Raw genomic sequence first — 57,350 nt, 5'->3', positions numbered from 1 at the left:
CAACAGCAGCCATATGCCGTTCTACGAAGAACCTCAGGCCTATTTCCCGGTGCTGCTGGACTTTCTCGCTCGCCACCGAGGCTGACGGATGAACCTGGCGCGCTACCGTTTTGTCCTGTCCCGGCCCCTGCAATTGCTGCCGGTGCTGTTTGGCATCAGCCTGATCACTTTTGTGCTGGTGCGCTCGATCCCCGGCGATCCGGCGCGGGCGCTGCTGGGGTCGCGCAGCACGCCGGATGCCTTGCTGAAAATCCGCGCCCAGTACGGCCTCGACCAGCCGCTGTGGCTGCAATATTTCTATTTCCTGAAAAACCTGCTCAAGGGCGACCTCGGTCAATCGCTGCTGTACAAGGTCGACGCACTGAAGCTGATCGTCACCCGCATCGAGCCAACCCTGGTGCTGGTCCTGGGCAGCGTGGCGCTGGCGCTGCTGATCGCGGTGCCGCTGGCGACCTTGGCGGCGCGCAATAAAGGCGGGTGGGCGGATAACCTGGTCCGCGTGTTTACCACCGTGGGCCTGGGCATGCCGGCGTTCTGGCTGGGGTTGATGCTGATCCTGTTGTTCAGCGTGCAGTGGGGGCTGTTTCCGGTGTCCGGTTATGGGCGGACCTGGCTGGACAAGGCCCACCACATGGTGCTGCCGTGCCTGACCATCGCGCTGGCGCTGTCGGCGGTGTTGGTGCGCAATTTGCGCGCAAGCATGCTGATGGAATTGCAGGCCGACCATGTCACCGCTGCCCGGGCACGCGGGCTATCGGAAGCCGTGGTGTTTCGTCGCCATGTGTTGCCCAATTCCCTGGTGCCGGCGGTCAACCTGTTGGCGGTGAATATCGGCTGGTTGATCAGCGGCACGGTGGTGATCGAAAGTCTGTTCGCCATTCCTGGCATCGGCCAATTGTTGGTACGCGGGATTTTCACTCGCGACTACATGGTGGTGCAGGGCGTGGCCATGGTGTTGGCCTGTGCGACGGTGGTGGTCAATTTCGTCGCCGACGTGGTGACCGTCGCCCTCGACCCACGGGTGAAGATGCAATGAGCAGCCGCCCGTTGATCGCCCCGTGGCGCCTGCGCCTGCGCTTTGGATTTCGCAATGGCCGGCTGACGGCGGCGTGGGGCCTGTTGATTTTGCTGGTGTGGCTGGCCCTGGCGCTATGCGCGCCGTGGATCGCCCCTTATGACCCGATCGCGCAGAACACCGATTTCAGTTTGCTCGGCCCGAGCCTGGTCCATCCATTTGGTACGGATAACTACGGCAGGGATATCCTTTCGAGGGTGATCTGGGGCGCGCGTATCGACCTGCAATTGGCGATTGTCGGGGTGATTTTTCCGTTCATGATCGGCACCTTCATCGGCGCGGTTTCCGGCTATATCGGCGGGCGATTCGACAGCGTCTGCATGCGCGTGATCGACGTGATCCTCGCGTTTCCGTTCCTGGTGTTGATGCTGGCGATCATGGCCATCCTCGGCCCGGGCCTGAAGAGTTTTTATATCGCGATGGCGCTGGTGGGCTGGGTCTCGTATGCGCGGCTGATCCGTTCGCAGATCCTGGTGCTCAAGGAGAGCGACTTCGCCCTGGCCGCCAAGAGCCTGGGCTTTGGCCATGGACGCATCCTGTTCCGGCATTTGCTGCCCAACGCGATGTTCGGTTCGATTGTGTTTTCCATGTCTGATGCGGTGCTGGTGCTGCTCAACGGTGCGGCCGTGAGCTACCTCGGCCTGGGTGTGCAACCGCCGACCGCCGAGTGGGGCACCATGGTTGCCGAAGGGCAGGCCTTTATCACCACCGCCTGGTGGATCTGTACCTTTCCGGGCCTGGCCATCGTGACCCTGGCCATGGGCTTCAGCCTCCTGGCCGATGGCGTCGCGCAAGTGCTGGGAGATCGCACATGAGCCTGTTGCAGGTGCGGGACCTGAGTGTGATCGCCAACAATGCCGGGCGCGATGTGACCCTGGTGGACCGCGTGTCCTTCGACCTGGCCGAAGGTGAAATCCTTGGCCTAGTGGGCGAGAGCGGCTCGGGCAAGACCATGGCCTGCCGTGGCCTGATGCGATTGTTGCCGTCGCCCAACCTGCGGGTTCAGGGTGGGGCGGTGCGCCTGGCCGGCCAGGATTTGTTGCAACTGGATGAGGCCGGTATGCGCACCGTGCGAGGTGGGCGATTGGGCATGATCTTCCAGAACCCCAGCAGCCACCTCGACCCGTTGATGCGTATCGGCGAGCAGATCGCCGAAGGCATCCGCCTGCATCAAGGAGCCTCGAAAAAAGACGCGCGCCGCCAAGCCATCGAAGTATTGCGCCAAGTGGGCATTCCCGATCCTCAGGCGCGGGTCGACAACTTCCCTCACGAATTTTCCGGCGGCATGCGCCAGCGGGCGATGATCGCCGTGGCTCTGGGCTGCAACCCGCAAGTGTTGATCGCCGACGAGCCGACCACGGCCCTGGACGTGACCGTACAGGCGCAGATTCTGCGGCTGTTGCTGGAGCTGCGCGACACCCGCGGGCTGTCGATCATCATGATCACCCACGACCTCGGCGTGGTGGCGCAGACCTGCGATTCCATCGCGGTGATGTACGCCGGGCGCCTGTGCGAGCACGGCAGCAAATACGACCTGCTGGCTCATCCCCGGCATCCCTACACCGCTGGCCTGATCGATTGCCAGCCGGCCCACAGCAGCGGGCATGCGTTGCTGCGCACCATCCCCGGCCAGCCGCCGTTGCTGGATGCGTTGCCCGCCGGTTGTCGCTTCAACCCACGCTGCCCGCAGGTCGGCGCCTTGTGCACCACGCTATTGCCGGAAGGTGCGCGGGTGGCCTGCCACTATCCGTTGGGGGAGCGTCCATGAGCCTGTTGCAGATCAAGGATCTGGAGGTGCGCTTTGCCGCGTCCGGCACTGGTGTGTTCGGTTTGAACAAACAGTGGGTGAGGGCGGTGAATGGCGTGTCGCTGAACCTGGCGGCGGGCGAAACCCTGGGTTTGGTCGGCGAGTCCGGCAGCGGCAAGAGCACCCTGGGCCGGGCGATCCTGCACCTCAACCCGATCAGCGCCGGCCAGGTGTTGTTCGACGGTATCGACATGGCCCAAGGCAGCGCCATTGACATCGCCCGTCTGCGCCACGAGACCGCGATGATCTTCCAGGATCCGTATGCCGCGCTGAATCCGCGTCACACCATCGGCGAAACCATCGCCGAAGTCTTGCAGGTGCAGCGCAAGGTCGCGCCGGAGCAGATTCCAGCGCGTGTCGTTGAGCTGCTCGAGCTGGTCGGCCTGCGCCCCGAACTGGCGAGCCGCAAACCGGGCTCCCTCAGCGGCGGTCAGTGCCAGCGCGTTGGCATCGCCCGGGCGCTGGCGGTGGAGCCGCGCTTGATCATCGCCGATGAGTGCGTGGCGGCGTTGGATGTGTCGATCCAGGGCCAGATCATCAACCTGCTGCTGGAACTGCAGCAGCGTATGAACCTGGCCATCCTGTTTATCGCCCATGACCTGGCCATCGTGCGCCGCCTGTGCGACCGCGTGGCCGTCATGTACCTGGGCAAGATCGTCGAGGAGGGGCCGGTGGAAGCGGTGTTCACGACGCCGCGTCATCCGTATACGGCGGCGTTGATCCAGGCGATTCCGGAGATCGACCCGCATCGGCCGTTGCCTGCGCAGCCTTTACCCGGTGAGCCACCGAGCCCGCTGAATTTGCCTACAGGCTGTGCCTTTCACCCGCGTTGCCGGTATGCCACCACGATGTGTTCCGTGGTGTTGCCGCCTACTCATTTTCTGCACGAGCATCGGTACAGTTGCGTGCTTGAAGAACCTTTGCTTCAACCCACCCCTGCCATTCATGAACAAGGAGTTATGACATGCAATCGCGCCACTTGAAGTTGCTCGCCGCCGCCACGCTGACGGCCTGGTCGCTGACCGCCGGTCTTGCCCAGGCTGCTGGCGTCCTGACCATCGGCTGCCGTGAAGACAGCACCACGTTCGACCCGATCAAAAGCGCGCAAAACCGCGACACCTGGGTATTCGCCAACGTCTACGACACCCTGGTGCGCGTGGATAACCTGGGCACCAAGATGGAACCGGGCCTGGCAGAAAGCTGGGACATCTCCAAGGACGGCCTGACCTACACCTTCAAGCTGCGCGACGCCAAGTTCTCCGATGGCTCGGCGATCACCGCTGAAGATGCGGCGTTCAGCCTGTTGCGTATCCGCGACAACAAGGCTTCGCTGTGGGCTGATCCGTTCAATCTGATCGATACGGCCAAGGCGGCCGACCCGAAAACCCTGGTCGTTACCTTGAAAACCCCGGCAGTCGCGTTCCTCTCGCAATTGGCGTCGCCGACGGTGTCGATCCTGTCGGAAAAAGCCATGACCAAGATGGGCGAGGACGCCTACTCGGAAAACCCGGTGACCTCCGGCGCGTTTACCGTGGACGAGTGGCGCAAGGGGGATCGGGTGATCCTGAAGAAGAACCCGAACTTCTGGCAGGCCAAGCGTGTGAGCCTGGATGGCGTGGAATGGGTGTCGGTCACCGACGACAACACGCGCATGCGCATGGTGCAGAACAACGAGCTGGACACGGCGATCTTCGTGCCGTTCTCACGGGTTGAAGAACTGAAAAAAGACAAGAATGTGGTGATCCACGCGGACCCGTCCACCCGTGAGGATCACTTGCTGATCAACCACGCGCATGGCCTGCTGGCCAAGCCCGAAGTGCGCCAGGCGCTGGACATGGCCATCGACAAACAATCGCTGGTCAAGACCGCCACTTACGGTCAAGGCACTGTGGCCTATTCCTACATCCCCAAGGGCTCGCTGTACCACTACGCCAACAACCTGCAACGCCCGTATGACCCGACCGCCGCCAAGAAACTGCTGGCCGACGCGGGTGCCAAGGACTTGAAGCTGAACTACGTGGTCAACGCCGGCAACGAAGCCGACGAGCAGATCGCCGTGATCATCAAGGATCAGTTGGCCAAGGTCGGCGTAACGGCCAACCTGCAGAAAGTCGACCCGACCCAAAGCTGGCAGATGCTGGTGGACGGCGACTACGACATCTCGGTGATGTACTGGACCAACGACATCCTCGACCCGGACCAGAAGACCACCTTCGTGCTGGGCCACGACACCAACCAGAACTACATGACCCGCTACAAGAACGACAAGGTCAAGGACCTGGTGGCGGCAGCGCGGATCGAAGCCGACCCGGTCAAGCGTGAGCAGATGTATGTCGAACTGCAGAAACTGGCGAAACAGGACGTGAACTGGATCGACCTGTACTACAGCCCCTACATCAATATCTCACGCAAGAATGTGAGCAACTTCCTGCAAAACCCGCTGGGGCGCTTCACGCTTGAGGAAGTGGTGAAGAACTAAGTTCCAGAGAACACCCGCAATACACGTGTGGGAGGGGGCTTGTCCCCGATAGCGGTGGGTCAGCCAAAGATACAGTGACTGACAGTCTGCCATCGGGGGCAAGCCCCCTCCCACATTGGGTTCAACGGTGTGCCTTACTGCGCGTCAAACGCCTGCCCATTGATGCCGGTACTGTCCGGCCCCATCAGGTACAGGTACACCGGCATGATTTCTTCCGGCGTCGGGTTGTCGCTCGGGTTTTCCCCTGGATACGCCTGGGCCCGCATGCTGGTGCGCGTGGCGCCGGGGTTGATGCTGTTGGCGCGCACCGGAGCGACGTTTTCGAGCTCGTCGGCCAGGGTTTGCATCAAACCTTCGGTGGCGAATTTCGACACGCCATAGGCGCCCCAATACGCCCGGCCCTTGCGGCCCACGCTGCTGGAGGTGAACACCACCGAGGCGTCCTGGGACAGCTTGAGCAGCGGCAGCAGCGTACTGGTCAGCATGAACATCGCGTTGACGTTGATGTGCATCACCCGCATGAAGTTCTCACCGGACAACTGTTCGATCGGCGTGCGTGGGCCGATGATCGAGGCGTTATGCAGCAGGCCGTCGAGGTGGCCGAACTCCTTTTCGATCATTGCGGCCAGCTCATCGTATTGATGGGGCAGGGCGGTCTCCAGGTTGAACGGGATCACCACCGGTTGCGGATGGCCGGCGGCTTCGATCTGGTCGTACACCTGAGCCAGGTTGGCCTCGGTCTTGCCCAACAACAACACGGTTGCGCCATGGGCGGCATAGGTTTTCGCCGCCGCCGCGCCAATTCCACGACCGGCGCCGGTCACCAGGATGATCCGGCCTTTGAGCAGTTCCGGGCGTGCAGAGTAATCAAACATAAATAGCCTCGACAAAATTCAACATAGGCAAACACCGAACCTGCATGTCGCGAAGATCCCCTGTGGGAGGGGGCTTCATAGGTCAGCAGGACCGGTAGACCATCAGCAACTGCACAGGGCGTTATCCAGCACTTTGCGCAATTCCAGCGGGTGGTCCACCACCACATCGGCGCCCCAGTGGCGTGGGTTGTCATCCGGGTGGATGTAGCCATAAGTGACCGCCGCTGTACGCGTGCCGGCGTCGCGGCCGGACTCGATGTCACGCAGGTCATCGCCCACGAACAACACGCTGGCCGGGTCCAGGTCGAGCATTTTGCACGCCAGGATCAGCGGCTCCGGGTCCGGCTTGCTGTTCTTCACGTGATCCGGGCAAATCAGCAGCGCCGAACGCTCGGCCAGGCCCAGTTGCTGCATGATTGGCTCGGCGAAGCGCACCGGCTTGTTGGTGACCACGCCCCAGATCAAGTTGGATTTCTCGATGTCTTCCAGCAGTTCGGCCATGCCGTCGAACAAGGTGCTGTGGATCGCGCAGCCCTTGAGGTAGCGCTCCAGGAACTCCAGCCGCAGCTCTTCAAAGCCTGGGGATTGCGGGTCCATCGAGAAGGTGACGGCGACCATCGCCCGCGCGCCACCGGAGATTTCATCGCGGATGTGCTGGTCGTGGATCGGCTCCAGGCCGCGGTCGGCGCGCATGGCCTGGCAGATGGCGATAAAGTCCGGCGCGGTGTCCAGCAGGGTACCGTCCATATCGAAGAGAACCGCTCGCAACTTCACAGGCTTATTCCTCGCGCAGGGTCTGGATCATGTAGTTGACGTCAACGTCGCTGGCCAGCTTGTAGTGCTTGGTCAGCGGGTTGTAGGTCAGGCCGATGATGTCCTTGACGGTCAGTCCGGCCTGACGGCTCCACGCGCCCAGCTCGGACGGGCGGATGAATTTCTTGAAGTCGTGGGTGCCGCGTGGCAGCAGCTTCATGATGTATTCGGCGCCGATGATCGCGAACAGGTACGCCTTGGGGTTGCGGTTGATGGTGGAGAAGAACACCTGGCCGCCGGGCTTGACCATGCGGAAGCAGGCGCGGATCACCGAGGAGGGGTCCGGCACGTGTTCGAGCATTTCCAGGCAGGTGATCACGTCGAACTGTTCCGGCATTTCTTCGGCCAGGGCTTCGGCGGTGATCTGGCGGTATTCGACGTTCACCCCGGACTCCAACTGATGCAACTGGGCTACGGCCAACGGCGCTTCGCCCATGTCGATTCCCAATACGGTGGCGCCGCGCTGGGCCATGGCTTCGCTGAGGATGCCGCCGCCGCAACCGACGTCCAGCACTTTCTTGCCGGCCAGGCTGATGCGTTCGTCAATCCAGTTGACCCGCAGCGGGTTGATGTCGTGCAGGGGTTTGAATTCGCTTTCGCGGTCCCACCAGCGATGGGCCAGGGCTTCGAATTTGGCGATTTCGGCGTGGTCGACGTTGCTCATGGTGCATCCTCTAAATCTGATAAATCGGTGGGCGGTGCTGAACGCACGGGTTCAGCACCGGCGTTATTCGTGGTGCCCGCTGATGCGTTGGCCCCAGGCGATGGCCATGGCGGTCAACTGTTGCTCATCCATGCGGGTCAATTGCCGGTCGTCGAGCAACTGCTTGCCGGCGACCCAAAGGTGTTTCACGCAATCACGTCCGGTGGCATATATAAGCTGTGAGACCGGATCGTAGATCGGTTGTTGCGCCAGCCCAGAAAGATCAAAAGCCACGATATCCGCTGCCTTGCCCACTTCCAGTGAGCCAATCTCGCTTTCCAGGCCCATGGCACGGGCACCGTTGAGGGTGGCCATGCGCAGCGCGCGGTGCGCATCCAGAGCGGTGGCCGAACCGGCGACGGCCTTGGCCAGCAGCGCAGCGGTACGGGTTTCGCCCAACAGGTCGAGGTCATTGTTGCTGGCGGCGCCATCAGTGCCGATGGCCACATTGACGCCAGCTTGCCACAGACGCTCGACCGGGCAGAAGCCGCTGGCCAGTTTCAGGTTCGACTCCGGGCAGTGGATCACGCTGGTGTTACTTTCTACCAGCAAAGCCAGGTCGTCCTCGCTGATTTGGGTCATGTGAACGGCCTGGAAGCGCGGACCCAGCAGCCCAAGGCGACCCAGGCGCGCCAACGGACGTTCGCCGGTCTGTTCGACCGCCCGTTGTACCTCATGGGCGGTCTCGTGCAGGTGCATGTGGATGCCGGCGTCCAGCTCTTCGGCGATCACCCGGATCTTTTCCAGGTTGTCATCGTTCACTGTGTAGGGCGCGTGGGGGCCGAAGGTGACCTTGATGCGCGGGTGGTGCTTGAGGTCGCCGAACAGCTCGATGCCCTGGCGGATCGCCTCATCGGCACTGCTGGCACCGGGGATCGGGAAGTCGAGGATCGGGATCGCGATCTGTGCACGCATCCCGCTGTTGTGCACGCAGTCGCTGGCGATCTTGGGGTAGAAGTACATGTCGCAGAAGCAGGTAATGCCGCCCTTGAGCTGTTCGGCGATGGCCAAATCGGTGCCGTCGCGCACGAAGGCTTCGTCGACCCATTTGGCCTCGGCGGGCCAGATGTGTTTTTCCAGCCAGGTCATCAGCGGCAGGTCATCGGCCATGCCGCGAAACAGGCTCATCGCCGCATGCCCGTGGGCGTTGATCAAACCGGGGCTGAGCAGCATGCCCGGCAGCTCGCGCACTTCGCTGGCCGAAAGCTTCAAGGCCGCCGCCCGTGGGCCGATAAAGGCGATGCGCCCATCACGGATACCCAGGCCATGTTCCTTGAGCACCACACCGGCGGGTTCGACAGGTACCAGCCAGGTCGGCAGCAACAGCAAGTCGAGCGGGGCGGCAGTGGCGGTCATCGCGGGCTTCTTCCGGGGCAGCTATCAAAGAGGGGCGAAGTATACCCGAGCGTCCTGGCTGGCGGATCGCTATAATCGGCGGCTTTTGTTCATGAGAGCGGGGTGAGGGATGCGCGATCGACTGTTGGCAGCGGAGAGAGTGAAGGCCATCGATTGGCATGATGGCGCACTGCATCTGCTCGATCAGCGAGTGTTGCCGTCCCGGGAAAGCTGGGTGACCTGCTCGACGGTCGATGAAGTCGCAGCGGCCATTCGCTCGATGGTGGTGCGCGGCGCGGCGGCCATCGGTATCAGCGCCGCCTATGGTCTGGTGCTCGCGGCCCGTGCTCGAATCGCCGAAGGCGGTGACTGGCAGGCTGCGTGGGAGGAAGACTACGCGCTGCTGGCCGATACCCGTCCGACCGCGTCCAACCTGTTCTGGGCCCTCAAGCGCATGCGCGACCGCCTCGACCGCCTGAAGAAGCACACCGATCCGCTGGCGGTGCTGGAAGCCGAAGCCATCGCGATCCATGAAAGCGACCGCGAAGCCAACCTGACCATGGCGCAATTGGGCGTCGAGTTGATCCGCAAGCACCAGGGCAACGCCCAGGCCATCCTGACCCATGGCAATGCGGGCGCCCTGGCCTCCGGCGGGGTCGGCACCGCCCTGGGCGTGATCCGCGCCGCCTTCCTGGAAGGCATGGTCGCGCAGGTCTACGCCAACGAAACCCGCCCGTGGCTGCAAGGCTCGCGGCTGACCGCCTGGGAGTTGGCGGGCGAAGGCATTCCGGTCACGGTGAATGCCGACTCGGCGGGCGCGCATATCCTCAAGACCAAGGGTGTCACTTGGGTGATCGTCGGCGCCGACTGCATCGCCGCCAATGGCGATGTGATCAGCAAAATCGGGACTTACCAACTGGCGGTGTGTGCCATGCACCACGGGGTGCGCTTCATGGTGGTGGCGCCCAGCTCCACCCTGGATTTGATGATGGCCACCGGCGATGACGTTGCCCTGGAAGAACGCGATGCCGGCGAGCTGCTGGAAGTCGCCGGGCAGCGCTTTGCCGCGGATGTAAAGGCCTATAACCCGGTGTTCGACGTGACCCCGGCCGACCTGATCGACGTGATCGTGACCGAAAAGGGCATCGTCGAGCGGCCGGATACCGCCAAGCTGGCTCAGTTGATGTGCCGTAGACGTCTGCATTAAGCCTATTTGCCGCCGAAATCGGGGGTGGACCCGGCTCTGAGCCCCTCTCGTCGCCCTCAAGCCTGTCATCCGTCAACTTACTATGCTCCATGCCCATCAGGGGGATAGGTGCGTGGCGGCGATTGTGATAACATCCGGCGGTTTCCAGGGCCGCCCCGAGGGGTTGCCCATAACGTGCAGATCCGTGTCATAACTCGTTGATTTGTCGTAAGTCGTTGCCAGGCACTCTGCCGGCAGCGGCGAGCTTCGTTCGTCCCATATGGATGTGACGAGGTTTCACCCGAAAAAGGAATCAGGCTTCTCATGGGCGAACTGGCCAAAGAAATCCTCCCGGTCAATATCGAAGACGAGCTGAAACAGTCCTACCTCGACTACGCGATGAGCGTAATTGTCGGTCGGGCACTGCCTGATGCGCGCGATGGCTTGAAGCCCGTGCACCGGCGTGTGCTGTTCGCGATGAGCGAGCTGGGTAACGACTGGAACAAGCCGTACAAGAAATCTGCCCGTGTTGTCGGTGACGTGATCGGTAAGTATCACCCTCACGGTGACACTGCGGTGTACGACACCATCGTTCGGATGGCCCAGCCGTTTTCCCTGCGCTACCTGCTGGTAGACGGTCAGGGTAACTTCGGTTCGGTCGACGGCGACAACGCCGCGGCCATGCGATACACCGAAGTGCGCATGACCAAGCTGGCGCACGAGCTGCTGGCCGACCTGCACAAAGAAACCGTGGACTGGGTGCCGAACTACGACGGCACCGAAATGATCCCGGCCGTCATGCCTACTCGGATTCCCAACCTGCTGGTCAACGGCTCCAGCGGTATCGCCGTGGGCATGGCCACCAACATCCCGCCGCACAACCTCGGTGAAGTCATCGACGGTTGCCTGGCCCTCATCGACAACCCTGAGCTGACCGTCGATGAGCTGATGCAATACATCCCCGGTCCTGACTTCCCGACCGCCGCGATCATCAACGGCCGCGCCGGCATCATCGAAGCCTATCGCACCGGTCGCGGCCGCATTTACATGCGCGCCCGCTCGATCATCGAAGACATCGACAAGGTCGGTGGCCGTCAGCAGATCGTCATCACCGAACTCCCGTACCAGTTGAACAAAGCGCGTCTGATCGAGAAGATCGCCGAGCTGGTCAAGGAGAAGAAGCTCGAAGGCATCACCGAGCTGCGCGACGAGTCCGACAAAGACGGTATGCGCGTGGTGATCGAGCTGCGTCGTGGCGAAGTGCCTGAGGTGATCCTCAACAACCTCTACGCCCAGACCCAGCTGCAAAGTGTGTTTGGTATCAACGTCGTGGCCCTGATCGACGGCCGCCCGCGCATCCTGAACCTCAAGGATCTGCTGGAAGCCTTCGTCCGTCACCGTCGCGAAGTGGTCACCCGCCGTACCGTGTTCGAACTGCGCAAGGCCCGCGAACGCGGCCACATCCTGGAAGGCCAGGCGGTTGCGCTGTCGAACATCGACCCGGTCATCGCCCTGATCAAGGCTTCGCCGACCCCGTCGGAAGCCAAAGAGGCGCTGACCAAGATGCCGTGGGAATCCAGCGCCGTCGTGGCGATGGTTGAACGCGCCGGTGCCGATTCCTGCCGTCCCGAGACCCTGGACCCGCAATACGGCCTGCGCGACGGCAAGTACTTCCTGTCGCCGGAACAGGCCCAGGCCATCCTGGAACTGCGCCTGCACCGCCTGACCGGCCTTGAGCACGAGAAGCTGCTGGCCGAGTACCAGGAGATCCTCAACCAGATCGGCGAGTTGATCCGCATCCTCAGCAGCGCTGTGCGCCTGATGGAAGTGATCCGCGAAGAACTGGAAGTGATCCGTGCCGAATACGGCGACGTGCGCCGTACCGAAATCCTTGATGCCCGTCTCGACCTGACCCTGGGTGACATGATCCCGGAAGAAGAGCGCGTCGTGACCATCTCCCACGGTGGCTACGCCAAGACCCAGCCTCTGGCTGCCTACCAGGCCCAGCGTCGTGGTGGTAAAGGCAAATCGGCTACCGGCGTGAAGGATGAGGACTACATCGCTCACCTGCTGGTCGCCAACAGCCACACCACGCTGCTGCTGTTCTCCAGCAAGGGCAAGGTGTACTGGCTCAAGACCTACGAAATCCCGGAGGCCTCCCGTGCCGCCCGTGGTCGTCCGCTGGTCAACCTGCTGCCGCTGGACAGTGATGAATACATCACCACCATGCTGCCGGTCGAGGAATACACCGAAGGTCACTTCATCTTCATGGCCACCGCCAAGGGCACCGTGAAGAAGACCCCGCTGGAATCCTTCAGCCGTCAACGCAGCGTGGGCCTGATCGCCCTGGAGCTGGACGAAGGCGACGTACTGATCTCCGCCGCCATCACCGATGGCGAGCGTGAAGTCATGCTGTTCTCCGACGGCGGCAAGGTCACCCGTTTCAAGGAATCCGACGTTCGCGCCATGGGCCGTACCGCCCGCGGTGTGCGCGGCATGCGCCTGCCGGAAGGGCAGAAGCTGATTTCGATGCTGATCCCGGAAGAAGGCAGCCAGATCCTTACCGCATCCGAGCGTGGTTATGGCAAGCGTACCGCCATCAGCGAGTTCCCGGAGTACAAACGTGGCGGCCAGGGCGTGATCGCCATGGTCAGCAACGACCGCAACGGCCGTCTGGTCGGCGCGGTCCAGGTGCTCGATGGCGAGGAAATCATGCTGATTTCCGACCAGGGCACCCTGGTGCGTACCCGCGTGGCTGAAGTGTCGAGCCTGGGCCGTAACACCCAGGGCGTGACCCTGATCAAGCTGGCCAAGGACGAAAAACTGGTCGGCCTGGAGCGTGTCCAAGAGCCATCGGAAGTCGAAGGCGAAGAGCTTGAAGGTGAAGCGTTTGAAGGCGAGGTGATCGCCACTGGCGATGATAACGTCGACGAACCGACCCTCGACGCTGCCGCAGACGAAGAAGAACCGCAGGAATAAGCGGACACACAGGGGGCGGATGAAGATTCGCCCCTTGTTGTTTGTCCCCTTTGAAATATCAATGCTCCTACAGGCAGCGTTAGCAGTTAATATCCGATTTATTGCACCACCCCACCAGATCAGAGTGAGATTGGATGTGAGCAAGAGAGCCTATAACTTCTGTGCCGGTCCCGCGGCGCTTCCTGAAGCAGTCCTGCAGCGCGCGCAGGGTGAACTCCTCGATTGGCATGGAAAAGGCCTCTCTGTGATGGAAATGAGCCATCGCAGCGATGAGTTCGTGTCCATCGCCACCAAGGCCGAGCAGGACCTGCGCGACCTGCTGGACATCCCCTCCGACTACAAAGTGCTGTTCCTGCAAGGCGGCGCCAGCCAGCAATTCGCCCAGGTGCCGCTGAACCTGCTGCCCGAAGACGGCACGGCCGACTACATCGACACCGGTATCTGGTCGCAGAAAGCCATCGAAGAAGCTGCGCGCTACGGCAACGTCAACATCGCGGGTACCGCCAAGCCTTACGACTACTTCGCGATCCCAGGTCAGAACGAGTGGAAGCTGTCGAAGGATGCGGCCTACGTACACTACGTAGCCAACGAAACCATCGGCGGCCTGGAATTCGACTGGGTGCCGCAAGTGGGTGACGTGCCGCTGGTGTGCGACATGTCTTCGGATATCCTCTCGCGGCCTATCGATGTGTCCAAGTACGGCATGATCTACGCCGGCGCGCAGAAGAACATCGGCCCGAGCGGCATCCTGGTCAACATCGTCCGCGAAGACCTGCTGGGTCGCGCCCGTTCGTTGTGCCCGACCATGCTCAACTACAAGGTCGCGGCCGACAACGGCTCGATGTACAACACGCCGCCGGCGTTTGCCTGGTACCTCTCGGGCCTGGTGTTCGAGTGGCTCAAGGAGCAGGGCGGTGTGGCTGCCATGGGCAAGCTCAACGAAGTGAAGAAGCGCACCCTGTACGACTTCATCGACGCCAGCGGCCTGTACAGCAACCCGATCAACCTGACCGACCGCTCATGGATGAACGTGCCGTTCCGCCTGGCCGACGATCGCCTGGACAAGCCATTCCTGGTCGGTGCCGAGGCGCGTGGCCTGCTGAACCTCAAAGGCCACCGTTCGGTCGGCGGCATGCGCGCCTCCATCTACAACGCTGTCGACATCAACGCCATCAACGCGCTGGTGGCCTACATGGCAGAGTTCGAAAAGGAACACGGCTAATGTCTGAGCAAGAACTCAAGGCCCTGCGCGTGCGCATTGACAGCCTGGACGAAAAAGTCCTGGAGTTGATCAGTGAGCGTGCGCGCTGCGCCCAGGAAGTTGCACGGGTGAAGATGGCGTCCCTGGCTGAAGGCGAAGTGCCGGTGTTCTACCGGCCTGAGCGTGAAGCCCAGGTGCTCAAGCGTGTGATGGAGCGCAACAAGGGGCCGTTGGGTAACGAAGAGATGGCGCGGTTGTTCCGTGAAATCATGTCGTCGTGCCTGGCCCTGGAGCAGCCGCTGAAGGTGGCTTACCTCGGTCCGGAAGGCACCTTCACCCAAGCGGCAGCCATGAAGCACTTTGGCCATGCGGTGATCAGCAAGCCAATGGCTGCGATCGACGAAGTGTTCCGCGAAGTGGCGGCCGGGGCGGTGAACTTTGGCGTGGTGCCGGTGGAAAACTCCACCGAAGGTGCCGTCAATCACACCCTCGACAGCTTTCTCGAGCACGACATGGTGATCTGCGGCGAAGTCGAGCTGCGCATCCACCACCACCTGCTGGTGGGCGAGAACACCAAGACCGACAGCATCAGCCGCATCTATTCCCACGCCCAGTCCCTGGCCCAGTGCCGCAAGTGGCTGGATGCCCATTACCCGAATGTCGAGCGCGTGGCGGTGTCGAGCAACGCCGAAGCGGCCAAGCGGGTCAAGGGTGAATGGAATTCGGCGGCGATTGCCGGTGATATGGCGGCAAGCCTCTACGGCCTGACGCGCCTGGCCGAGAAAATCGAGGACCGCCCGGACAACTCCACGCGTTTCCTGATGATTGGCAGCCAGGAAGTGCCACCGACCGGCGACGACAAGACCTCGATCATCGTCTCCATGAGCAACAAGCCCGGCGCGCTGCATGAGCTGCTGGTGCCGTTCCACGACAACGGGATCGACCTGACACGCATCGAGACGCGTCCTTCGCGCAGCGGTAAATGGACCTACGTGTTCTTTATCGACTTCGTTGGCCATCACCGTGACCCGCTGGTCAAAGGCGTGCTGGAGAAAATCAGTCAGGAGGCCGTGGCACTCAAGGTGCTGGGCTCTTACCCGAAAGCGGTTTTGTGAGGCGTTAACATGAGTGCCAACTTCCTCGCCCTGGCTCAGCCGGGCGTGCAACAACTGTCGCCTTACGTTCCGGGCAAACCGGTGGACGAGCTGGCGCGCGAGTTGAACCTGGACCCGGCAAAGATCGTCAAGCTGGCCAGTAACGAAAACCCGCTGGGCCCAAGCCCCAAAGTGCTGGCGGCGATTCGTGAAGAGCTGGCCGAACTGACCCGCTATCCAGACGGCAATGGTTTTGCCCTCAAGTCCCTGCTGGCGCAAAAGTGTGGCGTCGAGCTGAATCAGGTGACCCTGGGTAACGGCTCCAACGACATTCTTGAGCTGGTCGGCCGTGCCTTCCTGGCGCCGGGCCTGAACGCCGTGTTCAGTGAGCACGCCTTTGCGGTCTATCCGATCGTCACCCAGGCCGTCGGTGCCGATGCGCGCGTGATTCCTGCCAAAGACTGGGGCCACGACCTGCCGGCGATGCTGGCCGCGATCGATGCCCAGACGCGCGTGGTATTTATCGCCAACCCGAACAACCCCACCGGCACCTGGTTCGATGAGCAGGCGCTGAACGAGTTCCTGCAAGACGTGCCGGAACACGTGCTGGTGGTGCTTGACGAAGCCTACATCGAGTACGCCGAAGGCGCTGACCTGCCGGACGGCCTGGACTTCCTGGCGGCCTATCCGAACCTGCTGGTGTCGCGCACCTTCTCCAAGGCCTATGGTCTGGCGTCGCTGCGCGTCGGTTACGGTTTGTCTACCGCGGTGGTCGCGGATGTATTGAACCGCGTGCGCCAACCGTTCAACGTCAACAGCCTTGCCCTTGCGGCGGCGTGTGCGGCGGTGAAGGATGTCGAGTACCTGGAAGAAGGCCGTCGCATCAACGAAAGCGGCATGCTGCAACTACAGGAAGGCTTCCGGGAGCTGGGCCTGAGTTGGATTCCCTCCAAGGGCAACTTCATTTGCGTCGACCTCGGCCAAGTGGCTGCGCCGGTGTTCCAGGGCTTGCTGCGCGAAGGCGTGATCGTGCGTCCGGTGGCCAACTATGGCATGCCGAACCACCTGCGTATCACCATCGGCCTGCCGGCTGAAAACAGCCGCTTCCTGGAGGCGTTGGCCAAGGTTCTGGCTCGTGGTTGATGTCACAGCACTGCAACCTGTTGTACCTATGATCGGTCGCCTGGTGGTGGTCGGCCTGGGATTGATCGGCGGCTCCTTCGCCAAAGGCCTGCGAGAGAGTGGGCTGTGTGGCGAAGTGGTCGGCGTGGACCTGGACCCGCAATCGCGCCAGTTGGCGGTTGAGCTGGGCGTGGTGGATCGCTGTGAGGCGGACCTGGCGCTAGCGTGCCAGGGCGCTGACGTGATCCAGCTCGCGGTGCCGATCCTGGCCATGGAGAAGTTGCTGGCGGCGTTGGCTGGCATGGACCTCGGCCAAGCGATCCTGACAGACGTCGGCAGTGCCAAGGGCAACGTCGTACGTGCGGCGCAGCAGGCTTTTGGCAGCATGCCGCCGCGCTTTGTGCCGGGGCATCCGATTGCCGGTTCCGAGCAGAGTGGGGTGGAGGCGTCCAATGCGCAGCTATTTCGCCGGCATAAGGTGATCCTGACGCCGCTGGAACAAACCGATCCTGCTGCGCTGGCCGTGGTGGATCGTCTCTGGCGCGAGCTGGGGGCGGATGTGGAGCACATGCAGGTCGAGCGCCACGATGAAGTGCTGGCGGCGACCAGTCATTTGCCCCACCTGTTGGCCTTCGGCCTGGTGGACTCCCTGGCCAAGCGCAACGAGAACCTCGAGATTTTCCGTTATGCCGCCGGTGGTTTCCGTGATTTCACGCGCATTGCCGGCAGCGACCCGGTGATGTGGCACGACATCTTTCTCGCCAACCGCGAAGCCGTGTTGCGCACTCTGGACACCTTCCGTAGCGACCTTGACGCCTTGCGCGACGCGGTCGATGCCGGGGATGGCCATCAATTATTGGGTGTGTTCACCCGTGCGCGGGTGGCGCGTGAGCATTTCAGCAAGATCCTGGCACGCCGGGCCTACATGGAAACCGCTGTGAACGCCGATGATCTGATCTTCCTCGCCAACCCGGGCGGCCGCTTGAGCGGGCGTCTCCGGGTGCCGGGTGACAAGTCGATCTCCCATCGTTCGATCATGCTCGGTTCGTTGGCCGAGGGCGTGACTGAGGTCGAAGGGTTCCTCGAAGGCGAAGATGCCCTGGCGACCCTTCAGGCGTTTCGCGACATGGGGGTCGTGATCGAGGGGCCGCACCATGGGCGCGTGACCATTTACGGTGTGGGCTTGCACGGCTTGAAGCCGGCGCCTGGGCCGATCTATCTCGGTAACTCCGGTACGTCCATGCGCCTGCTCGCCGGGTTGCTGGCGGCGCAGCGTTTCGACAGCGTGTTGACTGGCGATGCTTCCCTGTCCAAGCGTCCGATGAATCGCGTGGCCACGCCGCTGCGGGAAATGGGCGCGGTGATCGAGACCGGTCCTGAAGGGCGTCCGCCGCTGACCATTCGTGGTGGTCAAACCCTCAAAGGCATGTGCTATTCCATGCCGATGGCCAGTGCGCAGGTCAAATCCTGCCTGTTGCTGGCGGGTTTGTATGCCGAAGGCAAGACCTCGGTGACCGAGCCTGCGCCGACCCGTGACCATACCGAACGCATGTTGCACGGTTTTGGTTATCCGGTAGCGGTGGAGGGTGCGACAGCGTCGGTGGAGTCGGGTCATGGGTTGACCGCGACCCATATAGAAGTGCCGGGGGATATTTCCTCGTCGGCATTTTTCCTGGTGGCGGCTTCGATTGCCGAGGGTTCCGAGCTGTTGCTGGAGCATGTCGGCATCAATCCGACGCGCACGGGCGTGATCGACATCCTGCGGCTGATGGGCGCAGATATCAGCGTGGAGAACCCGCGTGAAGTGGGTGGTGAACCTGTGGCTGACCTGCGGGTGCGTGCGGCGGCACTCAAGGGGATCGAGATTCCCGAGGCGCTGGTGCCTTTGGCGATCGATGAATTTCCGGTGCTGTTTGTCGCAGCGGCCTGCGCTGAAGGGCGAACCGTATTGCGCGGTGCGCAAGAGCTGCGTGTGAAAGAGTCTGACCGTATCCAGGTCATGGCCGACGGTCTGCAGGCATTGGGGGTGAAGTGTGAACCGACTCCCGATGGGATTATCATCGACGGTGGCCCGATGGGCGGTGGTGAAGTGCATGCCCATGGCGATCACCGGATTGCCATGGCTTTCAGCGTGGCGTCCCTGCGGGCGGCGGCGCCGATTCGTATTCATGACTGCGCCAATGTTGCTACGTCTTTTCCGAACTTTCTTACACTGTGTGCCCAAGTCGGCATCCGTGTTGCCCAAGAGGCTCAATTGTGAATATCAAAGCACCGGTGATTACCATCGACGGGCCGAGTGGCTCGGGCAAAGGCACGATCGCCGGCATTCTGGCCAAGCGCCTGGGCTGGTGCCTGCTGGATTCCGGCGCGCTGTACCGCCTGTTGGCATTTGCCGCACGCAACCATGGCGTCGACCTGACCAACGAAGAATCCCTGAAGCTGCTGGCGGCGCACCTCGATGTGCAGTTCGTCGGTGCGACGGAAGGTCATCCTCAGCGCATCATCCTCGAAGGCGACGATGTGACCGATGACCTGCGCAACGAACAGGTCGGTTCCTGGGCATCCCAGGTTGCCGCGCTGCCGGCCGTGCGTGACGCATTGCTGCAGCGTCAGCGGGCGTTTCAGGAGCCGCCGGGCCTGGTGGCCGATGGCCGTGACATGGGCACCGTTGTGTTTCCGGATGCGCCGCTGAAGATTTTCCTGACCGCCAGTGCCGAGGAGCGAGCCCGCCGCCGTTACTTGCAGTTGAAGGGCAAAGTCGATGGTGTTAGTCTGTCGAGTCTGCTAGATGAGATCCGTGCACGCGATGAGCGTGATACCCAGCGCGCAGTAGCCCCGCTCAAGCCGGCGGCTGATGCCATACAGCTGGATTCCACGGAGTTGTCCATCGAGCAGGTGCTGGAACGCATCTTGAGTGAGATCGCCCTTCGCGATATCACCGGGTGACCAAGAAGGCCGCAGGGGACCAGTCATAGTCCTGTGGTGCTTCTTTTAATTGAAACTGACCCATACCGTCTGGGGTGTGGAGATGGGCGTATTCTTCGCCCTTATCAACAGGAATTAAAATGAGCGAAAGCTTTGCGGAACTCTTTGAAGAAAGCCTAAAAACCCTGAACCTTCAGGCAGGCTCCATCATCACCGGTGTTATCGTTGATATCGATTACCAAGCTCGCTGGGTAACCGTTCACGCTGGTCTGAAGTCTGAAGCTCTGATCCCGCTGGAACAGTTCTACAACGATGCTGGTGACCTGACTATCAATGTTGGTGACGAAGTTCACGTTGCTCTGGACTCGGTTGAAGACGGTTTCGGTGAAACCAAGCTGTCCCGTGAAAAAGCCAAGCGCGCTGAATGCTGGATTGTTCTCGAAGCAGCCTTCGCAGCTGAAGAAGTGGTCAAGGGCGTTATCAACGGTAAGGTTAAAGGCGGCTTCACTGTCGACGTTAACGGCATCCGTGCGTTCCTGCCAGGTTCTTTGGTCGACGTTCGTCCAGTGCGCGACACCACGCACCTGGAAGGCAAAGAACTCGAATTCAAGGTCATCAAACTCGACCAGAAACGCAACAACGTTGTCGTTTCCCGTCGCAGCGTCCTGGAAGCAGAGAACTCCGCCGAGCGTGAAGCTCTGCTGGAATCCCTGCAGGAAGGCCAACAAGTCAAAGGTATCGTCAAGAACCTCACCGATTACGGCGCATTCGTCGATCTGGGTGGCGTCGATGGCCTGCTGCACATTACCGACATGGCTTGGAAGCGTATCAAGCATCCGTCCGAAATCGTCAATGTTGGCGACGAGATCGATGTCAAGGTTCTGAAGTACGATCGTGAGCGTAACCGCGTTTCCCTGGGTTTGAAGCAGCTGGGCGAAGATCCATGGGTCGCTATCAAAGCTCGTTACCCAGAAAGCACTCGCGTAACCGCGCGTGTAACCAACCTGACCGACTACGGCTGCTTCGCTGAGCTGGAAGAAGGCGTGGAAGGCCTGGTACACGTTTCCGAAATGGACTGGACCAACAAAAACATCCACCCTTCGAAAGTCGTACAAGTCGGCGACGAAGTGGAAGTTATGGTTCTGGACATCGACGAAGAGCGTCGTCGTATCTCCCTGGGCATCAAGCAGTGCAAATCTAACCCATGGGAAGATTTCTCTGGCCAGTTCAACAAGGGCGATAAAATCTCCGGCACCATCAAGTCGATCACCGATTTCGGTATCTTCATTGGTCTGGACGGCGGCATCGACGGCCTGGTTCACCTGTCCGACATCTCCTGGAACGAAGTGGGCGAAGAAGCTGTTCGTCGCTTCAAGAAGGGCGACGAGCTGGACACCGTTATCCTGTCGGTTGACCCAGAGCGCGAGCGCATCTCCCTGGGTATCAAGCAACTGGAAAGCGATCCGTTCTCCGAGTACGTTCAAGAGAACGACAAAGGCGCAATCGTTAAGGGCACTGTGAAAGAAGTTGACGCCAAAGGCGCCATCATCACTCTGGCCGACGATATCGAAGCGACTCTGAAAGCCTCCGAAATCAGCCGTGACCGCGTTGAAGACGCGCGCAACGTTCTGAAAGAAGGCCAGGAAGTAGAAGCCAAGATCATCAGCGTTGACCGCAAGAGCCGCGTGATCCAACTCTCCATCAAGTCCAAGGACGAGATCGAAGAGAAAGAAGCTATCCAGAGCCTGCGCGACAAGCCAGCTACCTCTGACATCGCTTCGGGTCCGACCACTCTGGGCGACCTGCTGCGTGCACAAATGGAAAAACAGAACTGAGTTCTGTCAGACCATAGAAAAAGGGCGACTTCGGTCGCCCTTTTTTGTGTCTGAAATTTGTTGAAGCAACAAGCGAGAACCAAGAGGCGCCGGCGACGGTCAGAACTGACTATAGTCTTAACAAAAGCGCGTTGGGCGTTGTTGTTTCAATAAGGATTTGAATGAACAGGCTTATCGTAATATTCGCAGTGCTCATGCTAGCAGGCTGCTCTGCCACCAGCGCCAAGACTCATGCCAAGCGCGGCGTCAGCGGTATCGAGGTTGACTGTTCAGGTCTTGGCAATAGCTGGGAAAAGTGTGAAAAGCGCGCCGCCCGGGAGTGCAAGCAACAGGGCTACAAGGTGATCACCCGTTCCAGTGACGCCAAGGACGAGGAGGGCGACTACCTGTTCGGTTGGAACCCTGCTGGGGCCGTAACCCGTACCATGTTGGTGATCTGTAATTGAGCATGGAAAGAGCCTGCAAAGGCCTGCGATCTATCCCGCATATAAGTTGCCGGCTGGGCTGTTCAAATTCATCAAGTCATGCTAAAACCTTCGAAGCGCTTTTCCTAGCTGCTTGAAAAAGAAGGGAAAAATATGACGAAGTCGGAGTTGATCGAACGAATTGTCACCCATCAAGGGCTGCTCTCATCCAAGGATGTGGAGCTGGCTATCAAGACCATGCTTGAGCAAATGTCCCAGTGCCTGGCGACCGGGGATCGGATTGAGATTCGTGGTTTTGGGAGTTTTTCGCTGCATTACCGAGCGCCGCGTGTTGGGCGCAATCCCAAGACTGGACAATCTGTCAGCCTTGACGGCAAGTTCGTGCCTCACTTCAAACCGGGTAAAGAATTGCGCGATCGAGTGAACGAAGACGAGGAGGAAGGCGTCTGAGAACGTTTGGATCGGGAGAAGTTTATGCGTGGGTCTAAGCGTTTTGCATTAGTTGCTGTGATTTTATTCTTCGCTTTGGCCGTTATGGCTTTTGTGCTGGAAAATCAACAAGGTGTGGTGCTTTCGTTTCTCGGCTGGTCCACTCCTGAACTTCCGGTTTCCGTCATTGCAGCATTGGCATTGGTGGCGGGAATGCTCATCGGATTTGCGCCGGGCCTGATCGTCGGGCGCAAAAAAACTCGCTAAAAAAGCTGATCGGCTTTATGTAAAGCAGCGCTTTCGAATAAATATCGAGCGCCGTCTTCGTGTTTATATTTGATTTCTTTCAGCATTCAATTTCACTTGGCAGACGTAATCTTAAACGTGAGGCAAGGTTCTATCCTGTTTTTTGAATGCGGCGGTTAAGTTAGCGAAGAAATTGATCGTTTATCTATTTGAAAATATCCGCCATATCGAGATATTGCCCTGTCAGCGCTATTCTCCGTTTGTGCCAGCCAAGCTGGGTTCACGTCTCAAGGCAGTCAAAAAGGGTTTTGTTGCACGTCCGTTATCTGTGTTCGCTTTTGACTTTAAGGGCATAGGCCTTAAAATAGTCACTAATTTCCATACCTTTCACCTTTAACTGCACCACGCAGCGCTTGTTTTTCGGGCTGTTTGCTAGCGAGCTTCGACGTTTTCCTTGAGTCTCTCACCGTTGAGCATTCCAGGTGGCCTTTTGGCTTGCTGGTCGATAGGCATTAAGGTGAGTGGCCGGCTAGAAGCTTGTCGTGCTGTGCGCGTTGCTTTAGGACTTACTATGTTCAGCGGAAAAACGCTACTCATCACCGGTGGCACTGGCTCATTCGGCAACGCCGTTCTCAAGCGTTTCATCGACAGCAAAATTGCTGAAATTCGCATTTTTAGCCGTGATGAGAAAAAGCAGGATGACATGCGCAAGCGTTATGCCAATACCAAGCTGAAGTTTTACATAGGCGACGTGCGCGACTATCAGAGCGTTCTCAATGCGACCCGGGGTGTGGACTATATTTTTCACGCGGCGGCACTCAAACAAGTGCCGTCCTGCGAATTTCATCCTATGGAAGCGGTAAAAACCAATGTTATCGGGACCGAAAATGTCCTGGAGGCTGCCATTCAGAACGCCGTCAAGCGCGTGGTGTGCCTTAGCACTGACAAAGCAGTTTACCCGATCAATGCCATGGGTATTTCCAAGGCGATGATGGAAAAAGTCATGGTGGCGAAATCCCGCAACGTAGATGATGCGAAGACCGTCATCTGCGGCACGCGCTACGGTAATGTCATGGCTTCGCGCGGGTCTGTTATCCCGCTGTTCATCGAGCAGATTCGTGCAGATCGCGCGCTGACATTGACCGACCCTAGCATGACTCGCTTCATGATGACGCTTGCCGATGCTGTGGACCTGGTGCTGTACGCTTTTGAGCATGGTCGCAACGGGGACCTTTTTGTTCAGAAGGCGCCGGCTGCGACGGTCGAAACGTTGGCCAAGGCATTAACCGAAATGGTCGGCAAACCTGAGCACCCCATTCAAGTAATCGGTACTCGGCATGGCGAAAAGCTTTTTGAGGCGCTGTTGAGTCGTGAAGAAATGGCCTGCGCTGAAGACAAAGGCGACTATTACCGCATTCCTCCAGACTTGCGTGACCTGAACTATTCCAAGTTTGTGGAGCAGGGAGAGGAAAAGATCTCTCGTACTGAGGATTACAACTCCCACAATACAGAGCAACTGGATGTGGCGGGTATGCAACGCCTCTTGCTCAAGCTTGAGTTCATGCAGGCTATCCAGCGTGGCGAGCCAGCTACGCCGGAGGAGTGAACCATGAAGGTATTGATCACAGGGGCCAACGGTTTCGTCGGCAAGAACCTGATCGTGCACTTGAGTGAGCGAAAGGATGTCGAAGTTGTTGCTTTTACCAGGGATAACAGCGTCGCTCAGTTGCCCTCGTTACTCTCTGGCGTCGACTTTGTCTTTCATCTAGCCGGGGTCAATCGGCCGCAATCATCGGATGAGTTCAAGGTCGGTAACACCGATTTGACCCGTGCGCTCTGTGAGGCAATCAAGGCGAGCGGCAAACCTGTACCGGTGCTTTACACCTCATCGATCCAAGCTGACCGTGATAACTCCTACGGTGTCAGCAAGTTGGCCGCAGAGCAGGTTTTACAGGATTTACAGGCAAACCATGGCTCTAGGGTTTGCATCTTGCGCTTGCCAAATGTGTTTGGCAAATGGGCGCGGCCAGATTATAACTCGGCAGTTGCGACGTTCTGCCACAACATCACCCGTGGCTTGCCGATCCAGATCAATGACCGAGATGCCAGGATCGACCTGGTATATATCGATGACGTGATCGATTGTTTCATTCGTGTCATGGAGGCGGACTCAGCCACTGTTGTGGAGGTGTCTCCGGTATACAGCATCACGGTGGGGGCGTTGGCCGATCAGTTGTACACGTTCCGCGACAGCCGTGACACGCTGGTCAGTGAGGCTGTAGGTACGGGGCTGGTACGTGCACTTTACTCCACTTATGTCAGCTATCTGCCTGTTGAACAGTTCACCTATGACGTTGCAAAGTTTGCCGATCCGCGTGGTGTTTTCGTCGAAATGCTGAAGACCAAAGACAGCGGGCAGTTTTCCTACTTTACCGCGCACCCTGGTGTGACGCGTGGTGGTCACTATCATCACAGTAAGACCGAGAAGTTCCTGGTTATCAAAGGCAAGGCGTGCTTCCGTTTTCGCCATATCGTATCTGGCGAGTTCTATGAGCTATTCACCGAGGGTGAACAGACGCGCGTGGTGGAGACGGTACCTGGTTGGACTCACGACGTTACCAATGTCGGTGAAGAAGAGATGATCGTCATGCTCTGGGCCAACGAGATTTTTGATCGTGAGCGGCCGGATACTTTTTCGATGCCGGTTGGTACTCAAGCCTGAGGCCGGGTCTGTGGGGCCGGGCCGAGACCAATGATTCTGGAAGAGTGTGAGATGAAAAAACTGAAAGTTGTCACGGTTGTGGGTACACGCCCGGAGATCATTCGATTATCACGGGTGATGGCCAAGTTGGATGAACACTGTGAGCACATTCTCGTGCATACCGGGCAGAACTATGATTACGAACTGAACGAGATTTTTTTCCAAGATCTCGGTATTCGTAAACCGGATCACTTTCTCAATGCAGCTGGTACCAGTGGTGCACAGACTATTGGTAACGTGATCATTGCTGTGGACCGTGTTCTGGAGGAGGAAAAACCAGAGGCGCTTCTGGTCCTTGGTGACACCAATAGTTGCATGGCGGTGATTCCAGCCAAGCGGCGGAAAATCCCAACTTTTCATATGGAAGCCGGTAATCGCTGTTTCGATATGCGCGTGCCTGAAGAGATCAATCGTCGTATTGTCGATCACACCGCCGACATCAATTTGACCTATAGCAGCATCGCACGCGACTACTTGCTGCGTGAAGGTCTGCCGCCGGATATGGTGATCAAGACCGGTAGCCCCATGTTTGAAGTGCTCAATTACTACCGTGACGGTATCGAGGCTTCAGATGTGCTGGACCGTCTTGGCTTGAAGGCAGGTGCATTTTTTGTGGTGAGCGCACACCGCGAAGAGAACATCGACTCCGACAAAAATTTTCTCAAGCTGGTCGAGGTGCTGAACACCGTTGCTGCTCATTATGACTTGCCGGTGATTGTGACAACCCATCCACGTACGCAAAAACGCGTAGACGCCATGGGCGTTACCTTTCATAAAAATGTGCAGTTGCTCAAGCCGCTTGGCTTCAAGGATTACAACAAGCTTCAGCTGACTTCCAAGGTAGTATTGTCGGACAGCGGCACCATTAATGAAGAGTCGTCGATCCTGAATTTTCCGGCACTCAACCTGCGTGAGGCTCATGAGCGTCCGGAAGGAATGGAGGAAGCGGCGGTGATGATGGTTGGCCTGGAGGTCGAGCGTGCAATGCAAGGTTTGCAGCTTTTGGAAAGCCAGGCGGCAGGAGAGGAGCGGACATTGCGACTCGTGGCGGACTACAGCATGCCAAATGTTGCAGAAAAGGTTGTGCGGATTATTCATAGCTACCGCGACTACGTCATGCGCACTGTATGGAAGCAGTATTGATTGGATAGGTTCTCGCAGGAAAGGCCACTCAAGATTCTGGTGGTAACCCAGTATTTCTGGCCTGAAAACATGCGTATCAACAACATGGTTGAAGGCTTTGTTGCAAAAGGTCACGAAGTAACGGTGCTTACCGGCCAGCCCAACTACCCGGAAGGTCAGGTTTACGCGGACTATCGGCGTGATCCCGCGCAGTTTTCCAGTTATCACGGAGCCCGTATAGTTCGGGTTCCGATGTTCGCCAGGGGCAAGCGAAGCATCACCCTGGCTCTGAATTACCTTTCCTTCTTTACCAGTGCGTCGACCATCGGTAGCTACAAACTGCGTGGTCAGCCGTTCGATTCTATTTTTGTGTTTGGCGTATCGCCGATCATGGGGGCAATTCCCGGAATAGTACTTGGGCGTCTGAAAAAGGCCCCGGTGTTTATCTGGATCCTGGATCTGTGGCCGGAAAGCCTCAGGGCGGTCGGGGTTGTCAAAAGTCCGAGGCTGCTTGGATGGGTTGGCAAAGTGGTGTCGTGGATCTATAACCGCGCCGATTACCTGTTGCTGCAATCGCGCTCTTTCGATGAGAACGTCAAGCAGTACTGTACGCGTGCGATTCCTGAGGACCGGCTCGTGTACTTTCCGAGCTGGGCTGAGGATGATTTTTCCGGAACAGCGCCGGTTGTCTCTGATCTTTTGCAGCGCGACGATTCGGTCTTTACTCTACTGTTCGCCGGCAATATCGGGGATGCACAAGATTTTCCGGTGATCATGGAGGCGGTCAAAGCCGTCAGGGCAGACCTGCCTGTACGCTGGGTGATCGTAGGGGATGGCCGCGCGGGTCAATGGCTTGCCAGGCATGTGGCGGAACATCGAATGGACAATGTCCTGTTGCTCGGAAGGCATCCTCTCGAAAAAATGCCAGCGCTCTTTGCTGTCGCAGACGCACTACTGGTGTCGTTGAAAACGAATGAGGTCTTTGAGAAGACCATTCCGGGCAAAGTCCAAGCCTATCTTGCCTCGAGCAAACCCATTATTGCCATGATCGATGGTGAAGCGGCCAAGGTCGTGGCAGATTCGGGCGCGGGTATGGTGTGTGGTTCAGGAGATGCCCAAGGGCTGGCGAATATTGTGCGCAGCATGGGGGCTTTACCCGCGTCCGAGCTCGAGCGCATGGGGCTGCTGGGCAGGCGCTATTACCTTGAGCATTTCTCCAAAACAACGTTATTCGACCGTTTGGAGGTGCTTTTTAGAAAAGCCACCTTGAGGCGGAGCGATAAATGACGGGAAAAACATTGCTCGTCATTACCATTCATAAAGTGCACAGCCCGACGGGGGGCGAGGGCCTTTTGCAATGCCTATTAATATCGGCCTCCGAAAAGTGCTTAGCCCATTCTTGCCCGCATCTGTTTCAGGAAATCTCTCTTACATGCCCATCTGGTTAGTGTTTGCCGCAGTGCTTGTAGCGTCGCTTCTATCGACTTGGGTTCTGCGTCGCTACGCGTTGTCACGCAGTTTGATGGACATTCCCAACAGTCGCAGTTCGCACTCGGTGCCGACACCACGAGGTGGCGGTGTCGCGATCGTGCTGACGTATCTGGCAGCGTTGGTTTTTGTAGCGTTTGCGGGTTGGGTAAGTTGGAGTGTTACGTGGCCGCTATTGGGGGCAGGGGTGCTGATAGCCGTAGTTGGGTTTCTCGATGACCACGGTCATATTGCTGCACGCTGGCGTTTGCTGGCCCATTTTGGTGGCGCGATCTGGGCGTTGTCGTGGATGGGCGGCCTGCCTACGATAAGCCTTGCAGGGATTGAGCTTGAGCTGGGGTGGCTCGGTCATGTGTTGGCCGCCTTGTATCTGGTCTGGATGCTCAACCTGTACAACTTCATGGACGGTATCGACGGGATTGCCAGCGTCGAGGCCGTTTGCGCCTGCTTAGGGGCGTGCCTGGTTTATTGGCTGACTGGGCATGAAAACCTCATGCTCACTCCGATGCTCTTGGTTGTTGCCGTCATCGGCTTTTTATATTGGAATTTTCCTCCTGCACGTATTTTCATGGGCGACGCGGGCAGTGGCTTTCTTGGTATTGTGATAGGCGTACTGTCTCTGCAGGCTGCCTGGGTAGCCCCTCAAATGCTTTGGGTATGGCTGATCTTACTGGGCGTGTTCATCGTTGATGCGACTTTCACCCTGGGGCGACGCCTGATGCGCGGAGACAAAGTCTACGAAGCGCACCGCAGCCATGCCTATCAGTACGCATCGCGCAAGATGGGACGCCATTTGCCTGTCACGCTCGGGGTGGCTGCCATCAATGTGTTTTGGCTACTGCCTGTCGCCGTCTGTGTTGGCCGGGGTCTCGACGGTGCTCTGGGTCTGGTCATGGCGTATGTTCCACTGGTGCTTCTAGCCGTTAAGTTTCACGCGGGTGAGTTGGAGAAAACGGGATAACCGATCGAACACCGGGCCTGAAGAGCTTGCTACACACTCACGCAGCTGCCATTTTTGTTGGTAGCACTAGGGACTGAGGTATAAAAGGGTTTATGGATAGTCTACGTGCCCGATTGGTGGGCTTGCCGCGCAGGCAAAAACGTTTCTTGCAAGTGATCGTCGACATCGTGCTCGTATGGGCAGCGCTGTGGCTGGCGTTTGTCGTTCGTCTAGGATTTGACGATCTCAACAATCCTTTCGTCGTCCATCTGTGGCTGTTTCTCAGTGCGCCAGTTATCGCCATTCCGCTTTTTGTTCACTTTGGCATGTACCGTGCGGTGATGCGTTATTTTGGCAACGACGCGCTGATCGCCATTATCAAGGCTGTCAGCCTGTCAGCGTTGCTGCTGGCCCTGGTGGTTTACCTCTACAGCAACCACCAGACGGTGGTGCCGCGTTCGATCGTTTTCAACTACTGGTGGCTGAGCATGGTCATCATCGGTGGCCTACGCCTGGCAATGCGTCAGTATTTTCAGGGGGACTGGTTTACCGCGGCACAGCACGTGCCTTTCACCAGTCGAAATGACGGTCTGACCAAGGTCGCTATTTATGGTGCCGGGGCTGCGGGCAATCAATTGGTCGCGGCCCTGCGCCTGGGCCGTGTAATGCGTCCTGTGGCTTTTGTCGATGATGACAGCGGTATCTCGGACCGCATCATTTCGGGCTTGCAGGTATACAAGCCCAAGCGCATCCAGCAGATGATCAACGAGACCGGGGCCGAGGAACTGCTGCTGGCAATCCCTTCCTCCACGCGTGCTCGCCGCAGAGAGATTCTGGGTTACCTGGAAGGGTATCCGTTGCACGTGCGCAGTGTTCCCGGGTTCATGGACTTAGCCAGCGGCCGGGTTAAAGTCGATGACATCCAGGAAGTGGATATCGCTGACCTGCTGGGCCGTGACTCAGTGCCAGCGCAGCCTGAGTTGTTGGAGCGATGCATTAAGAATCGCGTGGTGTTGGTTTCCGGGGCGGGTGGTTCTATCGGCTCGGAGCTTTGCCGTCAGATTCTTTCGCTGGAGCCGACGAGTCTGTTGCTGTTTGACCACAGTGAATACAACCTCTACTGCATTCTGTCTGAACTTGAGCAGCGTGTTCAATCAGAGGCGCTCAGCGTGAAGTTGCTACCGATTCTTGGCTCGGTACGGCATCAGGACAAACTGCTGGATGTCATGAACACCTGGTCGGTCGATACCGTCTATCACGCGGCGGCTTACAAACATGTGCCCATGGTGGAACACAATATTGCGGAGGGTATTCTCAATAATGTGATCGGTACTCTTAATACCGCGCAGGCCGCATTGCAGGCCGGTGTTGAGAATTTTGTGCTGATTTCAACTGACAAGGCGGTGCGGCCGACAAACGTCATGGGCAGTACCAAGCGCCTGGCGGAGCTTGTGTTGCAAGCATTGAGCAGAGAGTTGGCGCCAACCCTGTTCGGGGATGCATCGAACATCTCACGTGTTAACAAAACCCGCTTTACCATGGTTCGCTTTGGCAATGTATTGGGCTCATCGGGTTCGGTGATTCCATTGTTCCATAAGCAGATCCAGGCAGGGGGGCCCCTGACGGTGACCCATCCGAAAATTACGCGCTATTTCATGACGATACCTGAGGCGGCGCAACTGGTAATCCAGGCGGGTTCAATGGGCCAGGGGGGAGATGTCTTCGTGCTCGATATGGGCGAGCCTGTGAAAATAGTAGAGCTTGCTGAAAAAATGATTCATCTGTCTGGCTTGAGTATCCGCTCTGAAAAAAATCCTCACGGGGATATTCTCATCAATTTCAGTGGGCTGCGTCCCGGTGAAAAGCTGTATGAAGAGCTGTTGATTGGCGACAATGTTGCCGCTACCAGACATCCGATGATTATGCAGGCTAGCGAGGAGTTCCTGGCGTGGGAGGTGCTCAAGGGTAAGTTGCAAGGGCTGTTGAGCGCTGTCGAAGAGGGTGATTGCGTACTCATCAGGCAACTGTTGAAAGACACCGTCAGTGGCTACAGCCCGGAAGGCGACATTGTCGACTGGATGCACATTCAACGGCACCGTGAAGTCTGATCACCCGACTATACTGACAGGCCAGCTATCTGGTTTGTCAAAAAATGGTTTTATAAGGGATCATCGCTTCTGCCGCACCGTTCAACGATACGGTGAATGCTACCGCAGCAACTAGCAGGTGTGCGAGGAACAGGGGTTTGTAGTTCTTAGCGGTTGAGTAGTAAAAACCCGAAAGTACACACGAAAATAATACCGAAGCGACGTTGAACGTCCGGGTCCATAGCGCAAAATTGTTAGGGAACAACAATATAAACGTGGCCGACAGCATGAGGGACGTCACCGCGAGGTTCAGTGTAAGCTTTTCTTGGCGAGTGTGTGACAAGTAGCCGGCCTGTTTTTTTTCTATACGTTCCAGCCAAGCCAGGCTGAGTGCACAGCAGGCAATATAGAATCCGAATAAATAAGTCCTGATGCTAAATTCATAATCCCATACCGAGTACTCCATCAGCTTCGCAGAAAATGAAGATGGAAGCATCAGCGAAAGTAACTGGTAAAGGTTTGAACCCAAGTGCATCGCGGCAAATACACCTGCGGCCCCAACCGCCCATAAGGTGATATACCTGAACGTATTGCGGGTGAGGAGGGAGATTGCGAATATGAATATATAAATTAGTGCGGAAATCTGAAAGCAGGTGCTCAGTGCTAAGAACAGGGCTGTCAGCTTCTTGTTTGAAAGCTTCAGGTATGCCCATATCCCAAGGAAAAATAGTCCCACGGCAATGGACTGGCGTACTGTTGAAAAATGCATGTAGATGAAGTTGTAAGAAACATAGATGACGAAGATGAAAACCCTGTTCCCCGGAAAAATGCTCGCAATCAGATAAGTGCTTAACGCGCAAAAAACAGAGGCTACTAGGAAGACGCTCTCCAACCCGCCGCCCAAGTATTTGATCGTGTAATTCAGTAGGAAGTAGCCGAACTCGAAAGCTAGTTTGTAGCTGTTCTCAGCGTAGGAAACAAGAGGTCCTTGCTCGACCGAAATCGATTCAAAATAATCTGCATATTGAGGCCAATCCATGCCGGTCTCGAACCTGATGCCGCCGAGTATGCCAATGAAGGCATACAGGAACAGCGTCAGCGGCAGGTCTTGGCGCAATGCAAAGAAACGCACGATAGCGATATAAAGAATGGCCAGATAGCCGAGCAAGTAAAAACTCATATTAAAGTTTCCAGAGCTTTCTATTGAGCCTGAAACTGGACAGGTAGACGAATAGCCTCGATATGTTCATGAATCGGTTTGGTCCCATGACATAAAGGACCCCTTTTAATAATGAGTTGATGATCTGGAGCTTCCCTGAGTGGGACTGCGCATCTCCAAAACCAGCAGGCTTGTAAGGGCCATTCGTTTCAAACAGGTAGTTCTTTCCGGCAAACGTGTAGACGGGGCCATTCGCGTCGAACGGGTCATGGCCCGCTGGCAACTCGTCAAGCACGCTAGCGTATGCCCTTCTCAGGGTGGGGGAGATATACTTCCCGTCACTCATATAGTCAAACGCATAAGCAGCGCTGGAAGGGAATGACGAGAAGTGTGAGAGGCGCTCCTTGTAATAGGTGCTGACTTCCAGCAGATCCTGTCGTTTTTCCTCTCGACCTGCAAATGTGCGTTTGCTCAGAAGTTCCGGGTTTTTCTCATCAAAAGAACTAAAGTGGAAGAAAATCAGTGGGAATGTCCCGTTTACGATGTATCCACCTTGCCCATCAGGCGAGAGCGTCCGCTCATGGCTGTTCCAAAAGGCCACGTTGTAACCGAGATTGAACGAAACGTGCAGGGTTGGGAAGAAGCAAGGGGCGATACTTACCCACTTTTGGTCGGTGGACAGTCCGAATTGAGTTTCAAAATAGCAGTGATCCAGGCAGCGCTCGTTCCACCATTGGAGAAAACGAGTGGCTTCCGATGTATTTGCAACCGCGTAAAAGCCCAAGTTGAAGGAGCCGAAGCGTAGCATCCCGATGTCGCCGTCAACATGCGGGGTGACGTAATGGGGCGTTAGAATAATGTCGTGGGTATCGAGTTCGTTCCACAGGCCATCGAGACTATTGAATATGCAGGTATCGGGGTCCAGGAAAACAACTTTGTCGTGTTGCTCGAGCAGCGTCAAGGTAATCCAGGGCTTGAGGCTGGTACTGAACTCTACGATGTCGTATTTGAACGCGTAGTGTCGAACATCGGCCAGCCCGATTTCTTCAACCCAATGAAACTCCGCCAGGTCGGTCGGAAGATCTATCTCTACCTTTCGATCGAAGATATAGATCTTCAGTTTCGGTTGATTGAATTTGACCAACGACTCGGCCAGTACCAGTGCCTTGGACAGGTAAGCTAGGTTACATACGGTAAAAATGGCCGATCGCTCGCCGGTCATAGTTTGTTCATCAGCCACGTTTGAATATTCCTAATGTATTGATGATCCTGACAAGAACCTGAGAGGCACAATAGATAATCAGTAATCTTGTGATTTTAAGTGCGAAGCCGAACTGAGCGCTTTTGATCGCGGAGAAAATGAGTTTTACGTTGGATGATAGGGTGTCTTTTATTCTAGACCACGAATATGCCCGCATCGAATAAGTGCGACCTGCAATCCGGTAGCGACTGTCTGCTTGTTCGGTGACATGATCAAAGCCGGGGGTGCTGCCACAGGAGCCGATTCGATAGCCTTTATTCAAGGAGTCCAGGCAGAGTTTGTAATCCACACTGTCGACGAAGTAGTCGCAATCAAGCCAATTCAGGGTCTTGAGTTTATCTAGGAAATAAAGGCTGCCGCTGTTAATCAGCAGTGGTACGTCCTGCAGTAACGCTTGCCCACCAGCTTTGAAGGCAATTGCGCTGAAGTTTTCATAGGCGTCGGTGTTGTTTATATAGCTGCTTTCTATATAGGACAACGTTTCGCTGTTGTAACCCGTGTCTTGATCAAAAAATAAAAGTGCGGAGTGCCCTTGCAGATGCGCATTGGCGCATACCGTCGAAATTCCTACGCCAAGTCCCAAGTTTTTCCCACAAGTGAAATAGTGGATGCGCGGATGGTATTCGGCAAACTCCCGTACGTTGGCGATATCAGGCGAATTGTCAAATATATAGACTTCAAACCCGTCTGCTGAAGTCAATTCAAGCCTGCGCAATAATTCCAAGCCAGCGTGATAGACAACAATACCTACTGCAATTTTACGCGTCATGCCATACCTTTGATGTGTGGGGCCATCCGTGTCTTGTCACGCTTATACACTTAACCATCTGCTCTCTTTGTCGTTCCATATTTTCACGACCCTGGCAGGGTTGCCTACGGCGATGACGTTGCTGGGAATATTTTTGGCAACAACACTATTGGCACCGATGATTGAGCCGCTGCCGATAGAGGTGTTGGGGAGTACCACGACATTGTCCCCGATCCATACGTTGTCGCCAATGGTTACGGGGCCGCTGCTGCCAAGCTTTCGATCAAAAGGTGCTTCGTAGGGGCTGGATTGACCTTCCCCTGTGTATATGCCGTGGGAATGGTCTGTAATATGAATCTTGCTACCCATCAAGACGTTGCTGCCGATGGTAATTTGATTGCAGCAAGCGATATGCAGATGGTCGCTGGCGGAAAAATTCCCGCCAATCTCGATGTGCGGATTGTAGCTGAAGGTATTGTACTGAGAGACGGCGTGTAGCCAAAGTCCATCCCCAACCCTGAAGTTATTACCTAGCGTGATATGCTCCATGCCGAAGACCTTTGGTGCACGACCAATGTAGGCGCGACGCTGAGACCCTGGAAGGGTTTTCAGGTGAATAAGTGCTCGCCATACCAATAAAAAACGACCTATCACTATAGGTACGATGAACAGGTGGTGCTGTTTGAGTTTTTTCAGGAAGTATGACATTTCGTTTTACTCATGACCCGGAGCGTGTATTTGGGATTGGTTTGAGCTAAAAATTGGCTACAACCCTGTGCGTAGAGAGTGTGCAGGGTGATGTCATATGTACGATCTCTTGAAGGTTCTAAAAATCCAGAACACCCAGGGAATTACTAAGAAAGATGCGCTGAAAAAACCTAGAAATAAGTAGTCAAATGGAAGGTAGATCGCTATGGCCAAGGTCGTCGCTGCTACACATAAACCTTGCACTACGGATGCAGTAACCAGTGGCTCCTGCTTATGGGCCCGCATGTAGCCGGCCATTGAGGTAACCCATAACTGCATTAGCCAGCCGAGTGCTACCAACACAAGGGCTGCCTGTGATACTAGGCGCTTGGCAACTGGGAGATAATCTTGAAGCAGTTCGATGCCGACAAACAGGCTGATCAGACCCAGCATATAGGTCAATGTAGAGAGCAAGACCGCGCGCTTGAAAGTGCTATTCAGAGTTTTGTAATCCTGCTGCGCAACGTACATGTTCATTTTGGGCGTATTAATCGAAATCCAGATATTTGCGATACTGAATATTGCGCCGCATATAGCCATGGATAGGCCGACTTGTCCTGCTTCTACCGTTCCGTAGAAGTGGAACGCCAGCGGAGTAAAAATAGACAAAGTAAAGTAACTGCTTATCCAACTAACTGAAAAACGCCACATTAATGGCATGATTTCGGGTGCCCATGAATGGCTGTTGTTTTTTCCTATTTCATACAGTTGCCTAAACATTTTTTGATAGCGAAAGCTGATCAGGAGTACCCCAGCCAGCGCGCCCGCTAATAACGCGATAGACAATGCATAGAGACCCACTCCACGGACCAGTAACAGCGCCGTGACGACGACCGTCGTGAGGCTGATGTAAAAGCGGATCTTTTGTACATCACCGACACTGTCACAGCCTTCGATAAATGACAGCAGCATGCTGTTCAGGAAAACCAGTATCGAGGCGGCGCCATAGATCAGCCAGGGTAGTTGCCAATTTATATTTGAGCCTTTACTGCCGAGAAAGAAATGACCTGCTACCAGCACCACGGGAAAAACCACAATTGCCATGGTGCTCGACCACTTCATCGCGAATTTACCGAGAGTGGCCAGGCGGATCAAATGCTCCGGGCTACCTGCTAAGGTTTTGTCCGGGTTAAATTTGAGATGCGCGAACTCATAAGATGAAAATAACAGCAGGATGGACGAGAACCCCATGTCCGCGAAAACTGCCAGTACGGCCAAGCTTATGAACGTGTACCAATAACCCTGAACTTCTGCGGATAGATAAATAGGTACTAGCAATAGAAGCAATGGCCCAGAGAACAGTCTCCAGAATAGATTGATGGCAGAGTGGCGAACGTCGTAGCTAAGCAACGTTTTGAGCAGATTGGTTTTCACGGTTGATGGCACATTTTATTTTTCATATCCGGCAGCGGCGGGGTGTTATCCGGGAAGGCGCTCAGAGATGGTCTCTTATATTTTTGGGATGTGCCAGGCTTTTGCCGGGTTCTTCTGTAAACGTTTTGTGGTTGGGCAGTGTAGCAATGGACATGCGTCACGCATCGCGCTCAAGGTTGACGATTGCTTTTCGTTTTGCTCTGTAGCCAAGGCCTATTGCCACCAATACTCCGAGCATGGCTCCCAAGGTTGCGCCAATTATCAGGGCGCGTGGTTTATTCGGGCTGAAGGGGGTTCCTAAAACCGTTGCAGGACTTTCGACCCGATAGATATTCGCAGTTGTGAAGCGAGTCGTGATTCCCAGGCTTTCCAGAAACTCATTGGCTTCCTGGACGCTTTGGTCTGCAGAGACCCGCACAAATGAATCCAATCGTGCTCTCAGGCTGCCCGGGGACGGGCCTGTCGCGGTAACCACAATGTTATTGCATCCGGAGCGAGCAAAGGATTGGCTCACTTTGGCGCAGCGTTGCCTGTCTTCGATCACGGAGAGATTGATGGATCCGTCTTCAATTGCCTGGACAGGCTGAAGCTGTTGACGTTCGGACCGCGACATCAGATTTCGCTTGAGGATACCCATAACGCTTTCAGATAACTCTGAAGCCTGATCAAAGACGTTATTACTCTGACGTGTGGAATGCTCGTTGATCTCACGAACTACGCCACCCATCGTTGCAATGGACGCTGGCGTAATGACCATGGAGCCGCTGTAAACGGGCGGACTCAAGAGGCAGTGCGGTAGGGCTGCCAGCGTCCCCAGCACAGCTAAAAACACAATCAGCAGTTTTTTGCGCCACAGCAGAACCCAAATATCACAAAGGGTAAACTCTTCCATTTGAATATCAGGTGTTACACTCACCTGTTCCCTGTTTTTGCTACCCATGTGCGTTGACATCTCCTCTAGTCTTGTTCTGAACGTCACACGACATTCAACGCGCATACTACATGCCGTTGGCTAATGGCACGTTAAGTAAGTTTTAATCAATCTACCGCGCCAGGATTTGTCGTCTTTCCTGATAGCGAATGTTACTCGTGATGATCGGCCATCGAAGACCTTCCGTTTGCTCACCCCCTTGGGAGCGAAAAGGCAACTGGGCTCGTTGTTCACAAAATTGGCAATAGGTACAGGTATTGAAGCATGGCTGCCGATTAAGTCCTTGATTCTACCTGTTTTAGGCTTTAATTGGAAATTCATAAGGGGAAACGCTTACACAAGCGGTAACGTAGTGGACATTGAATACTGGGCACTATTGACTAGCTTTCAAAGGCAGCTGCATACAGCTGCTCTCAATTTGAAACGCCCAAGGAGTTTTACCCATGCTTAAAGGACTTATATCTGCTGTCGTAGTGTCTGCTTTTCTGGGGTTGGTGCCGGTGGCCAATGCCGCGCCAGATAGCTCGGCGAAGCACTCGTCGAGTTCGTTGGCGGCCATATCTGCCCCTAGGCTGAACCTCAACACCGCCGGCGCTGAAACCTTGCAGCGCGACCTCTTCGGTATCGGCGCGGCCAAAGCCAAGGCCATCATCGCCTACCGAGAAACCAACGGGCCATTCACGGCGATAGATGAGTTGCTGGAAGTAAAGGGCATCGGCAAGGCACTGCTGGAAAAGAACCGCGACCGACTCGAGGTGAATTGAGGATCTGAAAACTAGCGAGGAGGCCGGTCATTGACCGGCTTTCTTCTAGTCCACGACTTCTGCCTTCAAGCTCCCCCGCACTACCTCGATAATCCGCGTCGCCAGCTCGGTACTCTCCACACTCCTTGCCAATACCAGCGCCCCACCAGCGTCGACATCAGCACCAGGCTCTGCTCCCCGGCATTCGGGTTACCAAGCGCCGTTTCAACCTGCTTGAGTCGAGCATTGAGGACTTCATCCGTGATGCTGCTGTTATGCCCCCTCAACCCCATCTCCGATGATATCGTCGTCATAAGGCAGCCTTGATCCGGCGAGGTCTGGTTCCATTCAGACAGATAGCTGTCGATGAACGCCTTCAACGGCCGCTACTGGCTGAACAGCATTCGCAATGTGCATCCAGCTCTGCAGCGGCGGCTTGCAAGGCCTTTTCCACCAACTCGTGTTTGGACTTGAAGTGCGAATAAAACTCGCCATGGGTCAGGTTCAGCGCTTTCATCAGATGCTGGAGGCCGGTTGCGCCAATGCCGGTGCGGCGAAAGCGTACGGAGGCCTCCTTGATAATGCGCTTGTGGGTTTGAGCTTTGTGGCCTTGTGAATAGCGCATAGAGTAGCCTCCGAAACATAAGGCCATATTAACCAAGCTTGCCTGGGCTTACGCGGGTGTTTACAACATTGTGCAGCTCATCGGTGGAGCTGCCTCAGGCTCAGCGATCCTGCGCATCCTTGGCGTCCGCCTGGGCGTTGCGCTCGGCCACGCGCTTGCGTTGTTCGTCGGTGAGTTCCACCTTGTTGGCGCTGTCACGCAGCATCATCAACCCGCCGACGATCGACCCGATCGCGACTACCATAATCAACCACGCATACCACGGCATAAGGCTCTCCTTGAGGCGGACTACCGTGGGAGAGTTTTCCCACGGTAATAACGGCTTTGAGTAACAGGCTTTCTTAGTAGTTCAGTGTAGGCCTGTTCCGCCTCATTAACCTTACAGCCCGGTCAACATCGCATCCGCCGGTGCATCGGCGCGGTCCTGGGCGGTCAGTTGGAAGTAGATGAAGCCCGCCAGCATGAAGCCCAGGAAGATCAGCCCGATCAGTGCGTTGAACCAGGCCATGGCCACCAGGCACACCACCGCCAGCACCAGCGCAATGCCCGGCACGATTGGGTAACCCGGCGCGCGGAAAGTGCGTTCCAGCAGCGGTTCGGTCTTACGCAGTTTGAACAGGCTGAGCATGCTCATGATGTACATCACGATGGCGCCGAATACCGCCATGGTGATCATCGCCGCAGTCAGCGTCATGCCGCCCAGGTTGATCAGGCCATCGCTGTAGATAGCGGCGATGCCAACCACGCCACCGGCGATGATTGCCTGGTGGGGTGTCTGAAAGCGTGACAGTTTGGCCAGGAAAGACGGCAGGTAGCCGGCGCGGGCCAGGGCGAAGAATTGGCGTGAGTAGCCAAGGATAATGCCGTGGAAACTCGCCACCAGGCCGAACAGACCGATCCACACCAACATGTGTAGCCAGCCGGAGCTTTCGCCCACCACGGTTTTCATTGCTTGGGGCAGTGGGTCGTTGATGTTCGACAGGGTGCGCCAGTCGCCTACGCCGCCGGCGAAGAACATCACGCCCATGGCCAGGATCACCAGGGTCAGAATGCCGCTGATGTAGGCCTTTGGAATGGTGCGCTTCGGATCTTTCGCTTCCTCGGCCGCCATGGCCGCGCCTTCGATGGCCAGGAAGAACCAGATGGCAAACGGAATCGCCGCGAAAATGCCGGCAATCGCCGGGGCGCCGAAGGTGTCGGAACCGGCCCAGCCATTCAGTGCGAAATTGCTGAAGCTGAAGGCCGGAGCGACCACCCCCATAAACACCAGCAGTTCAGCAACGGCGAGCACGCACACCACCAGCTCGAAGGTGGCAGCGAGTTTCACCCCGAGGATGTTCAGGCCCATGAAGACGATATAGGCGCCGACGGCCGCGTGTTTCGGGTCCAGTGCGGGGAACTGCACGTTCAGATACGCACCGATGGCCAAGGCAATCGCGGGCGGGGCGAAGACAAATTCGATCAGTGTCGCCAGGCCGGCGATCAAGCCGCCTTTTTCCCCAAAGGCGCGACGGCTGTAGGCAAACGGCCCGCCGGCGTGAGGAATCGCGGTAGTGAGCTCGGTGAAACTGAAGATAAAGCAGGTATACATCGCCGCCACCATCAGCGAGGTGACTAAAAAGCCCAATGTGCCTGCCACGCCCCAGCCATAGCTCCAGCCAAAATACTCCCCGGAAATCACCAGCCCGACCGCGATGCCCCATAAATGCAGGGTGCCCAAGGTGGGTTTGAGTTGTGTGTTCATCGTGTTGCGCTCCCTGAACGGTTTGGAATGATTCAAGGTGTTGCAGCGGCCATGCCAGCCTGAGAATCATTGTCGTAAAGCGGCGCATCTGTCGTCTGGGGGATGGTTTGGCGTTTGAAGTTATCTGTCATTGCACCAGATAAGTGCGGTGCTGACTGAGCCGGCGCTATCGGGAGCAAGCCCAGACGCTGGAACCCCCGTGTAACCCCCGCATAAACCCATTCTTTACGCCATCTTTACGCCCCACCCACCCCCTCGCTCTCGTTCCTTTACGTCACTCCTGCCGACAATTGCCCCACACGCGGCACTCGCCGCTAAACGGAGAGACTTCCATGAGCGTTCTGGACGGGGTGTCACTGCTATTGGCCGTGGCGCTGTTCATTTATCTGCTGGTTGCGCTGTTACGCGCGGATCGGAACTAGGAGCAGGCTATGCACAGTTATGACTATTGGCTGATCATCGCCTTCTTCGCGATGGTGCTGGTGCCGGCGCCGTTCCTCGGGCGCTTCTACTACAAGGTGATGGAGGGCCAGCGCACCTGGCTGACCCCGGTGTTGGGGCCTGTCGAAAGAGCCTGTTATCGCTTGTCCGGTGTCGACGCTCATGAGGAACAGAGCTGGCAGAAATACATGCTGGCCTTGCTCGCGTTCAACCTCGCGGGCTTTGTGTTGTTGTTCGCGATCCTGTTGTTCCAGGGCTACTTCCCACTGAACCCGCAGAAGTTGCCGGGCCTGGAATGGACTCAGGCCTTCAATACCGCAGTCAGTTTCATCACCAACACCAACTGGCAGTCCTACAGCGGTGAGGCTTCCTTAAGCTACCTCAGCCAGATGGCCGGCCTGACCGTGCAGAACTTCGTCAGCGCGGCCACCGGGTTGACCGTCCTGGTCGCGTTATGCCGTGGGATCGGTCGCAAATCCACCAAGACCCTGGGCAACTTCTGGGCCGACATGACCCGCGCCACCTTATATGGCCTGCTGCCGTTGTGCCTGGTGCTGGCGTTGTTCCTGGTGTGGCAGGGCGTGCCGCAAACCTTCGCCCATTACGTGGATGCCGTGACGATGCAGGGCGCGGATCAGGTGATCCCCCTCGGCCCGGCGGCCAGCCAGATTGCGATCAAGCAATTGGGCACCAATGGCGGCGGTTTCTTCGGTGTCAACTCGGCGCACCCGTTTGAAAACCCGACAGCCTGGGCCAACCTGTTTGAGCTGGTCTCGATCATCCTGATCCCGGTGGCGCTGGTATTTACCTTTGGTCACTACGTGAAGGATCTGCGTCAGAGCCGCGCCATCCTCGGCTGCATGCTGGCGCTGTTCCTGATCGGCGGCGCGACCTCGCTGTGGGCTGAGTACCAGCCCAACCCGACGCTGAATAACCCGGCCGTGGAGCAGACCGCACCGCTGGAAGGCAAGGAAACGCGCTTCGGCACTACCGGCACTGTGCTGTGGTCGGTGACCACCACTGCAGCGTCCAACGGTTCGGTCAATGGCATGCACGACAGCCTTAACCCCCTCAGCGGGATGGTGGCGCTGGTCAACATGATGGTCGGCGAGGTGATCTTCGGCGGCGTCGGCGCCGGTATGTACGGGATGTTGCTCAACGTGTTGATCGCGGTGTTCCTCGCCGGCCTGATGATTGGCCGCACGCCGGAATACCTGGGCAAGAAACTCCAGGCCAAGGAAGTGCAGTTGTTGGTCGTGACGCTGATGGTGATGCCGATCGGTGTGCTCGTGCTCGGTGCCATCGCTGCCAGCCTGCCTGGCCCGGCCGGTGCCATCAGCAACCCCGGGCCCCATGGGTTCAGTCAGTTGCTGTATGCGTACACCTCTGCCGGTGCCAACAACGGCTCGGCGTTCGGCGGTTTCAGTGCCAACACCCCGTTCCACAACCTGATGTTGGGCCTGGGCATGTTGATTGGCCGCTTCGGCTACATCCTCCCGGTACTGGCCCTGGCCGGCAGCCTGGCGATGAAAAAGACCGCACCGATTGGCCAGAACAGCTTCCCCACCCATGGCCCGCTGTTCGTGACCCTGTTGACCGTGACCATTTTGCTGGTGGGCGGCCTGACCTTCCTGCCGACGCTGGCACTGGGCCCCATCGCTGAACACCTGAGCATGGGCTTCTGATTAAGGGATATGAAAATGAATATGCCTGCAAAAAACGCGGCCCCGGTCAAACCCCAGGAGTCCGCCAAAACCGCCATCTCTGCCCTGTGGCGCCCGGCGCTGGTCCAGGCTTTCGTCAAGCTGGACCCTCGCCAACTGCAACGCTCGCCGGTGATGCTGGTGGTCGAACTGACCGCCATCCTTACCACCGTGCTGTGCTTTGTCCCCGACACCGCCGTGCCGACCTTTGTCGCCGTGCAAATCGCCGTGTGGTTGTGGTTCACCGTGCTGTTCGCCAACTTCGCCGAAGCCTTGGCCGAAGGGCGTGGCAAGGCCCGCGCCGATAGCCTCAAGGCCGGCAGCGAAGGCCTGAGTGCACGTCGCAAGGACGCCGATGGCAGCTTCAAGGTCGTGCCGGCCACCAGCCTGCGCAAAGGTGATGTGGTGCGCGTTGCCGCCGGGGAAATGATTCCGGGTGACGGCGAAGTCATCGAAGGGATTGCGGCGGTCAACGAAGCGGCGATCACCGGCGAATCCGCGCCAGTGATCCGCGAGTCCGGCGGCGACCGTTCGGCGGTCACCGGCAACACCCGTCTGGTGTCGGACTGGCTGTTGATCCGCATCACCGCCAACCCTGGCGAGTCCACCCTGGACCGCATGATCGCCCTGGTGGAAGGCGCCAAACGCCAGAAAACCCCCAACGAAGTGGCGCTGGATATCCTGCTGATCGGCCTGACCCTGATCTTCCTGCTGGTGGTCGTGACCTTGCAGCCGTTTGCCCACTTCACCAATGGCAGCTTGCCATTGGTGTTCCTGGTCGCACTGCTGGTGACGTTGATTCCTACCACCATCGGCGGTTTGTTGTCGGCCATCGGTATCGCCGGCATGGATCGCCTGGTGCGTCTCAACGTGATCGCCAAGTCCGGTCGCGCCGTGGAAGCGGCGGGTGACGTGCATGTGCTGCTGCTGGACAAGACCGGCACCATCACGTTTGGTAACCGTCGCTGTGCGGCAGTGGTCGCGGCCCCCGGTGTAAGCGGCAGGGAATTGGCCGAAGGTGCGCTGCTGGCGTCCTTGGCCGATGACACCGCAGAAGGCAAGTCCATCGTTGAATACCTGCGTGCCTTGCACCCGCAGGCCGAGCCCTCTCTGGATGAATTGACCGTCGTGCCATTCAGTGCCGAAACCCGTTTGTCCGGGGTCGACTATCAAGGCCGCGTACTGCGCAAAGGCGCCGTGGACTCGCTGATGGCCTTTATCGGTCAGCCGCGCAGCGAATTGCCAGCGGCGTTGTCGCGGGAAGTCGACAAGATCGCCCAGAGCGGCGGTACGCCGTTACTGGTGTGCGCCGATGGCAAGTTGCTCGGTGCGATTCATCTGAAGGACGTGGTCAAGCCCGGTATTCGCGAGCGTTTTGCCGAACTGCGCAAGCTGGGCATCCGCACCGTGATGGTCACTGGCGACAACCCGTTGACTGCCGCCGCGATTGCCGCTGAAGCGGGCGTGGATGACGTGTTGGCCGAAGCCACTCCGGAGAAAAAACTCGCACGCATCCGCCACGAACAGAACGACGGTCGCCTGGTGGCCATGTGCGGCGACGGCGCCAACGACGCGCCGGCGCTGGCCCAGGCGGACGTCGGTATGGCGATGAACGACGGCACACAGGCCGCCCGTGAAGCGGCCAACATGGTCGACCTCGACAGCGACCCGACCAAGCTGCTGGACGTGGTGCAGATCGGCAAGGAATTGCTGGTGACGCGCGGCGCGCTGACCACCTTTTCCATCGCCAACGACGTGGCCAAGTATTTCGCGATCCTGCCGGCCTTGTTCGCCTCGATCTATCCGCAACTGGGCGTGCTCAATGTGATGCACCTGCAAAGCCCGCAGAGCGCGATCCTGTCGGCCATCGTGTTCAACGCGTTGATCATTGTGGTGCTGATCCCCCTGGCCCTGCGCGGTGTGCGTGTGCAGGCGGCAAGTGCGGCGGCGTTGCTGCGGCGCAACCTGCTGATCTACGGGCTGGGCGGGATTCTGGTGCCGTTCGTGGGCATCAAGGCGATCGACATGCTGCTGACCGCGCTGCACCTGGTGTAAATCCAACTGATTCGAGGAGTCTGAAATGTCCACTATGATCCGTCCGGCCCTGAGCCTGCTGGTGCTCATGACCCTGATCACCGGCGTGGCCTACCCACTGGTGGTCACCGGTGTCGCCCAAGTCGCCTTCCCCGAGCAGGCCAATGGCAGCCTGGTGCGCGACGCCAGTGGCAAGGTGCGCGGCTCCAGCTTGATCGCCCAAGACTTTAGCGGTGACAGTTGGTTCCACCCGCGCCCTTCGGCCGGCGCCTTTGCGACCGTCTCCAGCAGCGCGAGTAACCTGAGCCCCAGCAACCCGGCATTGGCCACTCGCGTGTTTGATGACGCCAATAAACAGCAGGTGCCTGGCCAGGGCCCGGTGCCTTTGGCGTCGCTGACGACCTCCGGCAGCGGCCTTGATCCCCACTTGCCTCCCCAGGCAATTGCCTATCAACTGGCGCGAGTGGCTGCGGCGCGGAATGTGCCGGTGTCGACCTTGCAGCGGTTGCTCGATGAACATATCGAAAGCCCGCTGGTGGGCCCGCCGGTGGTGAATGTGCTGGCGCTGAACATGGCCCTGGAAAAACTGTAACCGTTTGTGGGAGCGGGCTTGCTCGCTCCCACATTGGAGCTTCAGTGGGCTTAATACCTGAACACCTGAAGGAACCGTAAAGCATGAGCGACTCCGGCCGCGCCGATGCCCTGTTAGCCGATCTGCCCCGCAATGGCCGTGGCCGGCTCAAAGTCTTCCTCGGCGCCGCGCCGGGCGTGGGCAAGACCTATGCCATGCTCCAGGCCGCTCACACCCAACTGCGCCAAGGCGTGAAGGTGATCGCCGGCGTGGTCGAAACCCATGGCCGCGCCGAGACGGAAGCCTTGCTCAGCGGCCTGCCGCAACAACCGCTGCTGCGCAGCGAATACCGCGGCGTGATGCTTGAAGAGATGGACCTCGACGGTTTGCTCGCCGCCAAACCCAAGCTGGTGCTGGTGGACGAGTTGGCCCACAGCAACGCCCCCGGTAGCCGTCATGAAAAGCGCTGGCAGGATATTCAGGAACTGCTCGACGCCGGCATCAATGTGTTCACCACGGTCAACGTCCAGCATCTGGAAAGTCTGAATGACCAGGTGCGCGGGATTACCGGTGTGCAGGTGCGTGAAACCCTTCCGGACTGGGTGCTGCAAGAAGCCGACGAACTCCTGCTGATCGACCTGCCGTCCCGCGAACTGCTCGAGCGCCTGCGCGATGGCAAGGTCTACGTGCCTGAACAGGCCCGGGCGGCCATCGATGCGTTCTTCACCCAGACCAACCTGATGGCCTTGCGTGAACTGGCGATGCAAACCGCCGCCGCCCACGTCGACGACGATTTGGCCCAAGGCTATCGCCAGCTCGGTCAAGCCGCACCGGCGGTGCGCGGTCGCCTGCTGGTGGGCGTGGATGGCGATGCGCAAGCCGAACGCCTGGTGCGCCACGCCAGTCGCGTCGCCCAGCGTCGGCATTTGCCCTGGAGCCTGGTGCATATCGATAACGGCCGCGCGGTCGACGAGCAATCGCGCCTGCGTCTGCAAAACGCCCAGCAACTGGCCGAGCGCTTGGGCGGGGAAGTGGTGCTGCTGCGTGCGGGGGAGGTGGCCAAGACATTGATCCAGCATGCCGTCGAACGCCGCGCCAGTCTGCTGTTGGTGGGGCAGTCGCGGATGCGCTGGCGGCGGCGCCTGTTTGGCGGCGGTTTGGCGATGCGTTTGCTGCGTCATGCGCGGGGCCTGGAAATCAGCGTGCTCGACAGCGACGACATCCCCGCCGCGCCGCGCCTGCCGGATGTGCGTGGGTTGGTCTGGTTCGATTACGCCCTGGCAGTGGTCGCAACCATCGTCGCCGCCGCCGTGGCGTGGGCCGTTTCCAGCGTGTTGCCGCTGCCGAATATCTCCCTGGTGTTTCTCGCCGCCGTGTTGCTGGTGGCGGTGCGCAGCAGCCTGGGTCCGTCGCTGGTGTGCGCGGCGTTGTCTTTTCTGACTTACGACTTCCTGTTTATCCCGCCGAATTTTTCCTTCGCCATCCAGCGCGAAGAGGACGTGCTGACCCTGCTGTTTTTCCTGCTGATGGCGGCCCTGACCGGCAACCTCGCGGCACGACAACGCCGACAGTTGCAGGCGTTGCGCGATACCCAGGAAGAAACCAGCGAACTGCTCGACCTGTCACGCAAACTCACCGCCGCCACCGATCGCCAGGCGGTGATCAGTGCGGCGGCGCATCACTTGGAAGGCTGGAGCGACCTGGATCTGTGCCTGGTCAATCGCGACGGTCAGGGCGGTTGGAAAGTCGAGACCGGCGGCCCGTTGACCTTCACCGAAGCCGAGCGCGCCGCCGCCGATTGGGCCTGGCAGCATGACCAGCCGGCGGGCAAGGGCACCGGTACCTTGCCCTTCGGGCGCTGGTGGTGGTGGCCGCTGTCGGGCGAAGACGGGCCGTTGGGTCTGCTCGGCGTCAGCGCAAAACCGGGGCTGGAACTGAGCGGCCAGCGTCGTCGCTTGCTGACCGCGTTGAGCCAACCGCTGGCCCAGGCGCTGGCGCGCGCCCAGTTGGCGCAGGATTTGGAGTCGGCGCGCCTGCACGGCGAAACCGAGCAATTGCGCAGCGCCTTGCTGGCCTCGGTGTCCCATGATTTGCGCACGCCGCTGACGTCCATGCGTGGCAGCATCGACAGCCTGTTGGCGCTCGGCGAAGCCATTCCCCTGGAAGACCGCCGCGAATTGCTCGAAGGCACTCGCGATGAGGCCGAGCGCCTGGACCGCTATATCCAGAACCTGTTGGACATGACGCGCCTGGGCCACGGCGCGCTGAAGTTGGCACGGGACTGGGTGTCGCCTGGCGATATCGTCGGCAGCGCCCTCGGTCGTTTGCGTGCAGTGCTGGCGCCGTTGCAGGTGAGCACCGATGTGCCGCCTGAGCTACCGTTGCTGTATGTGCATGCGGCGTTGATCGAACAGGCGCTGGTCAATGTGCTGGAAAACGCGGCGCGCTTCTCGCCGCCCCATGGCCGATTGCAACTGAGCGCTGGCGTATCGGGCAACCAGCTGTTTTTCGCCGTGGCCGATGAGGGGCCGGGAATTCCCGAGGATGAGCGCGCGAAGATCTTCGATATGTTCTATACCGCCGCGCGTGGCGATCGCGGCGGGCAGGGCACGGGCCTTGGCCTGGCGATCTGTCAGGGCATGGTCGGAGCCCATGGTGGGCATATTAAAGTGGCCGATGGCATTGAAGGGCGCGGTACCTGCATCACCTTGTTCCTGCCATTACCGACGCAACCTGGCTTGGAACGTGATATGTAGGCGCGAGCGCGCTGGCGAAGTTCTGTAACGAGAATGATGACATTCTGAATACACGCGGTGCCCTTGCATCTCTCGCGAGCCAGAACCACGCGTCCGCCCTCGCTTCTACAATGAGTTGTCACATGGATTTTGATGGGGCCCCATGAGCCAGACCGCGACGATTTTAGTCATTGATGACGAACCGCAGATCCGCAAATTCCTGCGTATCAGCCTGGCCTCCCAGGGCTACAAGGTGATCGAAGCCAGCACCGGTAACGAAGGCCTGGCCCAAGCGGCGCTGAGCAAGCCGGATTTGCTGGTACTCGACCTCGGCCTGCCGGATATGGACGGCCAGCAGGTGCTGCGCGAATTTCGCGAGTGGTCGACGGTGCCGGTGCTGGTGCTGTCGGTACGCGCCAGCGAACTGCAAAAGGTCGAGGCCCTCGACGGCGGTGCCAATGACTACGTGACCAAACCGTTCGGCATCCAGGAGTTTCTGGCCCGTGTGCGCGCGTTGCTGCGTCAGGCGCCGGCGGGGGAGGCTCAGGAAGCGGCTTTGCGGTTCGGTCCGTTGACGGTGGACCTGGCTTATCGCCGCGTACTGCTGGACGGTACTGAAGTGGCGCTGACCCGCAAGGAATACGCGGTGCTGGCACAACTGGCGCGCCATCCCGGGCGGGTGATCACTCAGCAGCAGTTGCTCAAGGATATCTGGGGGCCGACCCACACCGAAGACAGCCATTACCTGCGCATTGTCGTGGGCCACTTGCGCCAGAAACTGGCGGATGACCCGACCCAGCCGCGTTTTATCGTGACCGAGGCGGGGGTGGGCTATCGATTGCTGGACGCTCAGGCCTGATGGATCTTCGTGGGTTGCCAGGGCCCCATTTCAGCGTTGCTCACTCTCATACCGATCCAACGTGTCACTGGCGATTTCCCGCCCCAGGGCGATCAATTCCGGCGCCTTGTAGAACTCGAAAAACCGGCACACCCGCTTCGGCACGTTGATCAGGATATCCGGCGGGTAACCGGCGATCTTGTACTGCGCCAGCGACGTCTGCATCACCTCGAAGCTCTGGTTGATCAGGTCCAGCAGTGACGCCGGGCCGACGTTATCAATGATGAACGAACCGGTGGCCGACTTGGGCGCGCCGGGCTTTTCCGGTGCGGCGGCGGGTTGCTGGGATTCGGGTTCCGCCGATTCCAGCCATGGGTTGATCTCCGCGGCCTGGGCCTGCAGGGCTTCCTGTTCCAGCTTTATTAACTGTTCGGCCTGCTTGCGTCGAAACGGCAGGTGCGACCCCAATGACTTCGCCAGGCTGTTGAAGCGGCTCTTGAATGCCGGCGGGCGTTGGATCACCGGTAATTGGTAGTGCTTCTGGTTGGTGGCGTTGAGATTGACCGCGATGATCAAGTCGCAATGGCTGGACACCACCGGCACGATAGGCAGCGGGTTGAGCAGGCCACCGTCCACCAGCATGCGATTGCCTTGCATCACCGGGGTGAACAGGCTCGGGATCGCCGCCGAGGCGCGCATGGCCTGATGCAGACAACCCTCCTGGAACCAGATTTCCTGCTGGTTGGTCAGGTCGGTGGCGACGGCGGTATAGGGAATGCGCAGCTCTTCGATATTGATTTCGCCGACGATCTTGCGGATCTGCCCGAACACCTTCTCGCCGCGAATCGCGCCAAGGCGAAAACTCACGTCCACTAGACGCAGCACGTCGAGGTAGTCGAGGCTTTCAATCCAGTTGCGATACTCGTCCAGCTTGCCGGCGGCATAGATCCCGCCCACTACGGCGCCCATGGAGCAGCCGGCGACACAAGCGATGTCATAGCCGCGCCGTTCGATTTCCTCGATCACTCCGATATGGGCGTAGCCTCGGGCGCCGCCAGAGCCCAGTACCAAGGCAACACGTTTCTTCATGGTCGATGTCCTTCACTGAGCAGGCGTTCACAATGCACCTAATGAGGGGGGCGCTTCAATCTTCGTGAAACGTGCAATATTTTTCCAGAATAGCGACTAGGCTCGGGTATGCTCTGGCAATAAGCGCTTCTGATTTCAGGCTGCGGATAAGGCACTTTTCCTTGTAGGCAACGTCTACACCGTACGACTGTGTTTCTTTATTTTTGAGGTGTCATCGATGAAAGCCTGGATGTGTGTGCCTGTGATCCTGTTGGCCCTGGCCGGTTGCGCCGGGAAAACGGCGTACCGCGACAGCTGCGGCACGCAATTGGATGCTGCCTGGAAAGAGTTGGACCTGGCCAAAGCCGAAGGTTTTGCCGGTACCGTGAGCTACTCCAAGGCATTGTCCCTGTTGACTGGCGCCAAGACCCAGCAGCAATTTGAGGCGTTTGAAGGCTGTTCCAACAAAGCCGAGAAAGCCCGGTTCTATATTCGTGAGTCGCGCGCCGGTCGTTGACCCGTAGCCGTTGCCGAGCGCAACGAGGTGGCGTCAGCGATCTTGAGTACCGCAGGGTTTTTCATTGTCTGGGGAGGAAGGGATGTCAGCTTTGGTCGATCAGTTAGTCGCTCAAGTCATTGGACTGGAAGTAGGGTTACTGAGCTGCCAGGCTCGCCTCGCCGCCGTTACCGACGATGAAGCCCTGCACGATCTGCGCACCACCGTGCGCCGCCTGCGCAGCTTGTTGCGCCCCTTGCGCGGGCTGCCGGGAGTGGAGCAGCTCGAATCGGCCGCCAGCGCGGTCGGTCAATTGACCACGCCGCTGCGTGACCGCGAAGTCCTGGCGGCGTATCTGTATCAGCATGGCCATCAGGATGCCGCAGATCGCCGCCTGCGCCTGCAACCCGAGGCCTATCGTCGGGTTGCACAAAGCCAGGAGCTGGCGCAACTGCTGCAAATCCTCGATGCATTCCCGCGTTTTATCCGCGCTTCCCAACACCAGAAACTGCTCAAGGGCCTGCGCCGCCGCATCGAGAAACGTCTGAGCAAGCAATGGCGCAAGCTCGATGACGCACTGCAGGACCCCAGCCATGACCGCCACCGTTTGCGTTTGTTGATCAAACGCGTGCGTTATGCCGCCGAAGCCTATCCCGAGCTGGATAAGCTCCCCGCCAAGTCCCTGTCACACCTGAAAAAAGCCCAGGTTGCGCTGGGTGATTGGCATGATTGCTGGCAGTGGTTGGCCCAGGCGGAACATCAAGCCGATCTGCTGCCCTGCGTTGCGGTGTGGCATCGCACCATGGCTGAAGCGGAAGGGCAGGCGGATCGGGTGTTGGACAAACTCAGCGGCGATTGTTTCTAAACCGGTCCGGTTTTTGGCTGGAATGGGCGCTGTGCCTGGCCGGCAGCATGGTTAAGATCCACCATCCGTTTCGTTTGATGTGAGGTCGCCATGCGCTTTAGTGATTTGCTCGACGCTGTCCGTAGCAACCCGCTGGATGTCACCATCCCCGCCGAATGGGCCCAGGGCCGCGCCACATTCGGTGGCCTGGTCACCGCCTTGCAGTACGAAGCGTTGCGCGCCCAGGTGCCGGCGGATCGCCCTTTACGCTCGCTGGCGATCACCTTTGTCGGCCCGGTGGCGCCCGATGTGCCAGCCCGTTATCAAGTCGAAGTGCTGCGCGAAGGCAAGGCTGTCAGCCAGTTGCTCGGTCGTGTGGTGCAGGACGGTGAAGTGGCGACGCTGGTCCAGGCCAGTTTCGGCGCATCCCGCGAGTCTGAGATCGATGTGGCGAGCGAACCACCACCGGTGTTCAAGCACTGGGATGAATGCCAGGAACTGCCTTATATCAAGGGCGTTACACCGGAATTCATGCGCCATCTTGCGATGCGCTGGAGCGTTGGTGGCCTGCCGTTTACCGGCAATAAGTCGCGCGAGATGGGCGGTTGGGTCCGGTTGCGCGGGGATGTGAAGGAGGAGCCACTGACGGAGGCCCACATCCTCGCCTTGGTGGATGCCTGGCCGCCGGCCTTGTTGCCGCACCTGAAAAAACCAGCGCCGGGCAGCACCCTGACCTGGACTATTGAGTTCATCCAGCCGCTGCAGGACCTGACGACCCTCGACTGGTGCCAGTACCACGTCACCATCGAGCACGCCCGCGACGGCTACGGCCATGCGGCCGCTGCACTGTGGAGCCCGACCGGCGAGCTGATCGCCATCAGCCGCCAGACCGTGGTGGTCTTCGCCTGACCCTCAGTGCCGGTGGCGCTGACGCCAGGCCCGCCACCAGCCGCCGCTCAACACAAAGCGCGGAAAGGTCACGAACTGCTCGACCACCAGGCGCTGCACCGCATCTTTGCGATCACTGAACGGCTCACTGGCCTGGGCTTCCAGGCTATGGCCATGACGCTGCAATGCCAGGCCCGCCAGGATGCCGACTACACCAACGGCGAAACTGGCCAGGCTCAGGCTGAACACTCCGGACACAATCAACAGAAACCCGATGATAAACAGCGGCACGGCAATCAGGTGCAACGCCAGGTTGGTCGGGTGCTGATGGTTTTGCGGGTAGTTACGCCATTGCCAGGCGGGGAGATTGGGATGACGTTTGCCCATGATGGTGAATCCTCTGTCCGTTGAAACAACATGGACAGAGTTTAGGTGGGGGGCGGGCGGGTGGGCGAATTGGGGTTGGCTATGGGGGCCATAGGGGGCACGTATTCAAAAGTTATTACTGTCTAAAAAAGTAATCACCTGGCCCGTTTATGTAAACGTTTGGTTCCACAAGTGAAATGAACTTAGCTTTGAATTCAATTAAAGCGTTCTTATTAGTCGCCTGAAAATGGAACTGGTTATTTTCCTTGGCAATTTTGACAAAAAACACCTCCCGAACAGGAATATTTTGTATTCTCAAGTCTTGAATGCCATGACAGTCGATCCCCATTCTGCAAGTGTTGTAGCCTTTGCCTTCCCATTTTTTGGCAATATGTCAGGAAAGTCCGGTATGTCGAATCCCAGTCCCACAGAAGGTCGATCATTTTCTATTTGCAAAGAAAAAGAGCAATCCGCCCAATTTCTACAGGTTCGCTAAAGATTTTTTCAAAAAATATATTTTGATCCAAGTCGTTCCAGTAATTTATCGATTACTCCTGAAAATTGTAATGTTCCTTGGCTCCAGGTACGTTTCCGTTCCTAGGCTTTTCTATTGGTCGTAAATTGAAGTGCGCTTTTTGATCACCTATCCCGTCCGCCCTGCCGAATTTATGCCCTGCAGAGTGGTCTTGGATAAGAACCTTTGAACCATCTGCTCTTGTAAATTGATAAACCCTTGTATTTATGGTCCTGCCATTTTCATCCAAAATATTGTCATCATTCAAATCAGTCATTTTTTCTATTTTGTATTGTGTCGTCCTTCCTGACTTCGGGTGTGTCATAACATAGCGAGGACATTCCAGAAGCGTGTATGCCTTGGCCTTTTGGGCATTCGTGTTCCAGGACTTGCTCGCCACAGGGGAAGTGCGTTCAGGGGCGGTGGTGTACTCACCAAGTTGATGGGTCTTCGAGGCTGGCTTTTTGGAGGTCTTCTTTCCAGATATCGTTGGCTAGTCGATAGATGTCGGCGAAGAAGCCTCGGGGATCATTAATCTTTGTTTCGTCCCAGGCCATGGTTGAATATGCTTCTGGATCGTCCTCAAAGTAGGAGTGGAAATTAAAATTTTCTGTATTTAAAGCAAGGGATAAGCTTTCAACTAATTTGTATTTATGGCGATATGAAAGCTTGTTGTATGGATCCAGACAATATTTAAGTATGAGGTTTTCTCTGTCTGCATTGTCGTTAGGATTATAACGAGCGAGCTCCTCTCCCTTGGTATCCTCTCTGTCGTAAATGTCAAAAATCCCTACGAAATAATATAAGCTGGCGTCGAAGGGTATGTGCTGGGAAGTTGGGTGGAATAGCATTTTTCATTCCTTGATGGGAAATAGAGTGAAAGGCGTGCCGTCTTCGCGAAATTTCATTTCTGCACCATTCATAAGTGGATTAGGTATGGGGGTTATTTGGGGATTTCTTGTTTGGTCTGTAGCCGCGTTCAGCCCCTTATAGTTCTAAACGCAAGATATCGTTTTTGTTGTCATCAACGGCTCGGCTGGGAGCATTAGAAATGCAGGCACTTGGCTCAATACTCGCCAGAAATCATAATTCACATTTTTTGACGCGATAAAGGTTTCCCTTTCAAGGTCGTCTGTGTTGTCAATGTCATAAGTTAACAACAATCCGCGGATTATCGACATGTCAGGTTTTCTTTCATGTTCGTTGAGCCCAACGACGTTGCATGGCCGTTTTTTCTAAAAATAGACTGTGTTCGATATGTCGCATTCAGTTTGTCTCTATGACTAATGTTGTGAGTTGCTGAAGTTCGTGTTTAGGCTCTCCTTCCTTCCTCTCTGAAATCTCGCTCGCCACAGGGGGGCGAGTTTACGTCTTTTGTTAATAGGTACTGATATATTGTTTTAGACGGTCCAGTAATGTTCTCATAAATGCTTGCTGATCAGTCACAGGGGTGCTGAAATAAGTTGTCATTGTGTTAAGTGCTGCATCGAAATTGTCCTTAATAGCAAGATAGTACTCAATCGATTCAATGAGTCGCTCTTGCTCTGGCTTTATATAAGATAGAAATTCTGATTTGGTTAATTCGTCAAAAAGTTCAATGAGTTATTTTTTGTTGTTTATATTTTTTGAGGAGATAAGGTTTTCTCTCTCAAGGTCGTCGGCGTTTTCAATGTCGTAAGTGAAGAGTAATCCACGAATTGTTGACATGCTCTGCGTTCTTTTCATATTCATACCTCGGTGTAAGCGGTTTTAGGTTTTTGATTTTTTCAGTATTGTGCGTGCGTTACGTTGGGGGGGGCTATAGTTTTAAACTCTGAAATACCTCCTCGCCGATAATTTCCCCCAATTTCATTGGCGCCATTGATGCAGGGTGATTGTTTTTCCTGAAAATTAAGCGCGTTCGATATGTTGAATAAAACTGGTCGTCCTGGTTCTGGAAGTCAATTGCAGTGGTAGGTATTTAAACTCTATTTTTTTGTGGTCTTTATGTATGTGGTTTTACCGCTCTAGTTGTTGAATTCTTCGCTGTTTTAACACTTTAAAGTTGAGGCTCCAGTGTTGTTTGCGCTCCTTTTTTCTCAGAACGTGCGCGCCCGCCATGGCATTCGGCGATCGGTTTGTCATCTCGTCAGAAAGGCTCGGTACCCCGGTCATATCCGAGACAGCGTGGCGCTTGGAGGCTATGTTCCTGCCGGACATTGTGACAAGCCTGCTCGCCACAGGGGGTTGTGCTTTCAGGGACGATGGCGGTGTGCTTACCAAGTTGATGGTTCTTCGAGGCTGGCTTTTTGGAGGTCGTCCTTCCAGACCTCGTTGGCTAGCCGATAGATGTCTGTGAAGAAGCCTCGGGGGTCATTAATCTCTGTTTCGTCCCAGGCTATTGTTATGTACTCATCGTAATTACTTTCAAATTCTTTGGCGAAGTCAAAGTCTGGAGTGTTCAGCGCGTCTTGAAGCGTTGAAATTAATACGAATCTATGTCTGTAAGAAAGATGCATAAGTTCTTTGAGAATAAAATTCTTTATGATGATTTCTCGTTCGTCAATATCATTAGGATCGTATTTCCACAGGGCCTCACCTTTGGTTTCTTCAAGGTCATATATTGATAGTGCCACCAGAATGTACGAAATCGTCGGCGTGAAGGGCCTGTCACTAAATGGGGATTTCAGCATCGTAAACTCAGTATGGGGATGCAGGGAAAGGACGGGTTATTTTATCTTTGTTAAGTCTGACTTCCACGTGGTCATTGTTTCTAAATGTTTTGGGTTGTTTTTTATTACTGGGCTTGCATCTGATATTAACATGCGTATTCTTATTGCCGGGTTACCGAAGGAGCTATGTTCTATATGTGAAAAATTGTTTCCTCGTATTGCTATGCATCTTGGAGTTGCTTGTTGTGGCGAGCAGGCTTGCCCTGCGTTGGGCTGCGCAGCAGCCCCAAAACCAGTCCCACGACCTCACTGAACAACCTCATCACGTTGACTGGGGCCGCTTCGCAGCCCAACGCAGGGTTTTGTGCTTTCAGGGGCGCGCCACTGTTTTTACCATGTTAATTGGTCTTCTAGACTGGCTTTTTGGAGGTCGTCTTTCCAAAAAATTTGAGCGAGCAGATAAATCTCATGTAAGAACGCTCTCGGATTTTCAAGTTCGTACCATTCCGCTCTTGGCCACGAGGCTGCCTCGTCATCACTTATTTCAAATAAGCTCTGAAAGTTATAATTTTTGTCGTTCAGGCTGCATTCTAATGACTTGATTAAAGCGTACTTGTGTCGATATGAAAGGTAGCTCAAGTCTAATGCGTAATTTTTTATGAGTTCCTCTCTATCAGCTTTGTTATTTGGGTTGTATTTCTCAAGCTCTGTGCCTAGTTCCTGCTCTCGGTCGTAAACATCGAATACACCAATAAACCATTTTAGGTCGGGGTCGAACGATTTATTTAAAAAAGGATTTTTTAACATTATTTTTTCTCAGTGGGAAAGGCAGTGAATGGGCGAGTGTTGTCATTTTTATCAAACTTTACCTCGAACCAATTCAGTTTTTCATTTAGGTGCGGGGTTGCAGTATCTTTTTTATTCGGTCGGTAGCCTCGTCCCGATCCCGGTGACTCAAGCTTAAGTATGGGGTTGTGGTCGTGATCTTCCCCGTTGAAACGATCTAGTCCAAGGGAATCGCGCGTCAACGCCTTGTTCAAGGCGATCAGTTGCATTCGCCAATTATAAAACTGGGAGCTTAAATTGCCTTTTCTGCTCGGTTTTATTAACCGGGCATTGGGGGCTGTTCCATCAATTGCCCTCTGCTTCAACGCGGCATCAGTGATTTCAGGACTGTGTTTAGCAACGGTGTGCATATCATATTTCTCTTCAAGCTCCAGCACTCGTCGTTTTGCATTCGCCTCAGTTAGAAGTTCAATGCGCGCTTGGCGTTCATCCCCGCTTGGCCTAGGGAGTGGCGGTTGTCGCTCGTCAACTTTGGTCTTTTCAGTCGGGCTTTCTAACCCGCTGGTGGGCTTGCATCCATCCGCACCTGGGCAAGTATTCAACCCCAGCGGATCCACCCACCCCGTAGGATTGGGCGCGTACTGGTACCTATTGATCCCACCCGCCAACTTCACCGGATCCGGCGTCAGGTAGCGACCAATATCCGGATTGTAGTAGCGATGACGGTTGTAGTGCAGCCCGCTTTCTTGATCGAAGTATTGCCCCTGGAAGCGCAGGGGATTGTCGATTTTTCCGCTGTCGAGGCGGGCGATTTCGCCGTAGGCGCGGTAGTGGGCGGACCAGACGATTTCGCCATCGGCGGCGGTGAGTTCCTGTGGGGTGCCGAGGTGGTCGAGTTGGTAGTGGTAGGGCGTTGTTTCGTTTGGACCAAAGCCTTCCAGCAGGGCCAGCGGGCGGAAGCTGTCGGGTTCGTAGAGGTAGCTGCGATGGCGCCCGGCATGGTGTTCGGCGATGAGTTTGTCGCCTTGCCAGAAAAACTCGGTCGTTACGTCATCAACGGTCTTGCTGATGCGCCGCCCGAACGGGTCGTAGCGATAACTGGCGGTTTGGCCGTTGGGCTGGGTAATGCCGATCAGGCGGTGTTGGCAGTCGTAGC

Annotated in this window: 53 protein-coding genes and 1 pseudogene (2 of these 54 cut by a window edge); 33 read left to right on the top strand and 21 right to left on the bottom strand. The window is 57.2% G+C overall.

Annotation, left to right across the window (positions count from 1 at the left end; translation table 11 throughout):
• The 6 genes in view from ACLH0J_RS25690 to ACLH0J_RS25665 are tightly spaced (at most 3 nt apart) and all read left to right on the top strand, a layout consistent with a single transcriptional unit that may run on beyond the window.
• Positions 1-85 carry the end of a proline iminopeptidase-family hydrolase gene (locus ACLH0J_RS25690; RefSeq protein ID WP_411389606.1) on the top strand. The gene continues 803 nt to the left of window position 1, outside the view, so the window shows 85 of its 888 coding nt (coding positions 804-888); its start codon lies off the left edge, out of view; it ends in the stop codon at positions 83-85.
• A gap of 3 nt (positions 86-88) precedes the next feature.
• Positions 89-1,036, top strand: coding sequence for an ABC transporter permease (locus ACLH0J_RS25685; protein WP_411389605.1), 948 nt, complete (start codon positions 89-91; stop codon positions 1,034-1,036).
• Positions 1,033-1,890 (top strand): ABC transporter permease, encoded by an 858-nt coding sequence (locus ACLH0J_RS25680; protein ID WP_411389604.1) that lies wholly within the window; start codon positions 1,033-1,035, stop codon positions 1,888-1,890. Before ACLH0J_RS25685 ends, ACLH0J_RS25680 begins: the two co-directional genes overlap by 4 nt.
• Positions 1,887-2,843, top strand: a complete 957-nt coding sequence (locus ACLH0J_RS25675; protein WP_411389603.1) for an ABC transporter ATP-binding protein — start codon at positions 1,887-1,889, stop codon at positions 2,841-2,843. Before ACLH0J_RS25680 ends, ACLH0J_RS25675 begins: the two co-directional genes overlap by 4 nt.
• Positions 2,840-3,865 (top strand): ABC transporter ATP-binding protein, encoded by a 1,026-nt coding sequence (locus ACLH0J_RS25670; RefSeq protein ID WP_411389602.1) that lies wholly within the window; start codon positions 2,840-2,842, stop codon positions 3,863-3,865. Before ACLH0J_RS25675 ends, ACLH0J_RS25670 begins: the two co-directional genes overlap by 4 nt.
• The gene (locus tag ACLH0J_RS25665; protein ID WP_411389601.1) at positions 3,847-5,361 is read left to right on the top strand and encodes an ABC transporter substrate-binding protein; all 1,515 of its coding nucleotides are present in this window, start codon (positions 3,847-3,849) and stop codon (positions 5,359-5,361) included. The genes ACLH0J_RS25670 and ACLH0J_RS25665 overlap by 19 nt, the downstream gene beginning before the upstream one ends.
• A 134-nt stretch (positions 5,362-5,495) precedes the next feature.
• Here ACLH0J_RS25665 and ACLH0J_RS25660 read toward each other — a convergent pair whose 3' ends face one another.
• From ACLH0J_RS25660 to ACLH0J_RS25645, 4 genes are all read right to left on the bottom strand, one after another.
• Entirely contained in the window at positions 5,496-6,236 is a 741-nt protein-coding gene (locus tag ACLH0J_RS25660) for a YciK family oxidoreductase (RefSeq protein WP_411389600.1), read from the bottom strand.
• 102 nt (positions 6,237-6,338) lie between these two features.
• On the bottom strand, positions 6,339-7,010 hold the full coding sequence (gene mupP, locus ACLH0J_RS25655) for an N-acetylmuramic acid 6-phosphate phosphatase MupP (protein ID WP_411389599.1): 672 nt from the start codon (positions 7,008-7,010) through the stop codon (positions 6,339-6,341).
• A gap of 4 nt (positions 7,011-7,014) precedes the next feature.
• The gene (ubiG, locus tag ACLH0J_RS25650) at positions 7,015-7,713 is read right to left on the bottom strand and encodes a bifunctional 2-polyprenyl-6-hydroxyphenol methylase/3-demethylubiquinol 3-O-methyltransferase UbiG (protein WP_010566496.1); all 699 of its coding nucleotides are present in this window, start codon (positions 7,711-7,713) and stop codon (positions 7,015-7,017) included.
• Between the two features lie 63 nt (positions 7,714-7,776).
• Positions 7,777-9,108: a TRZ/ATZ family hydrolase gene (locus ACLH0J_RS25645; RefSeq protein WP_411389598.1), complete on the bottom strand. Its 1,332-nt coding sequence runs from the start codon at positions 9,106-9,108 to the stop codon at positions 7,777-7,779.
• 109 nt (positions 9,109-9,217) lie between these two features.
• Here ACLH0J_RS25645 and mtnA point away from each other — a divergent pair, with 109 nt between their 5' ends.
• The 17 genes from mtnA (at position 9,218) to ACLH0J_RS25560 (ending at position 30,948) form a co-directional block, all read left to right on the top strand.
• A complete protein-coding gene (mtnA, locus tag ACLH0J_RS25640; RefSeq protein ID WP_411389597.1) occupies positions 9,218-10,294 on the top strand; it encodes an S-methyl-5-thioribose-1-phosphate isomerase in 1,077 nt (358 codons plus the stop codon).
• Positions 10,295-10,597: 303 nt separating this feature from the next.
• Positions 10,598-13,252: a DNA gyrase subunit A gene (gene gyrA, locus ACLH0J_RS25635; protein ID WP_411389596.1), complete on the top strand. Its 2,655-nt coding sequence runs from the start codon at positions 10,598-10,600 to the stop codon at positions 13,250-13,252.
• A gap of 136 nt (positions 13,253-13,388) precedes the next feature.
• Positions 13,389-14,474: a 3-phosphoserine/phosphohydroxythreonine transaminase gene (gene serC, locus ACLH0J_RS25630; protein WP_411389595.1), complete on the top strand. Its 1,086-nt coding sequence runs from the start codon at positions 13,389-13,391 to the stop codon at positions 14,472-14,474.
• Entirely contained in the window at positions 14,474-15,568 is a 1,095-nt protein-coding gene (gene pheA, locus ACLH0J_RS25625) for a prephenate dehydratase (RefSeq protein WP_271674300.1), read from the top strand. The genes serC and pheA overlap by 1 nt, the downstream gene beginning before the upstream one ends.
• A gap of 9 nt (positions 15,569-15,577) precedes the next feature.
• Positions 15,578-16,690, top strand: coding sequence for a histidinol-phosphate transaminase (gene hisC, locus ACLH0J_RS25620; RefSeq protein ID WP_271674299.1), 1,113 nt, complete (start codon positions 15,578-15,580; stop codon positions 16,688-16,690).
• Positions 16,691-16,718: 28 nt separating this feature from the next.
• On the top strand, positions 16,719-18,929 hold the full coding sequence (locus tag ACLH0J_RS25615) for a bifunctional prephenate dehydrogenase/3-phosphoshikimate 1-carboxyvinyltransferase (protein ID WP_271674316.1): 2,211 nt from the start codon (positions 16,719-16,721) through the stop codon (positions 18,927-18,929).
• The gene (cmk, locus tag ACLH0J_RS25610; RefSeq protein ID WP_277783914.1) at positions 18,926-19,615 is read left to right on the top strand and encodes a (d)CMP kinase; all 690 of its coding nucleotides are present in this window, start codon (positions 18,926-18,928) and stop codon (positions 19,613-19,615) included. Before ACLH0J_RS25615 ends, cmk begins: the two co-directional genes overlap by 4 nt.
• A gap of 119 nt (positions 19,616-19,734) precedes the next feature.
• Positions 19,735-21,429, top strand: coding sequence for a 30S ribosomal protein S1 (gene rpsA, locus ACLH0J_RS25605; protein ID WP_010566505.1), 1,695 nt, complete (start codon positions 19,735-19,737; stop codon positions 21,427-21,429).
• A 161-nt stretch (positions 21,430-21,590) separates the two neighbouring features.
• Positions 21,591-21,875 carry a hypothetical protein gene (locus ACLH0J_RS25600; protein WP_411389594.1) on the top strand — a complete coding sequence of 95 codons (285 nt, stop codon included), beginning with the start codon at positions 21,591-21,593 and terminating at the stop codon, positions 21,873-21,875.
• A gap of 132 nt (positions 21,876-22,007) precedes the next feature.
• A complete protein-coding gene (gene ihfB, locus ACLH0J_RS25595; RefSeq protein WP_003218804.1) occupies positions 22,008-22,304 on the top strand; it encodes an integration host factor subunit beta in 297 nt (98 codons plus the stop codon).
• A gap of 24 nt (positions 22,305-22,328) precedes the next feature.
• Positions 22,329-22,550 (top strand): hypothetical protein, encoded by a 222-nt coding sequence (locus ACLH0J_RS25590; protein WP_411389593.1) that lies wholly within the window; start codon positions 22,329-22,331, stop codon positions 22,548-22,550.
• 550 nt (positions 22,551-23,100) lie between these two features.
• On the top strand, positions 23,101-24,135 hold the full coding sequence (locus ACLH0J_RS25585; RefSeq protein WP_411389592.1) for a polysaccharide biosynthesis protein: 1,035 nt from the start codon (positions 23,101-23,103) through the stop codon (positions 24,133-24,135).
• 3 nt (positions 24,136-24,138) lie between these two features.
• Positions 24,139-25,251: a UDP-2-acetamido-2,6-beta-L-arabino-hexul-4-ose reductase gene (gene wbjC, locus ACLH0J_RS25580; protein ID WP_411389591.1), complete on the top strand. Its 1,113-nt coding sequence runs from the start codon at positions 24,139-24,141 to the stop codon at positions 25,249-25,251.
• A gap of 51 nt (positions 25,252-25,302) precedes the next feature.
• Entirely contained in the window at positions 25,303-26,433 is a 1,131-nt protein-coding gene (gene wecB, locus ACLH0J_RS25575) for a non-hydrolyzing UDP-N-acetylglucosamine 2-epimerase (RefSeq protein WP_411389590.1), read from the top strand.
• A gap of 69 nt (positions 26,434-26,502) precedes the next feature.
• The gene (locus ACLH0J_RS25570) at positions 26,503-27,699 is read left to right on the top strand and encodes a glycosyltransferase family 4 protein (RefSeq protein WP_411389589.1); all 1,197 of its coding nucleotides are present in this window, start codon (positions 26,503-26,505) and stop codon (positions 27,697-27,699) included.
• A 145-nt stretch (positions 27,700-27,844) separates the two neighbouring features.
• Positions 27,845-28,861, top strand: coding sequence for an MraY family glycosyltransferase (locus ACLH0J_RS25565; RefSeq protein WP_411389588.1), 1,017 nt, complete (start codon positions 27,845-27,847; stop codon positions 28,859-28,861).
• Positions 28,862-28,953: 92 nt separating this feature from the next.
• On the top strand, positions 28,954-30,948 hold the full coding sequence (locus ACLH0J_RS25560; protein ID WP_411389587.1) for a polysaccharide biosynthesis protein: 1,995 nt from the start codon (positions 28,954-28,956) through the stop codon (positions 30,946-30,948).
• 37 nt (positions 30,949-30,985) lie between these two features.
• On the opposite strand, the gene ACLH0J_RS25555 is transcribed toward ACLH0J_RS25560, so the two are convergent.
• The 6 genes from ACLH0J_RS25555 to ACLH0J_RS25530 form a co-directional block, all read right to left on the bottom strand.
• A complete protein-coding gene (locus tag ACLH0J_RS25555; protein WP_411389586.1) occupies positions 30,986-32,107 on the bottom strand; it encodes an EpsG family protein in 1,122 nt (373 codons plus the stop codon).
• 1 nt (position 32,108) lies between these two features.
• On the bottom strand, positions 32,109-33,326 hold the full coding sequence (locus tag ACLH0J_RS25550) for a glycosyltransferase (protein WP_411389585.1): 1,218 nt from the start codon (positions 33,324-33,326) through the stop codon (positions 32,109-32,111).
• Positions 33,319-34,116 carry a glycosyltransferase gene (locus ACLH0J_RS25545; RefSeq protein ID WP_411389584.1) on the bottom strand — a complete coding sequence of 266 codons (798 nt, stop codon included), beginning with the start codon at positions 34,114-34,116 and terminating at the stop codon, positions 33,319-33,321. Before ACLH0J_RS25545 ends, ACLH0J_RS25550 begins: the two co-directional genes overlap by 8 nt.
• Positions 34,117-34,158: 42 nt before the next feature.
• Positions 34,159-34,803 carry a DapH/DapD/GlmU-related protein gene (locus ACLH0J_RS25540; protein ID WP_411389583.1) on the bottom strand — a complete coding sequence of 215 codons (645 nt, stop codon included), beginning with the start codon at positions 34,801-34,803 and terminating at the stop codon, positions 34,159-34,161.
• A 93-nt stretch (positions 34,804-34,896) separates the two neighbouring features.
• Positions 34,897-36,216, bottom strand: a complete 1,320-nt coding sequence (locus tag ACLH0J_RS25535; protein WP_411389582.1) for a hypothetical protein — start codon at positions 36,214-36,216, stop codon at positions 34,897-34,899.
• A 157-nt stretch (positions 36,217-36,373) separates the two neighbouring features.
• Positions 36,374-37,156 carry a Wzz/FepE/Etk N-terminal domain-containing protein gene (locus tag ACLH0J_RS25530; protein ID WP_411389581.1) on the bottom strand — a complete coding sequence of 261 codons (783 nt, stop codon included), beginning with the start codon at positions 37,154-37,156 and terminating at the stop codon, positions 36,374-36,376.
• Between the two features lie 434 nt (positions 37,157-37,590).
• Here ACLH0J_RS25530 and ACLH0J_RS25525 point away from each other — a divergent pair, with 434 nt between their 5' ends.
• Complete coding sequence (locus ACLH0J_RS25525) at positions 37,591-37,911, top strand: helix-hairpin-helix domain-containing protein (protein WP_411389580.1); 321 nt, start codon at positions 37,591-37,593, stop codon at positions 37,909-37,911.
• Positions 37,912-37,956: 45 nt separating this feature from the next.
• On the opposite strand, the pseudogene ACLH0J_RS25520 reads toward ACLH0J_RS25525, so the two are convergent.
• The 3 genes and pseudogenes from ACLH0J_RS25520 to eat form a co-directional block, all read right to left on the bottom strand.
• A pseudogene (locus tag ACLH0J_RS25520) lies at positions 37,957-38,515 on the bottom strand (TetR/AcrR family transcriptional regulator).
• 100 nt (positions 38,516-38,615) lie between these two features.
• A complete protein-coding gene (locus tag ACLH0J_RS25515; protein ID WP_003172675.1) occupies positions 38,616-38,783 on the bottom strand; it encodes a DUF2897 family protein in 168 nt (55 codons plus the stop codon).
• Positions 38,784-38,894: 111 nt separating this feature from the next.
• A complete protein-coding gene (gene eat, locus ACLH0J_RS25510; RefSeq protein WP_411389579.1) occupies positions 38,895-40,259 on the bottom strand; it encodes an ethanolamine permease in 1,365 nt (454 codons plus the stop codon).
• Between the two features lie 332 nt (positions 40,260-40,591).
• Between eat and kdpF the strand changes: the two genes are divergently transcribed.
• The 6 genes from kdpF to ACLH0J_RS25480 all read left to right on the top strand — a co-directional run bounded on the left by kdpF (position 40,592) and on the right by ACLH0J_RS25480 (position 48,602).
• Positions 40,592-40,681, top strand: coding sequence for a K(+)-transporting ATPase subunit F (gene kdpF, locus ACLH0J_RS25505; protein ID WP_003218754.1), 90 nt, complete (start codon positions 40,592-40,594; stop codon positions 40,679-40,681).
• Positions 40,682-40,690: 9 nt separating this feature from the next.
• Positions 40,691-42,385, top strand: a complete 1,695-nt coding sequence (gene kdpA, locus ACLH0J_RS25500; protein WP_277783890.1) for a potassium-transporting ATPase subunit KdpA — start codon at positions 40,691-40,693, stop codon at positions 42,383-42,385.
• A 15-nt stretch (positions 42,386-42,400) separates the two neighbouring features.
• The gene (gene kdpB, locus ACLH0J_RS25495; protein WP_411389578.1) at positions 42,401-44,458 is read left to right on the top strand and encodes a potassium-transporting ATPase subunit KdpB; all 2,058 of its coding nucleotides are present in this window, start codon (positions 42,401-42,403) and stop codon (positions 44,456-44,458) included.
• A gap of 25 nt (positions 44,459-44,483) precedes the next feature.
• A complete protein-coding gene (gene kdpC, locus ACLH0J_RS25490; protein WP_277783888.1) occupies positions 44,484-45,029 on the top strand; it encodes a potassium-transporting ATPase subunit KdpC in 546 nt (181 codons plus the stop codon).
• Positions 45,030-45,112: 83 nt separating this feature from the next.
• A complete protein-coding gene (locus tag ACLH0J_RS25485; RefSeq protein ID WP_277783887.1) occupies positions 45,113-47,764 on the top strand; it encodes a sensor histidine kinase in 2,652 nt (883 codons plus the stop codon).
• 142 nt (positions 47,765-47,906) lie between these two features.
• Positions 47,907-48,602: a response regulator gene (locus ACLH0J_RS25480; RefSeq protein WP_411389577.1), complete on the top strand. Its 696-nt coding sequence runs from the start codon at positions 47,907-47,909 to the stop codon at positions 48,600-48,602.
• A 30-nt stretch (positions 48,603-48,632) separates the two neighbouring features.
• Here ACLH0J_RS25480 and ACLH0J_RS25475 read toward each other — a convergent pair whose 3' ends face one another.
• Positions 48,633-49,670: a patatin-like phospholipase family protein gene (locus tag ACLH0J_RS25475; RefSeq protein WP_010566536.1), complete on the bottom strand. Its 1,038-nt coding sequence runs from the start codon at positions 49,668-49,670 to the stop codon at positions 48,633-48,635.
• A gap of 217 nt (positions 49,671-49,887) precedes the next feature.
• On the opposite strand from ACLH0J_RS25475, the gene ACLH0J_RS25470 reads away from it, so the two are divergent.
• The 3 genes from ACLH0J_RS25470 (at position 49,888) to ACLH0J_RS25460 (ending at position 51,898) form a co-directional block, all read left to right on the top strand.
• Positions 49,888-50,166 (top strand): hypothetical protein, encoded by a 279-nt coding sequence (locus ACLH0J_RS25470; protein ID WP_010566537.1) that lies wholly within the window; start codon positions 49,888-49,890, stop codon positions 50,164-50,166.
• Between the two features lie 82 nt (positions 50,167-50,248).
• The gene (locus ACLH0J_RS25465) at positions 50,249-51,010 is read left to right on the top strand and encodes a CHAD domain-containing protein (protein WP_277783885.1); all 762 of its coding nucleotides are present in this window, start codon (positions 50,249-50,251) and stop codon (positions 51,008-51,010) included.
• A gap of 90 nt (positions 51,011-51,100) precedes the next feature.
• Positions 51,101-51,898 (top strand): acyl-CoA thioesterase, encoded by a 798-nt coding sequence (locus ACLH0J_RS25460; RefSeq protein ID WP_411389576.1) that lies wholly within the window; start codon positions 51,101-51,103, stop codon positions 51,896-51,898.
• 3 nt (positions 51,899-51,901) lie between these two features.
• On the opposite strand, the gene ACLH0J_RS25455 is transcribed toward ACLH0J_RS25460, so the two are convergent.
• From ACLH0J_RS25455 to ACLH0J_RS25425, 7 genes are all read right to left on the bottom strand, one after another.
• A complete protein-coding gene (locus ACLH0J_RS25455; protein WP_010566540.1) occupies positions 51,902-52,264 on the bottom strand; it encodes an Mpo1-like protein in 363 nt (120 codons plus the stop codon).
• Positions 52,265-52,379: 115 nt separating this feature from the next.
• Positions 52,380-52,592 carry a hypothetical protein gene (locus ACLH0J_RS25450; protein WP_411389575.1) on the bottom strand — a complete coding sequence of 71 codons (213 nt, stop codon included), beginning with the start codon at positions 52,590-52,592 and terminating at the stop codon, positions 52,380-52,382.
• A gap of 199 nt (positions 52,593-52,791) precedes the next feature.
• Entirely contained in the window at positions 52,792-53,034 is a 243-nt protein-coding gene (locus tag ACLH0J_RS25445) for an HNH/endonuclease VII fold putative polymorphic toxin (protein WP_277783882.1), read from the bottom strand.
• Between the two features lie 154 nt (positions 53,035-53,188).
• Complete coding sequence (locus tag ACLH0J_RS25440) at positions 53,189-53,608, bottom strand: hypothetical protein (protein WP_411389574.1); 420 nt, start codon at positions 53,606-53,608, stop codon at positions 53,189-53,191.
• Positions 53,609-55,012: 1,404 nt separating this feature from the next.
• A complete protein-coding gene (locus tag ACLH0J_RS25435; protein WP_277783881.1) occupies positions 55,013-55,429 on the bottom strand; it encodes a hypothetical protein in 417 nt (138 codons plus the stop codon).
• A 369-nt stretch (positions 55,430-55,798) separates the two neighbouring features.
• A complete protein-coding gene (locus ACLH0J_RS25430) occupies positions 55,799-56,215 on the bottom strand; it encodes a hypothetical protein (RefSeq protein WP_277783880.1) in 417 nt (138 codons plus the stop codon).
• Positions 56,215-57,350: the 3' portion of an RHS repeat-associated core domain-containing protein gene (locus ACLH0J_RS25425; RefSeq protein WP_411389573.1), read on the bottom strand. 3,718 nt of this gene lie beyond the right edge of the window; 1,136 of the gene's 4,854 nt are visible here — the last part of the coding sequence; the start codon falls outside the window, past its right edge — the gene reads right to left on this strand; it ends in the stop codon at positions 56,215-56,217. Before ACLH0J_RS25425 ends, ACLH0J_RS25430 begins: the two co-directional genes overlap by 1 nt.

The organism is Pseudomonas sp. MPB23, assembly GCF_046605395.1.
Lineage (GTDB): Bacteria > Pseudomonadota > Gammaproteobacteria > Pseudomonadales > Pseudomonadaceae > Aquipseudomonas.
Note: the sequence above shows the minus strand (reverse complement) of the source record. Positions and strands in the feature narration are given on the sequence as shown.

Coding starts and splice junctions, on each gene's coding strand:
- ACLH0J_RS25685 (WP_411389605.1), top strand. CDS start 89: ATGAACCTGGCGCGCTACCGTTTTGTCCTGTCCCGGCCCCTGCAATTG.
- ACLH0J_RS25680 (WP_411389604.1), top strand. CDS start 1,033: ATGAGCAGCCGCCCGTTGATCGCCCCGTGGCGCCTGCGCCTGCGCTTT.
- ACLH0J_RS25675 (WP_411389603.1), top strand. CDS start 1,887: ATGAGCCTGTTGCAGGTGCGGGACCTGAGTGTGATCGCCAACAATGCC.
- ACLH0J_RS25670 (WP_411389602.1), top strand. CDS start 2,840: ATGAGCCTGTTGCAGATCAAGGATCTGGAGGTGCGCTTTGCCGCGTCC.
- ACLH0J_RS25665 (WP_411389601.1), top strand. CDS start 3,847: ATGCAATCGCGCCACTTGAAGTTGCTCGCCGCCGCCACGCTGACGGCC.
- ACLH0J_RS25660 (WP_411389600.1), bottom strand. CDS start 6,236: ATGTTTGATTACTCTGCACGCCCGGAACTGCTCAAAGGCCGGATCATC.
- ubiG (WP_010566496.1), bottom strand. CDS start 7,713: ATGAGCAACGTCGACCACGCCGAAATCGCCAAATTCGAAGCCCTGGCC.
- ACLH0J_RS25645 (WP_411389598.1), bottom strand. CDS start 9,108: ATGACCGCCACTGCCGCCCCGCTCGACTTGCTGTTGCTGCCGACCTGG.
- mtnA (WP_411389597.1), top strand. CDS start 9,218: ATGCGCGATCGACTGTTGGCAGCGGAGAGAGTGAAGGCCATCGATTGG.
- gyrA (WP_411389596.1), top strand. CDS start 10,598: ATGGGCGAACTGGCCAAAGAAATCCTCCCGGTCAATATCGAAGACGAG.
- pheA (WP_271674300.1), top strand. CDS start 14,474: ATGTCTGAGCAAGAACTCAAGGCCCTGCGCGTGCGCATTGACAGCCTG.
- hisC (WP_271674299.1), top strand. CDS start 15,578: ATGAGTGCCAACTTCCTCGCCCTGGCTCAGCCGGGCGTGCAACAACTG.
- ACLH0J_RS25615 (WP_271674316.1), top strand. CDS start 16,719: ATGATCGGTCGCCTGGTGGTGGTCGGCCTGGGATTGATCGGCGGCTCC.
- rpsA (WP_010566505.1), top strand. CDS start 19,735: ATGAGCGAAAGCTTTGCGGAACTCTTTGAAGAAAGCCTAAAAACCCTG.
- ACLH0J_RS25600 (WP_411389594.1), top strand. CDS start 21,591: ATGAACAGGCTTATCGTAATATTCGCAGTGCTCATGCTAGCAGGCTGC.
- ihfB (WP_003218804.1), top strand. CDS start 22,008: ATGACGAAGTCGGAGTTGATCGAACGAATTGTCACCCATCAAGGGCTG.
- ACLH0J_RS25590 (WP_411389593.1), top strand. CDS start 22,329: ATGCGTGGGTCTAAGCGTTTTGCATTAGTTGCTGTGATTTTATTCTTC.
- ACLH0J_RS25585 (WP_411389592.1), top strand. CDS start 23,101: ATGTTCAGCGGAAAAACGCTACTCATCACCGGTGGCACTGGCTCATTC.
- wbjC (WP_411389591.1), top strand. CDS start 24,139: ATGAAGGTATTGATCACAGGGGCCAACGGTTTCGTCGGCAAGAACCTG.
- wecB (WP_411389590.1), top strand. CDS start 25,303: ATGAAAAAACTGAAAGTTGTCACGGTTGTGGGTACACGCCCGGAGATC.
- ACLH0J_RS25570 (WP_411389589.1), top strand. CDS start 26,503: ATGCGTATCAACAACATGGTTGAAGGCTTTGTTGCAAAAGGTCACGAA.
- ACLH0J_RS25565 (WP_411389588.1), top strand. CDS start 27,845: ATGCCCATCTGGTTAGTGTTTGCCGCAGTGCTTGTAGCGTCGCTTCTA.
- ACLH0J_RS25560 (WP_411389587.1), top strand. CDS start 28,954: ATGGATAGTCTACGTGCCCGATTGGTGGGCTTGCCGCGCAGGCAAAAA.
- ACLH0J_RS25555 (WP_411389586.1), bottom strand. CDS start 32,107: ATGAGTTTTTACTTGCTCGGCTATCTGGCCATTCTTTATATCGCTATC.
- ACLH0J_RS25545 (WP_411389584.1), bottom strand. CDS start 34,116: ATGACGCGTAAAATTGCAGTAGGTATTGTTGTCTATCACGCTGGCTTG.
- ACLH0J_RS25540 (WP_411389583.1), bottom strand. CDS start 34,803: ATGTCATACTTCCTGAAAAAACTCAAACAGCACCACCTGTTCATCGTA.
- ACLH0J_RS25530 (WP_411389581.1), bottom strand. CDS start 37,156: ATGGGTAGCAAAAACAGGGAACAGGTGAGTGTAACACCTGATATTCAA.
- ACLH0J_RS25525 (WP_411389580.1), top strand. CDS start 37,591: ATGCTTAAAGGACTTATATCTGCTGTCGTAGTGTCTGCTTTTCTGGGG.
- ACLH0J_RS25515 (WP_003172675.1), bottom strand. CDS start 38,783: ATGCCGTGGTATGCGTGGTTGATTATGGTAGTCGCGATCGGGTCGATC.
- eat (WP_411389579.1), bottom strand. CDS start 40,259: ATGAACACACAACTCAAACCCACCTTGGGCACCCTGCATTTATGGGGC.
- kdpF (WP_003218754.1), top strand. CDS start 40,592: ATGAGCGTTCTGGACGGGGTGTCACTGCTATTGGCCGTGGCGCTGTTC.
- kdpA (WP_277783890.1), top strand. CDS start 40,691: ATGCACAGTTATGACTATTGGCTGATCATCGCCTTCTTCGCGATGGTG.
- kdpB (WP_411389578.1), top strand. CDS start 42,401: ATGAATATGCCTGCAAAAAACGCGGCCCCGGTCAAACCCCAGGAGTCC.
- kdpC (WP_277783888.1), top strand. CDS start 44,484: ATGTCCACTATGATCCGTCCGGCCCTGAGCCTGCTGGTGCTCATGACC.
- ACLH0J_RS25485 (WP_277783887.1), top strand. CDS start 45,113: ATGAGCGACTCCGGCCGCGCCGATGCCCTGTTAGCCGATCTGCCCCGC.
- ACLH0J_RS25480 (WP_411389577.1), top strand. CDS start 47,907: ATGAGCCAGACCGCGACGATTTTAGTCATTGATGACGAACCGCAGATC.
- ACLH0J_RS25475 (WP_010566536.1), bottom strand. CDS start 49,670: ATGAAGAAACGTGTTGCCTTGGTACTGGGCTCTGGCGGCGCCCGAGGC.
- ACLH0J_RS25470 (WP_010566537.1), top strand. CDS start 49,888: ATGAAAGCCTGGATGTGTGTGCCTGTGATCCTGTTGGCCCTGGCCGGT.
- ACLH0J_RS25465 (WP_277783885.1), top strand. CDS start 50,249: ATGTCAGCTTTGGTCGATCAGTTAGTCGCTCAAGTCATTGGACTGGAA.
- ACLH0J_RS25460 (WP_411389576.1), top strand. CDS start 51,101: ATGCGCTTTAGTGATTTGCTCGACGCTGTCCGTAGCAACCCGCTGGAT.
- ACLH0J_RS25455 (WP_010566540.1), bottom strand. CDS start 52,264: ATGGGCAAACGTCATCCCAATCTCCCCGCCTGGCAATGGCGTAACTAC.
- ACLH0J_RS25450 (WP_411389575.1), bottom strand. CDS start 52,592: ATGGGGATCGACTGTCATGGCATTCAAGACTTGAGAATACAAAATATT.
- ACLH0J_RS25445 (WP_277783882.1), bottom strand. CDS start 53,034: ATGACTGATTTGAATGATGACAATATTTTGGATGAAAATGGCAGGACC.
- ACLH0J_RS25440 (WP_411389574.1), bottom strand. CDS start 53,608: ATGCTATTCCACCCAACTTCCCAGCACATACCCTTCGACGCCAGCTTA.
- ACLH0J_RS25435 (WP_277783881.1), bottom strand. CDS start 55,429: ATGCTGAAATCCCCATTTAGTGACAGGCCCTTCACGCCGACGATTTCG.
- ACLH0J_RS25430 (WP_277783880.1), bottom strand. CDS start 56,215: ATGTTAAAAAATCCTTTTTTAAATAAATCGTTCGACCCCGACCTAAAA.